Source organism: Cytobacillus horneckiae, assembly GCF_002835735.1.
Lineage (GTDB): Bacteria > Bacillota > Bacilli > Bacillales > Cytobacillaceae > Cytobacillus > Cytobacillus horneckiae.
This window is the reverse complement of the sequence record NZ_PISD01000040.1, coordinates 1-57,671: the sequence shown is the minus strand read 5'-3', so window position 1 is coordinate 57,671 and position 57,671 is coordinate 1. Positions and strand designations below refer to the sequence as shown.

The following is a 57,671-nucleotide window of genomic DNA, read 5'->3' as shown; positions in this document are numbered from 1 at the left end:
TTTCCTTTATTGACTGCAAAATATCCAGCCCGCTTACATGCCCCAGCCTTAAATCAAGCAGGACAATGTCAATTTTCTTTGCTTTAATTAACCCCAGCGCTTTATGCGGATTGGTCGTTGTAAACATATGATAGTCATCCTCAAAGGCAAAACGAATTGAAGCGCATATCGCCTCTTCATCATCAATGACCAGGATATTCGGTTTCATTTAATAACCCCTCCTCTTGATAGACTGGCAATAAAATCGTAAAGGTCGTCCCTTTTTCAGGTATACTGCTAACAGAAATGTCTCCGCCATTTTCTTGAATGAGATTATATGAAAGGGTTAAGCCAAGCCCCACCCCTTTTTCCTTTGTTGTAAAAAACGGCTCAAATAAGTGGTTCATCTCGTCCTGATTCATGCCTTTTCCATTATCAATGATTTCGATCTTTCCATATCGGCTATCCTGTCTTTCCATCAGCATAATAATATGCTTTTGCTCTCTATTCTCTACTGCATGAATGCTGTTAAATAATAAATTCAGCAAGACTTGTCTAATCTGTTGCGGGTCAATGTAAAAAACCATGGTCTCATCCAGCTGTTTTTCAAAATCGATTGCATGATCCTTCATCGTGACTTGCAGAAAAGCGAGCATCGTAATCAATTCCTTAGCCGTGCATGGCTGGACATTAGGAGGACCAGGGCGCGCATAATCAATCAAATCTGTCACTATCCGGTTCAGCCGATTAACTTCAGACGGCAAATGCTTCATCAGCATTTCTTGAAAAGAGGGCTGATTGAACTTTCTTGGGATTAAATCTACGAATGTTTTGATTGATGTTAATGGATTTCTAATTTCATGGGCAACTCCGGCAACGAGCTGCCCAAGCGCGTGCAGCTTTTCCTGCGTAATCAGCTTTTGCTCAAGCTCCCGCTTTTCCGTTTCATCATGAATCGTTAATAAGTAGCCAGCTTGATTTTCGAGAGAATTATACATTTTATTAAGACAATAATAAATAATCTTCCTTTTTCCGTTGTTATTCATATCTAATAATCGCGGAACATTTTTCCGCTCTGATTGAAAAAGATCGTCATGAAAAATCTCCATAAATACGGATGAATGCTGCAAATTAAATGTGGATGATAGTTCAAGAATATCCAATGCTCTCTTATTGCAGCTTGTAATCATAAAGTTCAAATCAAAAGTGACAATGCCTGTATCGATATTATTTAAAATTTGGTCTTTAAATGCATTGCTATCTGCCGTTCTTTGCCGCTGCTGACGCAAATCGTTGTTTAATAGCATTAGATCCCTTGTCTGGTCGTCAACCGCGACCTTCAGCCTTTTATTCCATATATAGATCATGATTAAAACAAAAGCGCAAGCAGCTAAAAAAATGATTAAAAGTGTGATAAAATGCTGCAGCCTTGCAACTTCCTCATTGTCCGACTTCATCCACTTTTCTATCAGCTGATTGATTTCACCTGTAGCCTTTAAATCCGTGATCGCTTTGTCAATTGTCGTTCTGAATGGCTCATTTCCCTCTCTAACAGCAATCGCATAATCAGCTGGATCAAGTACAATATCAAGTACAACATACTCATCTTCTATATTGTATTTATTTAAGAAAAAGGTAGACGTCCACTTGTTGCCTATTAATACGTCAGCACGCTGATTCCAGAGCATAAATAAGCCATTATATTGATTCGTCACTAACGTGAAATTCGTATTTCTTAAATTAATTAGCGTGTTTAATCCAGGTGTTTCATTCTGCAGCACGATATGTGCATCTCGCAAATCCTCTATTCCACTGACTTCATCAGCCCGGTCCTTAGGAATAACTAATGAATCGGACATTGTAAAATATGGTGTTGAAAAGTCGAAATCCCGATCCTTTTCTAAGCTATATGTCATCCCTGCTATTGCATCTATATCTCCCCTCTGCAGCGCTTCCTCCGCCTCTTTCAATTCCATGGGGACAAATTCAAAAGTAAGTCCTGTTTCATCCGCCACCCGCTCCATTAATTCAATATTGATACCGGTTAAGCTGTCTTCTTGATTTACATAGGAGAATGGCGGAAAGGCTTTTTGTCCAGCAATCTTGTACACTTGATCTTCGGCTGTAGCTTTTTCAGGTGCTAAACAAAACAACAATAGTATAAAAATTAAATGCTTTAATATAACTGTCTCTCCTTTACCATTGGAAAATTAGCTTTCGCAAACAAATTTTTAGCTAAAAATTCTGAATATTTATTTCATCATAATTAAATCGCTTTCATATAGCAAGTTCAATTTTTTAATCTATCAAAAATGAAAATTTTATGTTTAGAAAATTGTGAGGCGGATAAATATAGAGCAAGAAGAGCAACAAACGTTGAACTCTTCAATCCAAAGGAGGATGTTACTATGTATAAAATAGAAGTTGTTGAAAACGGCGTACAAGCAATCAGCACAATCAATTCACTAGAAAATCAAGGTTTTGCTAAAAAAGACATCTACTTGTTTGCACATGATAAAGACCGTTCAGAAAATCTCACAGATGCAACTGATACTAGTGGCGTCGGAATGAAGGAACAAGGTGTATTCGATAGTATCGGGAATGTATTCAGAAGTCGTGGAGATGAGCTCCGCACAAAAATGGCTTCACTGGGAATGACTGATGTAGAAGCTCAGCAGTATGAAGAAGTGCTTGACGCAGGGAAGTTAGTCGTCGTCGGCTCTAACGTGAATTAACTTAATCAACCATCATGACAGGAGGACAATTACGACTCCTATCATATAGATAAAGGTGGCAGCCATCCCCATAGTGGCTGCCACCTTTGTTATGTTTCTTATCAATATATGATTAGACCTGATATAGCTCCAACCCCTAATGCAATAAGAATAACAAATGCCGGATGAAGCTTTACTCTCTCCAATAAAATATAGCTTCCTATAATCATAATAATCGTATAAACTGTCCCTAATGATAGGACAGAGTCCTTAGCAAATTGATAGGTCATTACTGCGAGAAGAACAGCGATTACCGGACGAACGACTTTTGATATATTTTTTACTTGAGGCGTGTCTTTATACTTTAGCAGTATAGCCATCAGAACGAGCATTAATATGATAGAGGGCGCTATTGTTGCAAGAAGGGCAACAAAACCGCCAATAACTCCTCCTTCAACAAACCCTATATATGCTGCCATCTTCGTCGCAATCGGACCTGGCAAGGAGTTTCCAACAGCAAGCACTTCACTAAATTCCTGCGTTGTCATCCAGCCGTATTTTCCGACTACTTCATTCTCAATTAATGGGATTGAGGCAGGTCCGCCCCCATATCCAAGAATTCCCGGAATAAAGAACGCCAAAAATATTTGCCAATAAATCATCCTTTTGCCGCCTCCTTCTTCTTAGACGGTAAGAAAACAAAAAGAATGAGTACAAAAATTAAAATTCCTGGATGGATATTGAACCATTCAGTTAACAAGAATGAGGCTAAAATTAATATTACAGCCTTTTTCCAGCCTAGCGTATCACCAGATTTCTTCATAAAATCCCATGTCATCGTGGCAAGCATAACGGCAACAACCGGTACAACGGATGCTGACATATGCTGCACCCACGGAATATCTTTATAAACTTGCAGAAGCTGTAATAGGAAAATCATTAATAAGGCTGTTGGCATGACAGAAGAGATGAGCGCATTTAAGCAGCCAATAATCCCCCCTACACGATAGCCAATATATCCAGCCATTTTCGTTGCAATCGGTCCTGGCATTGTATTTGCCAACGCCAGTGTATCTGCAAATTCCTCATCTGTCATCCATTTATATTTTTTCACGGCTTCCTGTTGAAATAGCGGGATTGCTGATGGACCACCGCCAAATCCCAGCATACCTACCCTGAAAAAAGCGAGCATAAGATCTATTTGCGTGTGCAGGCCCCGGCGTGGATTGGGCTCAGGAGTTTCTTCATGCTTTTCCTTTAATAATTCTACCAAACTGCAATGGCTCCATCTGTACGGGATTCCGTTCCGCCCATTAACACGCCGCTGTCTGGATCACGCCAAATGATTTGCCCACGCCCAAAAGATCCGCCATCAGTTGTTACAGTAATCGCATGCCCTTTTCGTTCCAGCGCTTGCACTAAGTAATTAGGGAATTCCGGTTCTACATGAACAGATCTCCCTTTCATCCATTGCCACCTTGGCATATCAAGCGCCGCTTGTGGATTTAACATATAATCAATCGTATTGGTCACTACTTGGAAATGCCCTTGCGGCTGCATATATCCCCCCATTACTCCAAATGGGCCAACCGCTTTGCCGTCCTTCGTTAAAAAACCTGGAATAATCGTATGATACGTTCTTTTCCCTGGTTTCAGGAAGTTCGGGTGAGTTTCCTCCAAAGAGAAATCATGACCTCTGTTTTGAAGAGCAATGCCGGTGCCTGGGATGACAATCCCAGAGCCAAAGCCCATATAATTACTCTGAATATAAGACACCATATTGCCTTCTTCATCAGCAGTGGCTAAATATACCGTGCCTCCCTTAGGCAAATCGTACGGCAATGGTTCTGCTGCCTCTTCTGAAATTACTTTGCTGCGTGTTTGTGCATATTCATCTGAAAGCAGTTCTTCAGCTGTGATTGGCATTTCCTCCGGTTCGGTAATAAATGCTTGCCCGTCAGTAAATGCCAGTTTCATAGATTCAATTTGCTCATGAAGCGTTTCTGCTGAATGCCAAACCGGCTTTGACATTTTTTCAAAAATATTCAAAGCCATTAACGCAATCATTCCCTGACCATTCGGCGGAATTTCCCAAACATCATAGCCACGGTAACTCGCAGATATCGGTGTTACCCATTCAGGCTGATACTTGCTTAAATCGCTTTTTGTTAAATAACCGTCATGCTTCTTCATAAAAGCATCTATTTGGTCAGCTAATTCTCCTTCATAAAATGAGCGGGCATTTGTTTCACCAATGGATTTTAATGTATTTGCATGGTCTTGTGATTTCCACATCTCTCCGATTTCCGGTGCCCTGCCATCTGGAGCAAAGGTATCAAACCACGCTTGATACTCTTCTGTCGTGAAGTCCTGCTTAAACTTTTTATAGGCTCTTTTCCAGAACTTACCTAAGATTGGTGTTAAAGGGTAACCCTCTTCCGCATAACGGATTGCTGGTTTCAACGTTTCCGCTAACGAAAGGCGACCAAACCTTTCCGATAGCGCAGCCCAGGCAGAAGGAACACCAGGTACAGTAACAGGAATCATCCCATATACAGGCATCTTATCAAAACCTCTATTTTTAACGGCCGCTGCTGAAATCGTTTCAGGGGTCGGCCCGGATGCATTCAAGCCATGTAACTGATCCTTTACCCAAACAAGTGCAAAGGCATCTCCGCCAATGCCGTTTGAAGTCGGCTCCACAACAGTTAATGCTGCAGCTGTAGCTATTGCCGCGTCAATCGCATTGCCGCCTTGTTGCAAAATTTCCAGTCCTGCTTGCGCTGCCAACGGCTGAGAAGTGGCCACCATGCCCTTCTTTGCAAACGCTGTATGTCTTTTTGATGGAAATGGGTGATTTAGATAGTCCAAAGAATCTCCTCCTATAATCATGAATACGTTCACACCTACAGGAACGCACAAATCTTGCATTTTACTCAACAGTTATTCAATAAAAAAATAAGGCTCCCCCTACTTTGTAGGAGGGCTTTTAAATTATGCCAATATAGATTGTCCTGCAAAATGGCAAGCTGCGAAATGGTCCGATCCGTACTCTTTCCATTCAGGCTTTTCTTGTTTACATTTATCTTGCGCTATGGGACATCTAGTATGGAAAGGACATCCCCCAGGCGGGTCCGCCGGATTAGGTAAATCCCCTTCCAATCGGATTCTTTTACGTTTTTTCTGGACAGTAGGTCTTGGGATTGCTGACAATAATGCCTGTGTATAAGGATGCAGCGGGTGATTAAATAAATCCTCAACACTGCCTAATTCTACTGTATGCCCTAAATACATAACTAATACGCGATCACAGAAATAACGGACGACTCCTAAATCATGTGATATAAACATATAAGACAATTGGTATTTAGCTTGAAGTGTTTTTAGTAATTTAAGTACTTGGGCTTGTACTGAAACATCTAATGCAGAAACAGCTTCATCACAAATAATAAATGATGGATTTAAACAAATCGCACGGGCAATTCCGATACGCTGGCGCTGCCCGCCGCTAAATTCATGTGGATAGCGGTCATAATGCTCTTCTTTTAAACCAACTTCTTTTAATAAGTCCAGGACGGTATTTTTCTTTTCTTTAGCAGACATATTTGTGTGTATTGTAAATACTTCCTCCAATGCATGGCCAATTCTTTGCCTTGGATTCAGCGATGCAAAGGGATCTTGGAAGATCATCTGCATTTCTTTAATGAACTTTAATTTTTCCTTCTTCTTTAAATTTTGAATCTCCTTGCCTTTGAACATGATTTTTCCATCTGTTAATTCTTCTAAGCCTAGGATAGCCTTTCCTAAAGTTGACTTTCCACAGCCTGATTCGCCAACAACACCTAAGCTCTCTCCCTCATACAGCTGTAAGGAAACATTTTCTACTGCTTTGACATTCCCTTGAACTCTTTGCAGGACGCCGCCTCTAATAGGATAATATTTCCTTATTCCGGTTACCTCAAGAAGAACCTGCTTGTGATTAGACAATTTTTCGGCCTCATGTTCAGTTAAGACTGCCATCTAAGTTCCCCCTCTTCTTCTAACCAACAGCTGGCTATATGGGATGATGATATATTAAATTCAGGAGGTTCTTGACTTCTGCATTTTTCACTGGCAAATTTACATCTATCCTGGAATCTGCAGCCTATAATTTCGTCATTTAAGCTAGGCAAAGAACCGGGAATCGCTTCTAATTCAAAATCAGGATCATCTACGTTAGGCACTGAATTTAATAGACCGATAGTATAAGGATGTTTTGGTGAATTGAATATCTCTTCTACCGTACCTTCTTCAACTTTCTTTCCAGCGTACATGACCATTACACGGTCCGCAACCTCTGCAACAACGCCCATATCATGAGTGACCATTATAACACCCATATGATAATCATTCTTTAGATCATTTATTAAATCGAGAATTTGCGCTTGAATGGTCACATCCAGCGCCGTCGTTGGTTCATCTGCAATGAGCAAGCCTGGATTACACGAAAGTGCAATTGCAATCATCACCCTTTGCCTCATCCCTCCACTCAGCTCATGCGGATACTGGTTCATTCTTTTCTCAGGATAAGGAATTCCTACTTTCTTCAATAACTCTATGCCTTTTTTAGTTGCCTCATTTTTTGATAGTTTTTCATGAAGCATTAAAGGTTCTCTTAGCTGAAAACCAATGGTTAACACAGGATTTAATGCGGTCATCGGCTCTTGAAAAATCATTGATATTTTATTTCCCCTGATTCTGCGCATCTGCTCTGGTGAATATTTATTAATTGCTTCGCCTTCATAGAGGACTTCTCCGCTCGCTATTTTTCCGTTGCTGGGTAATAAGCCTATAACCGAGAGAGAAGTAATACTTTTGCCACAGCCTGATTCACCAACGATACATAATGTTTCTCCTTTATTTAATGAAAAGGAGACATCACGGACAGCAGGCAATTGCCCGTCTGCTGTCCGAAATTCAGTCACTATGTTTTTGACTTCCAGTAATGTCTCTCCCATGATTCACCCTACTTTCTTGTTACTTCTGATAGATTCCATTTACCAGTTGGCTCTAAGATTAAGCCTTTATATGAGTTTTCCATTGCAGCTGTAACGACATCATGATACATATTCACAATAGCATGGTCCTCAAGCATTAAGCGGTTGGCCTGATCTAAGATTTCTAAGCGCTTTTCCTGATCAGTCGTTGTTCTTGATTGTTCCACTAATTGATCAAATTCTGGGTTGCTGTATTGTGCGCGATTGGATGCACCTACATTATCACTATGGAAGTTAGGGTAGAATAGCTCTGATCCATCAGCAGTTAAATTAGACCAGCTTAAGAATGTCATATCATAGTTGCCATCTCTGGCAGTGTCTAAAAATGAAGCCCATTCCATAGATTCAATATTTACATTAAATCCAGCTTCCGTCAGCTGTGCTTGAACAACCTCTGACATTAAAATAAAGTTATTTCTATTCGGTGATAATAGCGTATAAGTTTTTTTATCATAGCCGTTTTTCTTGACTAATTCTTTTGCTTTTTCTAAGTCATATGGTGTCCCAGCATTGTCAGCCTCTTCCTTGTAGCCGAATACCTTTGAGCCAATAACACTATCGCTTCTAATGCCTAATCCCTTCATTTTAGAAATAAAGGCATCTCTATCGATGGCACTTGCAAGCGCCTCTCTTAATTCCGCATCTTGAAATTCTTCTTTACTATGATTCACCGTAAAGTAATACTGAGGTGTCCCGTCTACTTTCTCGACATTGACATTTTTTAAGCCTTCCACTCTCTCAATTTGTTCTGTTGGAAGCTTATCAATAAATTGAACTTCTCCTGTTTGCAGCATAGAGATTGCTGTAGAAATTTCAGGTACTACCTTAAAGATTAATTTTTGAATGGCCGGTGCTCCATCACGATAATCCTTATTAGCTTCCAGCACCACTTGATCCCCAGGCACCCAGCTAACAAATTTGAATGGGCCTGTCCCTACCGGATCTTTGTTAATATCGCCATTCTGATCTGCTTCCGGGCTTACAATCGCAGCATTTGAATGGGATAGAGAAGCAAGAAATGGACCATAAGGATATTTCGTTTTTATCTCTACAGTATAATCATCTACGACAGTTATTGTATCCACTGGCTCCATTAATGAAGCGCGCGGCGCCGCTGTAGCCGGATCTCTTAATTTATCAAATGTGTATTTTACTGCGTCTGCATTGAAATCTGTGCCATCATGGAATTTAACCCCTTGCTTTAATTTAATTATCCATGTGTTTTCATCAGGATTCTCATAAGACTCTGCTAATTGCGGCTCGATTTCCATCGTTTCTGCATTTCTTTCAAATAATTTTTCATAAACGTGGTCTGTTACATTTGCTGATGCACTATCATTTGTAAGAATTGGCGATAGTCCCACTGCATCCGTTAGCGATGCGTACGTAAAACTTTCAATTCCTTGATCATTTGTATCGGAACCCTCTCCAGCTGAGGAAGATTCATTTCCGCCTGAACAAGCGGCGAGAAATAGCAGTGTAGCGATTGAAATAATAGCTAATAGTTTCTTTTTCATTTTTGTTCCCCCTAATTTTTTATTAGTTTTTATACATCCATATTTGGATCAATGGCGTCTCTCAAGCCATCACCTACTACATTAAAAGCAAATACAGTGAGCATGATTGCAATTCCAGGAATAATCGTTAAATGCGGTGAACTCCACATAAAAGCTTGTCCCTGTGATATCATTGCTCCCCATTCAGGTGTTGGAGGCTGAGCCCCTAATCCTAAATAACTTAATGCTGCAGTAGATAATATGGCGGTTGCCATTCTCATCGTTGCAAATACGATAATAGGAGCAAAACAGTTCGGTAAAATATGCTTAAACATAATCCTTAAATCTGAAGCTCCTACCGATTTCATTGCCATGATATATTCCTTTTCCTTAATAGAGAGGACCGATCCCCTCACTATCCTCGCACATGCTGGAATGGACCAAATGCTAATCGCAATCGCTACATTAATTAAGCTTGTACCTAGCACAGCGATGATTAGCATTGCAAGCAGAATTCCAGGGAAAGAGAATAACAAATCAACAATCCTCATAATAATTCCATCAAGTTTTTTATAATAACCGCCTAGCAAACCTAATGTCACTCCACCTAGCAGGCCGAGGCTGACAGCAACGATTCCGACAACGAGCGATATTCTTGAACCGAAGACGATTCTGCTCCATACATCTCTGCCATAGTTATCTGTTCCCAGCCAATGGCCTTCACTGAAGATAGGAAGCTCACTTGCTGCAAGGTTTTGTTTTACAGGGTCATGCGAGGTCATCATCGGTGCAAATATCGCCATTCCCACTTGCAAAATAATAATGATTAATCCAATAACAGCCAGCTTATTTTTAAGCAGCTTTTTCGCCGTCAAGATAAATTCATGCTCTTTCTTCTTTTTCTTTGGCCTTTCATTGCCTGTAACGGTAACTGTCTCTGCCATCCATGCTCCTCCTCTCTTACTGATATTTAATTCTTGGATCTACATACGTATAAACAATATCTACAATTAAGTTAACGAGGACGAATAATGTGGCAACAAGCAAGACCGACCCTTGTACCATCGGGAAATCACGTGCTGCTATCGCATCAATCATCAGTCGGCCAACTCCGTTAATTGCAAACACTTTTTCTGTGATGATCGTGCCTCCCAGCAATGAACCGAAATTGACCCCAATTACTGTTAGAACTGGAATCATGGCATTTTTTAAAGTATGAATCCAGATGACACTGCTTTCTTTTACACCTTTTGCTCTTGCCGTTCGAACATAATCAGCTCTTATCACTTCAAGCATGGATGACCTTGTCATTCTGGCAATCATAGCTGCCGCACCTGTTCCTAAAGTAATGGCTGGTAGGATGAGCTCTTTCATACCTTCTATCGTGTACCATGGTGATGACATGCCTCCGACCGGCAGCCATTGAAGATTTACGGCAAAGACTAAAATCAATACGGCACCCATCCAGAAGTTCGGAATGGAAATCCCCGCCAAGGCAAAAGTAGTTGATCCGACATCAAGCCAGGAATTATGCTTCAATGCTGAAATCAAGCCAGCTAATATTCCTATTATTATGGCTACTATCATACTCGCAATCGCCAGTTTTAATGTATTCGGTAGCCGGACAGCGATCGCTTCAGAAACTGATTGCCTTGTTTGATAAGAATATCCGAGATCACCTTGAACGAGGCCGCCAACATAACTGGCATACTGAGTCAAGAAAGGTTCATTAAGTCCTAGATTTTCTCTAATTGCTTCTATGTCTGATTCCGATGCCGTCGGGCCGCCAATCATTGAGGCCGGATCGCCTGGTGCCAAATACATCGATGAAAAAACAAGAAACGAAATCCCAAATAGCAGGAATATAAGTTGAAAAAATCTTCTGATAATCATTCCTATCATTCTAACTACCTCCTCTTCTATCATTTGTTAATCAATTTTTTTATTTTGATTACAAAATGTTTAAAATTATTTAAAAATGATTATAGAACATAAAAATACAAAATACTACATTAATTTTCATTTTTTTTAAAATTTATTATTTTTAATTTCCTTTTGTTTACTAAATCAGTAAAATCAAATCAATTAGTAAAAAATTAACGATTATTGTTTAATTTTTGAAACCTATCTTGTAAAACGCTTTCATAACCAATTCGAAACCCGAACATTTATAAAATGACAATTAAAAAAGCTGAAACTGAGAAGATGAATAGATTCCACCTGCTCAGTTTCAGCTTTTTTACTACGTCTATTATAATTTCAGACCTCGCCTGCTTTTAAACCTTCTAAGTAATATATGACTCTCTACACGTGTAATGCCCTCCAAGGCATAAAGTTCCTCATTGATAAATCTTTCTAAAGCTTCAAAATTGGCCACCAATACATGCGTGTGCAGCGTAGATGGTCCAGTCATCTGATAGCAGCTTGCTACACTTGGATTTTCCGCAAGCGCCTCCGCCACTTTTACTAGCGAGCTTGGTTCACAATCAATCTCAAAAAATGCTGAAACCTCCTTGCCAGCCTTGCCGCTATTAATAACCACTGTAAATTGTTCAATTACCCCGTCCTCGACTAATTTTGCTACTCTTTCTCTTACTGCCACTCTGGAAAGCCCTAGTTCCTTTCCTATATCAACATAGGAAAGACGTCCATTCGCTGTGAGCAAGTCTAATATATTTTTATCTACATGATCCATTGCGTTCCACCATTCCCCTCTTGCAATTAAGAGTATTATAAGAGATATCAATTCATAATGTATAGAATTAATCTAAATATTTTCACTATGAATCACTTGAGGTTGCACCTGGATTTTTTTTCGTCGGTTTTTTGCTTCTCTTTTTGTTTTTGCGTCAACTCGCGGAATTTTTGCGTCACTTTTTGTTTTTGCGTCAACTCGCGGGCTTTTTGCGTCACTTTTTTTGTTTTTGCGTCACTTTCTGTTTTTGCGTCAACTCGTCGGCTTTTTGCTTCTCATTTTTTGTTTTTGCGTCACCACATGATTTTTTTTGCGCTGCTTTCTTATTTTTGCATCACAGTTCGGACTTTTCACGCCGCATTCTCATCGTTGTGTATCCTTCCAGATTCCACAAAAAAGAGCGGCCAAAAACAGCCGCTCTTTTTATCCTAATAACCGGTTATAAATTGCCTTTGCTTGCGACAGATCCTTTGTTCCGTGGATGAGTGCGCGGCCGTCATTGAATACGACGATACGCTGCGGCTTCATTTCTACAGATATTAAATAAGGATTCCCTTTAATTTGATAGCCGCTTGCTTGCATTTGCTCGGATAGGCGTGCAAGATCAAGTTGTTGCTTGGCAGGTGGACGCACCTGGACGGTATCCCTCCCACACAATACAGTGGTTTTCATTAAATTTTCATTTTGTAAAAACGGATAGGTGCGCGCTTCTCCGCAGGATAGACAGCCGTCATCCTTCGCTTTGGCAATTTTTATATTAGTATACTGATTACCCCATAAATCAAAGCTAGTAAAGGTTGTGCGAATGGCATCCCAATCCTCAACCAATATTTTCAGCGCCTCAGCGGTTTGATGAGCGATAACCATTTGCACGGCAGGAGCGATAATTCCACCTGTATCACATGTCATACCTTGAATGGGAATTTTTTTCAGCAAACAGTGGAGACATGGTGTCATTCCGGGAATAATCGTCAAGCTCATGCCATAGCTACCGACACAGGCACCGTAAATCCACGGAATTTGATATTTTTGCGATATATCATTTATCGCCATTCTCGTTTCAAAATTATCAGTTGAATCGATGATTAAATCAACTGTTTGGACAAGCTCTTCCAGCCGGTCAGGAGTGGCATCCGTTATGACAGCTGCGATATCAGTTTCAGAATTAATCGCTCTCAGCCTTTTTTCAGCTACTGCTGCCTTAGGCATTTTTTCAAAAACATCTTCCTCTGTATAGAGCTGCTGCCTTTGAAGATTGCTTTCCTCCACGTAATCGCGGTCTACAATCGTCAGCTTGCCAATTCCCGCTCTTGTCATCACTTCTGCGTTGCCTGATCCCAATGCTCCTGCCCCGATGATAAGAACATGCTTTTTGCGGATTTTCTTCTGTCCTTCTTCACCAATAGCTGGAAATAAAGTTTGTCTGGAATATCTTTCGTTCAATCCACTCAGCCTCCACTTACTGGAGGTATGAAGGCAATCGTATCTCCTTGCTGAATGATGTCATCATCCTCAGCAAACTCTTCATTAATTGCTGTCATCACACTGTCTATTTTTGTGAGGCCATGCTGCTCTGAGACGATTGTTTTTAGTTCCGCAATTGTTTTTCCTGATACATCAATTGATAGCGTTTCTGCACCTGCCTCATCTTTTAAATGGGCAAAAAATAATAATTTATTCATCAAGATGCTTCGCCTCCGGTTCTCCTTTTGAATATGCAACAGTTTCAAGCTGATTGCCAATCCATTCTTGTCCATCTTCCCAATGCTCTTTTTTCCAAATAGGCACGATTTCTTTAATGCGTTCAATAGCATATCTGTTTGCTTCATATGCATCTGCACGATGAGGAGTAGATACGGCAATAACGACCGCAACATCTGTAATATCAAGCTTACCAACGCGATGAACAATCGCTACATCCGCGCCTTTCCATCGTTCCTCAATTTCTTTCCCTATTTGCTCAAGCCTTTTGACCGCCATGCTCTCGTAAGCTTCATATACTAAATATAATGTTTTCTTACCGTGTGTGATTTCCCTTACAGTACCGATAAAAGTTGTTATTGCTCCCGCTTCCCGCTGGACAACTTGATCAATGACTTGCTGTATATTAATTGGTTCTTTAGATATTTGAAATTTCATCCCATCACCTCGTTATTGATGTCCTTCTTCCATTCTATCAACTCTCACTGGATTTTTGTGAGGATATTTTTAATGCTTGAGAAAAATCAACAGGATGGTTCATATTAAAGAAGTCATTTTCTGTTACGGAAAATCCTTGGTTCTTCAGTTCCGTTTCAGTCACTGTTTTTGTGTTTATTTTTTCAAATAGAAGCCGTATTTTTAATTCATCTGAGATGATTGACTGCTCTATTCTACTTTGCACATCTTTTCGATAGGATGCAAAGAGTGGATGAAGCTGATTTTGGATAATCGGTACTGCTGCTTCATGTTCTTCTAATTGTGTAAGCAAATATCCACCAATGCCAGAAGAAATAAATGGCATATCGCAAGCTACGATGAGGTTTTTTTCTGTATTAGATGCTCTTAAACCAGCCTCCATCCCTGCCAATGGACCTTTTTCCTTATAGGTATCACTGACAGTACGTAGACCCAAGAACTCATATTCGTCCGGTGTGTTTGTTACCACTATAAGGTCCGTCGTAATTGTGCTCAGTGACTCAGCTATGCGATCAATCACCGCTCTGTCCTCAAGTGTCATTAATGCTTTATTTCTGCCCATCCGGCTCGACTTCCCACCTGCGAGAATTATCCCAGTTGATTGCATAACCTTTTCCTCCTCGATGCTATGCTTCTATTTAATCGCTTTTTCTTTCGATAATCAACTCAGGCTGTCCAGAAGGTTAGACATTTTAATTGATATTTGGTAGATTTATGTTGTCAAACACTTTTGACACAGGAGGAAAAGCTGTTGCAAAATCATATAAAGAAATGGAGAACACAACTCAACTTGACACAAGGAAAACTGGCTGAGTTATGCGGTGTCGCCCGTCAAACCATCAATTGTATTGAAAATGATAAGTATGATCCAACATTAGATCTTGCGTTTAAAATTTCCAGAGCCTTAAATAAAAATGTAGAAGAGGTTTTTATATATGAGTAATTTTCATAAAGATTATATCGTTACAATGAAGGACTTTGTTCCAGAGCAGGATGACATCTTAAGAACAAAATTAGATGATATGCATTTGCCTTTGAATGATCAGGACCTGATGGAACTTGAATGCATGATGGAGTATTTAAGGAACAGCCAGGATCCGGAATTAGCAAAAAAATATAAACTTCGTGCCGGTACAGGCCTTTCAGCCAATCAAGTTGGCATCGCAAAGCGTATGTTTGCTGCTAAATATGAGGATGAAAAGGGCCAGGATTTTGAGTATAAGCTGATTAATCCTAAGATTATTAGCCACTCAACAAATATTATCTGCCTGCCTGAAGGTGAAGGCTGTTTATCTGTCAATCGTGAAATTTTTGGACAGGTTCCGAGATATGAAAAAATTAAAGTGAAGGCTTATAATGAAAAAGGCGAACAGGTTACGTTAGCTTTTAAAGGCTATGGTTCGATTTTGATGCAGCATGAAATTGATCATTTAAACGGAATGATGTTTTATGACCGAATTGATAAAAATAATCCAATTATAAATAAAATCTAGGACAATTCTTTATATTAAAGTAGAGTTCAGTTCACCATATACATTTTTTATTTTATTGTTATAATGAGGAAGATACGCCTATCTTCAATCTATCACTCCAGGGAGGAAACGACAGATGACTATGAAAAAAGTCTTGACTATTGCTGGCTCAGACTCCAGCGGCGGAGCAGGAATTCAAGCTGACCTTAAAACATTCCAAGAGCTTGGAGTTTACGGGATGTCAGCATTAACAACAATCGTAACAATGGATCCAAAAGATAATTGGCACCATCATGTATTTCCGATTGAAATTAGCACACTTGAGGCACAGATTGAAACGATCCTTTCTGTTGGAATAGATGCAATGAAAACAGGCATGCTTGGTTCTGTTGAAATCATTGAAACAGCCGCAAAGACGATAAATGAAAGCAAAATCAAACATGCTGTGATTGACCCTGTTATGGTTTGCAAAGGGGAAGACGAAGTGCTTCATCCTGAAACAGCCGATGCGTTAAGAAAGGTGCTTGTCCCACTCGCAACAGTGGTTACACCGAACCTATTTGAAGCATCTCAGCTGGCACAAACAAAACCAATTAAAACGATTGAGGATATGAAGGAAGCGGCAGAAAAAATTCATGCACTCGGTCCAAAATATGTATTAATTAAGGGCGGTAGCAAGCTTAAAACAGAAAAAGCCGTTGACCTTCTATATGATGGAAAAGAATTCAAATTCCTTGAAGCAGAATTAATCGATACACCATATATTCATGGTGCTGGCTGCACTTACTCCAGTGCCATCACTGCTGAACTGGCTAAAGGAAAATCTGTTGAAGAAGCAGTAGATGTAGCGAAGGATTTCATTACTGCTGCTATTTCACACGGATTTAAATTGAATCAATATGTTGGACCAACTATGCATGGTGCATATCGCACATACGGTGCAGGCCGTACAAAAATAGAGCAATAAACTAATGAATGAGCAAGGCGCAACTTCAATGGAAATTGTAGGTTGCGTTTTTCTTATTTTTTCCCAGTAATTATTGAGTGCACCATTTTAGCAATTACTGATTTTTTTTAGTAAAATTGAACTTAACTGACAGTATAGAGACTTTAACATTCAGACAAATTATATACAGGTTTTTCTTTTGAAGGGAGGGCATAATATGGAGCTTGTTGTAAAAGAGCAAGTACAAAAGGAATTAGATCATCTAGCAAATAAGGATGTGTACATTCATTTAGAGACAACGAATGGTGCTTATGCTTCCCATTTTGATGAAACCTTCTTCTCTTCCGGTGCTTATATACGGAACGCTTACTTGAAATATGAGCATAGTAAAATTGCCGGAGATGGGCCGTATCGGATTGGATTGAAAACAACGATTGGCTGGGTTTATGCGGAAGGCATTACACATTTTGAAGTGGATAATCAAAATCGCTTGCTTTTAGCAGGTCATGATTTCAATGGCAAACTGGCTGTTACGTTAGAAATTAGTGAAACACCTTTTGAATAATTTTATTGAAAGGAGGACAAGAAGAAGATGGAACAAGAAAGACAAGTGCTTGTTATTTTTCCTCATCCGGACGATGAAGCGTTTGGTGTATCTGGAACAATTGCCTTACATATTAAAAATGGAACACCGGTAACTTATGCCTGCCTAACGCTAGGCGAAATGGGTAGAAATTTAGGAAATCCACCATTTGCGACTCGGGAATCGCTTCCACATATTCGTAAAAAGGAATTGCAGAATGCGGCAAGGGCGATGGGGATTACTGATTTAAGAATGCTTGGCTATCGCGATAAAACCGTAGAGTTTGAAGAGGAAGAAGCATTGGCCAGCCATATGGGAGAATTAATCGATGAATTGGATCCTTCATTGATTATTACTTTCTATCCTGGCTATTCCGTTCACCCTGATCATGATGCAACAGGCGCAGCCGTCATAAGAGCTGTAGAAAAGCTTCCAGCCGGGAAAAGGCCAAAAGTATATTGCGTTGCTTTTTCGAATAATTGCGAGGAAGAAATCGGCCAGGCTGATATTATCCATGACGTAACGGAAGTCGCACATATAAAAATCGCCACTCTTAAAGCCCATGTATCTCAAACTCAGCTGATGGTAAAAGAGATGGAAGAACAACTAAAAAACAACGACCCCATGGTGATGGCAAGAGTAAACTTAGAACGCTTTTGGACTTATAAGTTTTAATATTTAGGATTGAATCGCTACTAAACAAAAACCTGCAGGCAAACGAGAATCTCTCTTATGCCTGCAGGTTTTTTGATTAGACTCATCGGAATTTGTCGGAATTTGTCGTCAATTGTGGAAGTTTGTTGGTGACAGGTACCACTAGTGATGCTACTATTTTTATTAGTCTTTTTTATGCTCGTCAGCTGGTTCTGTCAGTTCTTCCTCTTGCTTTTCTTCTTCTGCTTCTTCGACAGGATGATTTCCTTCCAGCATATCCTTTAGATTTAAGAGCTGGTTGCCATCTTCATGCTTCATCATTTTTACAAGAAAAGGCTTCGTCAGTTTCATGCGCAATCCTGTCGTCTTTACTGTTGCCTCAAGTTCAACTTGTGTACCTTCAGAGATTTCATAAAAATCATATTTGTATTCAACTATTAAGCCATTAGAATCTGATTTCGTTGTAAATCGGCGATTTTCTTCATATTCCAGCACTTCAATCGTTGATGTGATGTCCGAGGCACGCACTCTGCGCGTCTCTTTTAACATCGTCCCCTTGGTAATTGTACCCTCCGTCAATTTCTCACGCTTCACAACAATCGGCATAATCTCATGTATATTATCTAAATCCAGCATATAAGCAAACACCTCATCCAAAGGCTTTGCAATGATCACACTCGAACGAAAATCCGCCATGCCACACACCCCACTCTTCTAAATTTCACTAATTAATACTTACCATAAATAGTGGGTACCTGTCACCTCCAAGGTTTGACAAATTTCGACATCAATGAATGAGTGGTTTACTTATTGGGATGAGTTGGTTATTATTGGATTAGGGTGTAAAAGTGAGTGATTACTCACTATTTTAATGAGTGTGATGGAGGTGCTTCGATTGGTTGGAGATTCTGATGTTGTTTGTGTGAATCATGTTTCTAAGCGTTACGGCGATCAGGCAGTGTTAAAGGATATTCATTTCAGTATTAGGAAAGGTGAGATTTTTGGTTTGCTCGGACCTTCTGGCGCTGGAAAAACCACATTGGTGAAACAGCTTGCCGGGCTTGAGGTTCCGACTGATGGGGAGAATGTTATTTTTCAGCAGCGTATGCCCAGCTTACAAATCATGAAGCGGATTGGCTATATGGGTCAATCTGACGCGTTGTATGGTGAATTAAGTGCGAAAGAAAACCTGGAATTTTTTGCAGCAATTTACGGATTAAAGCGAAAGGAAAGACTGCAAAGAATACCCGAGGTTTTAAAGATTGTAAACTTAGCAGGAACAGAGAAAAAGCTTGTCTCCAGCTTCTCAGGCGGAATGAAACGCCGGTTGTCACTCGCTATCTCCCTGCTGCATGAACCTGAATTGCTCATCCTTGATGAACCAACGGTGGGAATTGATCCCGTATTAAGAAAAAGTATTTGGCAAACATTCGATCGCTTAAAATCGAATGGGACAACAATAATTGTCACGACCCATGTGATGGATGAAGCCGAAAAATGCGACCGCCTCGGACTGCTCCGGGATGGTAAACTTATTGCAATCGGCACACCCACCGAACTAATGGCCGACACTAGCTCTCAATCAATAGAAGAAGCATTTTTAGTATACGGAGGTGCGGTTCATGAGAATTAAGGCATTAACGATTCGTATATTGCGTCAAATATTCCGTGATAAAAGAACGATAGCTCTGCTTATCTTTGCTCCCATCCTTGTGCTTACCCTCCTCCATTTCGTTTTTAATGGAAGCAACTATGAACCAACAATTGGATTGGTAGACCTACCTGAAGCAGTAAGCAATTCATTAAACAGCAGCGAGGCGGGCCATTTCCAAAACTATGATCATATGAAGGAAGCAAAATCAGCAATAGAGCAACGCACAATAGATGCTTACCTTTATATGGATGGCAGCCAGCCTTCACTAGTTTTAGAAGGCAGCGATCCAACCTCCAATCGGGCAGTCATGTCACTGCTGCAAAATGCCTTTAACAGCCCTGACAAGAAATCGGCTAAGATGGACATTGATTTCCTCCACGGCGGGTCAGAACTTGAACAATTTGATTATATCGGGCCCATCCTGCTTGGCTTCTTTGTCTTCTTCTTCGTTTTCTTAATAGCCGGGGTATCCTTTTTGCGTGAACGGACAACAGGCACATTAGAAAGATTGCTTAGCACACCGCTGAAAAAATCAGAAATTGTATTTGGGTATGTCATTGGATTTGGCATCTTTACCATTTTGCAAACATTCCTCATAGCTGCATACGCTATTTACGTATTGGGAATGTATATGGAAGGGGCATTTAGCTTAGTTATCATTATCTCTTTATTTACAGCTCTAACCGCTCTAACTTTAGGAATTTTGCTATCATCCTTTGCAAATAACGAGCTGCAAATGATGCAATTCATTCCGATTATTATTGTGCCGCAAATATTCTTTTCCGGACTATTCAACTTAGAGGCCATACCGGAATGGCTAAGCTGGATTGGTCCGCTCACGCCCCTTTACTATACAGCAGATGCATTAACAAGCGTGATGGTTCGCGGAACAGGCTGGGGCACGATAATTGAGAATATCCTTTTATTAACTGGCTTTTCACTGCTATTCATTCTGTTAAATATTCTCGTTTTAAAAAAACACCGGAAAATATGACTTATCATTAATATGGAATTATAATAATCTTAACGAATGTAATAGAGGAGCAAGTGATGCCAGAATCAAACTCAATTATCGATCAGTTATTTGAAGATGAAAAACTGACAGAGAAACAGAAAAAAATTATTGAAGCAGCCATCGACTCTTTTTCAGAAAAAGGCTATGCCGGCACATCGACAAGCGAGATTGCTAAGAAAGCAGGAGTAGCGGAAGGAACTATTTTCCGTCATTATAAAACAAAGAAAGACCTGCTACTCAGCATCATCGCTCCAATGCTGGCTAAATCGATCGCCCCATTTGTGATTAAAGATATATACAAAGTGCTTAATCACAAATATGAGCGATATGAGGATTTTCTCAGAGCCATGATTGCGAACCGCGACATATTCCTGAAGCAAAATTTGCCGTTATTTAAGATTTTAATTCAGGAAATTCCGTTTCATCCAGAACTAAAGGAACAATTTATGGAACATATCGCCATTAAGATTTATTCACGATTTAAGGACTTAGTCTTGTACTATCAAGAAAAAGGAGATATCATCCAAATACCGGCGCACAGTGTTATTCGATTGAATATTTCTACGCTTATGGGCTACTTTTTTACAAGGTATTTAATTTTCCCTGATAATGAATGGAATGATGAAGAAGAAATTGAGAATATGGTCCAATTTTTACTGCACGGACTATCACCGCAAAAATAAAAAAAGGACGAATTCACTGCCTAGTGAGTTCGTTCTTTTCTTATTAACTACAATCCGCTTATATCCATTTTATAAAGGTGATCATCGTTGTCGAGCGGTTCTCCACGGCCATCCGTATTATTGCTGATAAAATATAATGTCTCATCTTCAATATGAATATCACGGATACGTCCCAAGCCTGTTACAACCTCTCTCATCTCTCCTGCCTCTATATCAAACTCCAGTACCGCTGTACCTCGCAATGCTGCAACATAGAGCTTTCCATCGCTATAAGCCATGCCTGAGGGCGCCCAAGTCGTTCCATCACCAGACGTAAATATCGGCGATTCCATCCCTTCCTTAGACGCCTCACCTGTAATTTCAGGCCAGCCATAGTTACTCCCAGCGCGTATGACATTTATTTCATCGTTTGCTGTTGGCCCGTGCTCACTTTCATACAGCTCCCCCTCTTCAGACCAAGCGAGGCCTTGGGGATTGCGATGTCCATAACTATATACATAAGAGTTTTCAAAAGGGTTGTCGTCCGGTATCGATCCATCCAAATTCATTCGGAGGATCTTCCCTGCTAAAGAATCCTTATCCTGAGCTAGTTCAGGTTCTGACGCATCACCTGTTGTGGTGTAAAGCTTTTCGTCCGGCCCAATCTTCAGCCTGCCGCCATGATGCACTTGTCCACTCGGGATTTTATCAAGCAAAACTTCTGCTTCACGCCAAACATTTTCGCTTTGCTCTAATAAAACAACGCGATTTAAAACTTCTCCCTCTTCTTCATAGGTGTAGTAAGCATAGGCATGTTTTGATTCTGCGAAGTCAGGTGCAAGCACAAACCCTAATAGCCCTGCTTCAGACACAGTTGATACCTTTTTATCAAGCTCTACATCCTGCTCTTCTTTCTGCCCATCGCTAACAACAACGACATTGCCTGGCCTTTCCGATAGATAAAAAACATCATCATGATGATTTATGGACCACGGAATATTCAAATCTTCCGTCACTACTTCAGGCTCACCTACCGTTCCATTGCTGACAGGTTCATCGCTTCCTGCTTCATTCGTCACTTCCCCAGCATCGCTGCTATCTTCTGCTTCATTTCCGCCCGTGCAACCAGCCAGCAAAACAATGCTGCCGAACAATGCCACCAATATTTTTCGCAAAAAACCACTCCTTAATTATATATATTTGCTCCCTTCCCTCACACTTAGACGAGAAAGGTTACTTCTCTGAATAAAATCTCTTACAGAGTCTGGATTCGTTTTCGAGTACTCTCTGAGTGCCCAGCCAATTCCTTTTTGAATAAAAAATTCTTTCTCATCCTGATTATGTACAATATAGCGGTAGAGCCTCTCTTCATCCGTCTTTTCCTTCAGTTTAAGCTGGAAAAGAATCGCCGATCGTCGCAGCCAAATATGATCAGCTTCAGCCCATCCATCTATCTTTGATTCAATCACCTCTGGAAAACGAGAGGCAATGGCAGCAACTGCATGCGGGGCGATTGTATCAATCGTATCCCACCAGGATTTATCTGTTATCAATTCCTCAAACAAGCTCATATGTCCATTATCCAGCTTTTTCATTGATCCACTCACATAATCGAGGGCCGCGTAATGGTACTCTCTTTCCGGCAATGCCCATAGCTCTCTGACTAGATCTGGCTGAAATTCTTCTTTTAAAAGCTCTGTCTCCTTAAAGACTCTTTTAATTAATTCCCGCCGCTTAGGTGTTTTAATCCCCAAAAATGGAAAATTATTTTTCATATACTTTTCCATCAACTTGGCGTTTTCCACATCTCGATGGGCTTCAAATGAATCGATCAATAACTTCATCAAGTATATCTCCTTTATTTGCTGAATATTAATTAAAATAAAAATATTATGATAATATATTAACAGGGAGGGGAAAGTTTTGAAAGTAATTGTATCTTTTTTTAATCGGCTCATGCAACGCTATTTACCTGATCCGTTTCTATTTGTCATCATTTTAACCTTTGTCGTTTTTGGATTAGGTCTATTATTTACTGACAGCAGCCCATATGCAATGGTCCAGTATTGGGGTGAAGGATTTTGGGGACTGCTTATGTTTACAATGCAAATGGTGCTCGTCCTTGTGACCGGCCATGTTCTTGCCAGCAGTAAAATATTTAAGAATGGGCTGTCCGCCCTTGCTTCAAAAGCAAATACACCTGGACAAGCAGTCATTATTGTAACTGTTATATCGTTAATCGCCAGCTGGATCAACTGGGGGTTCGGACTTGTCATCGGCGCGTTATTTGCAAAAGAATTAGCCAGGCAGGTAAAAGGCGTCGACTATCGGCTATTAATTGCAAGCGCTTACTCCGGCTTTATTATCTGGCATGGCGGAATCTCAGGTTCTACACCATTAACCATCGCTACGCCAGGACACTTCTCTGAAGACTTAATCGGCATCATTCCAACGAGCGAAACCATTTTTGCTGGATTTAATCTTGCCATTACGCTCGCTTTATTTATTGCACTTCCTATTATGAACCGGTTAATGCTTCCGTCAAAAAAAGAGGCGGTTATGATAGATCCCGAACTTCTTAAAGAGGAAATCACTGCAGCAACCATTGAAAAGGGACATCTAACACCTGCGGAACGCTTAGAAAATAGTAAAATATTATCGATGCTGATTGGTATTTTTGGTTTAATATTTTTATTCTACTATTTTTCGAGCAGCGGCTTTCAGCTAAATCTTGATATTGTGAACTTTCTTTTCTTATTTTTAGGCATATTATTTCATGGAACGCCGAAAAATTTCCTTATTGCGGTAACTAATGCAGTGAAGGGCGCGAGCGGGATTATTATTCAATTCCCTTTCTATGCGGGGATTATTGGCATGATGACAGCTTCTGGTTTAGCTGCTGTCATTTCAAATGCTTTTATATCGATTGCAAATGAACAGACCTTTCCAGTACTGACCTTTCTTAGCGCAGGACTAATTAATGTCTTTATCCCTTCCGGCGGTGGCCAATGGGCCATACAAGCGCCTGTCATTTTAGATGCAGCCATTGCGCTCGATGTCTCTATTCCAAAGGCGGCCATGGCAGTGGCCTGGGGCGATGCCTGGACGAACTTGATTCAGCCATTCTGGGCATTGCCGGCACTTGCTATAGCAGGATTAAAAGCTAAAGATATAATGGGATTTTGCGTCCTCACCCTATTTGTAAGCGGCGTTATTATATCTCTCGGTTTCTTATTGATTTAATTTTGAATAAGACAGCCTTTTCTTGTCATACCTTTAAAAAGAAAAATAAGAAGGATGTGACAGCATTGAAGAAGGAGAACCAAATAATCTTTTATTCGATTAAAGGCTCCACCATTAAAAAGGTTTTCATCATTGACCTCGTTACTGGAACGGGTATTTATTATATAGTTAAATTCATTTCAGCAAGCGTATTAATAGGGATGATAGGCAGTGTTGTTGGAACGGAAGGAATTAAGAAGGTCTTTAAGTGCCAATTACAATAGAGAGGTAAATAATCTCACCTCTGATGTTTCAAAACCTCATTTTTGAGGTTTTTTATTTTTAAAAAAAAATTAAATTCCTCTTGTATCTCACGTAACGTTAGGTCTTATGATAAAACTAGAAAGAATGAAGGAGGTTAGAAGATGTCAGCACAATACGGAATCGGCGATTTTTCAAAAAAAACAAATACAACTGTGAGAACACTTCACTATTACGATGAAATCGGATTATTAAAACCGGCATTCCTTTCTGACGGCGGCCGAAGATATTATACAGATGCAGAAATTGTAAAGCTGCAAAAAATTGTTACTTTAAAATACCTTGGATATTCTCTGGAAGAAATTCAAGAAATTATTCATGAAAAGGATTGGAATCTCAAACAATCCATACAGTTCCAGAGAGGTGAAATGATAAAGAAGAAACAGCAGATTGAGCAGATGATTCGCACTTTGGATCATGCACTAACAATTATTGAGGATAATCAAACCATTGATGCCACGATCTTCATCTCACTTATTAACTCCATTCAAATGGAAAATGAGCATAGAGAGTTCCTTAAAGAACTCATACCTGAAATCACAATAAATGAAATCTATAATATTCCTGAAGAAAAGCATAAGCAACTGAGCAAGCGAACAGCGAATTTATTTACAAACTTAAAGGAAGCATATGGCCAGGAACCTTCAAGCACTTCTGTACAACATTTGATTGATGAGCTGTGGCAAATATTAAACGATCTCTATCCAGATACAAAATCTCTGATTGAGACGCTTATGGAAAAAGATGAGGAATTAACTCAGCAATTAGATGATTCGCCTGTCCTTTTTCCTTCCGCCTTTAATGCGGGAGAAGAAAAATGGGTCGGTCAGGCACTGGAGATATATTTTAAAAAGATGGGATTGATACTAGATGAAAACGACTGATAAAAAGGGCTCTGCAAAGTTGCAAGGCTTCTGGAAGTTATTAAAGGATGCCAATCCGCCAAAATGGATTCTTTTCTTTGCGATCTTTCTCAGTATTCTCGAAACTGCTGCCGGCCTTATCGTGCCTCTATTTACCGCTTCTCTCGTCGATCAATTAGCCGCATCTGCTTTAGAAATCTCGTTAATTATCATGCTTGCAGCGGCTTTTATTATCCAAACGATTGCAGCAGGCTTCTCCTTTTATTTTATGAACTACATTGGCGAAAATATTGTTGCCTCCTTAAGAAGAAAACTTTGGGATCATGTCGTTCACCTGCCTATCCCCTTTTTTGATAAACATCAATCTGGGGAAACGATGAGCCGGATTACTCAAGATACAAATATTGTGAAAAATTTAATCACTCAGCATTTAATTACCTTTTTTACAGGGCTTATTTCTATCATTGGTTCTATTATCATCTTGTTTATGATTGATTGGAGAATGACATTAATTATGATTATTGCTGTGCCCATTGCCATCATCGTCATTATGCCGCTTGGGCAAAAAATATATAAAGTATCGTTATCCACTCAAGATGAAATGGCTGGCTTTTCAGGAAATTTAGGCCGAGTATTATCAGACATCCGCCTCGTTAAGGCCTATCATGCAGAAGACACAGAAAAAAGCAAAGGATATCAAAGCATTCATCATTTATTTTCCTTCGGACTAAAAGAGGCGAGAATTCAGGCTGTTGTATCGCCATTCATGACCTTCATTATGATGCTTGTCCTTGTCGTTTTAATTGGATATGGCGGTGTGAGAGTCGCTTCTGGCGCGCTGTCTGCAGGCTCTCTTGTAGCCATCATCATTTATATGTTTCAAATTGTTGTTCCTTTTACACAAATGGCCTCCTTCTTTACAGCCTTCCAAAAAGCAATTGGTGCTACAGAGAGACTTCAAGATATTCTTGGCTTAGAAATAGAATGTAGCAAGCAAGCAAAAAAAGTAGAGAATCCTACACAGGATATCATTCTGCAAGACCTTTCATTCGGCTATAAAGAAGATCACATCCTTAAAAAAATTAATCTCCATATTCCAGCCGGAAAAATGACCGCATTTGTTGGACCAAGCGGCAGCGGAAAAACTACCTTATTCGCGTTATTAGAAAGATTTTACAAACCACAGTCCGGCCAAGTGATTCTTGGAGATACATTGATAGAAGAATACAATCTTCATAGCTGGCGTGAACAAATCGGCTATGTATCGCAGGAAAGCCCACTTATGTCAGGAACAATAAGGGAGAATATTGCCTACGGAATAAAAGAGGAAGTAACAGATGGAGATATTAAAAGAGCAGCTGCACTCGCGCACGCAGCTGAGTTTATTGACCGGCTTCCGGATGGTTATGATACGGAAGTAGGCGAAAGAGGAATGAAGCTTTCCGGAGGGCAGCGACAAAGAATTGCGATAGCAAGAGCCATCATTCGCGATCCTAAAATACTCCTTTTAGACGAAGCAACCTCTAATTTAGACAGCTCATCTGAACAGCTTGTTCAAATGGCGTTAAAAAATTTAATGAAAAACCGTACAACGCTTGTCATTGCCCATCGGCTCTCAACGATTGTTGATGCCGATCAAATCGTGGTGCTCGAAGGAGGAGCCGTCACAGGCACTGGTACACATCACGAGTTGCTATCCTCCCATAAGCTTTACGAAAAGCTGGCTAACAAGCAATTAAACTATGAAGCAATGCAATAATGAGAGCGCTCAGAGTGTTGAGAAAGTAATCATATAAAATTTAGTTAGATTTAGAGAGTGACAGCTCGACTCCTGCCTGAGAGAAGCGGGATAGTCGAGACACTAAAGGCACGCAGCGAGGAAGCGAGCGGTTAGCCTAAGAAAATCTCTAAGTCTCTCTACAGCATGGAGAGCTGTTCTGACAGCTCTCTTAATTCCTTACAGGCTCTGATATTTCTTCAAAGCCTTCTTGATAAATTCTGCTTATAATTGACTCTATTTCTGGTTCTTCAACGGTTAAGTCCTTAATATTATGTGTTTTAGTAATTTGATTAATAATCTCCGAAGCCGAGACTTCCTCCCGATTAAATCGGATCCAATATCTATTGGCTTCCTCTTTAAATACCTCACCGTTCATCAATTGAAGTGTCCGCTTTGATTCTTCTAAATCCACGACCAATGTGCGGATTTTACCAAAGCGGTTTTTTACAACAGAAATTTCGCCATCGTAGACCTTCTGTCCATGATCGATAAGCACCATGCGCTCACATAGCTGCTCAATATCCTCCATATCATGTGTCGTCAATATGACTGTAATATTCCGCTCTTTATTGATTTCTTTAATGAATGTCCGCATTCTCTCTTTTGCAACAACATCAAGCCCAATGGTTGGTTCATCAAGGAACAGTATCGGCGGGTCATGCAGAAGTGAAGCAGCAATATCCGCTCTCATTCTCTGCCCGAGTGAGAGTTGACGAACAGGCGTATTTAAAAATTCATCAAGACCAAGTATATCAATAAAAGTAGCCATATTCTCTTTGTAGCGCTCATTTGATACCTGATATATTTCCTTTAACAGCTCAAACGATTCAATTGTCGGCAAATCCCACCACAGCTGGGTTCTCTGCCCAAAGACAACGCCGATATTCTTTGCGTTTTCCTGGCGATCCTCATAAGGGACAATGCCATTGACCCGCACATGCCCACCGCTCGGGACAAGAATGCCGGTCAACATTTTAATGGTTGTGGACTTGCCGGCTCCATTCGGTCCAATATACCCCACCATTTCACCTTCATTAATCGTAAAGCTGATGTCCTTCACTGCTTCCTTCGTTATAAACTCCCGTTTAACCAAGCTTTTTAACGCTCCGGCAAATCCTGTTTCTCTTTTGGCAATTTTAAAATCCTTCATCAAATGTTCCACTTCAATAATTGGCATCCTTTACCCCTCCTCCTTTACGATCCTGTGCTTTTATAGCGGCTTAAACCAAGCATCCAAATATAGTAGGCGACCAGAAAGAAAACAATACCTACCACCGGTGAAAAATAGCCGATATTGTCAGGAAAAAACGGTGTTTCTTTTTCCAATAGAACTGCAGCCGGAAAGTAGTTTACAAATCCAAAGGGCACAACAAATGCCGTAAACCATTGAACTAATTTTGGATAAATGACAAGCGGATAGTTCGTTAAATTTCGCGCAGGATACATCACCACCCAATAAAACTGCTCTGATTTTGTAGTCCAAAAAGCAAACGCTGATATGATGACAAGAAGGCCGCCCTGAATCAGTACACCTCCTACGACAGAAGCGATGAGGAATAAGGCCTTTCCCAATGACCAAGCAATCCCCAGCTCGTAACTAACCCATATAAAGACGAATATGCTAAAAATAAATTGGCCAAAAGAGGCGACATCAAATTTCATCGCCATAAAGTGAAAAAATGGATTAATTGGTCTAACAAGAAAACGATCAAATGTCCCGTTTAAAATATATGTATCCAAGCTTCGAAAATGGAAAAATAAGATAATGCAAAAGCCCCACGACAGAACTGCAATGGCAAAGAGAAAGAGCATTTCATAGAAATTCCATGAACCAAGCTCTTGAAATTGATAAAGCATGACCCACATCGTAACTGCTGTTCCTGTATATGAAGTAATCATGCCGACAATTCTCATCACAAAAGCAAAACGATATTGCAGCTGTGCGCGAATTCCGGCGGATACAAGCTTAAAATACAATTCTATGTATCGCATTAAGGTCATCCTCTACCCTCCCTGTACAATCACTTTCTTGGATGCTCGGCTCCAGATAAGCCTTAAAACCAAATAAGTAACAACCACCCAAAATAGCTGTATACCAATGGAAGTCAATATTTCGAGACCAGCAATCTCACCTATAAAAATTGAATTAGGAATATAGTAAATCCCTTGGAATGGTAAGTAAATGGCAATGGTCGCCAGCCAATCCGGGAAAAACCATAGCGGTATGACTGAACCTGATAAAAGTGACATGGCAAAATAAAAAATGTCCTCAATGCCTCCGGTTTCTACCAGGAAAAAAGTCAACAATCCGAAGGACATTTCAATGCAATAGCGGATGAGAAACCCGATTACAGACGCAATAATGAAATACACCCATGTCAGCCAGTCAGTCGGCAGGGCTACATCCATAAAAATAAAAAGGACGGTATATAAAGGCAGCAATGCAGTCACAATATAAAAGGCAACACTGCCAAAATCGGCAAATAAATAACGCAATGGAACATCAAATGGACGCATCAGCTCCAATGCGATATCTCCAGTTCTTACCTTCTCTTGAATCTCCCATAAAGGAGTTCCTGCTCCATTCACTCCGGTTAAGAATTGGCTAACGACAATATATGTAAGCATTGCCTCAAAGCTGACTCCCCCTGCTTCTTCTTTTCCCGCATAAAGCGCAGTCCAGATCGATCCCCACATGAGAAGGAAGATTATATTGGATCCTAGCCTTGACCACACATCAAACCTGTAAACGGCTGATCGAAGGAAAGACTTTTTTGCAAAGGTCCAATAAACGCGGTAATTGAACATCCTTCCACCTGCTTCATTGTAAGATAATTAAATTTTAGCATATATTGGCTGAATTTTTGACGGTAATCGGACGATTAATTATTTTCTGAAAATAGGGAATATGTTCCTTTTCCAAGATTTTGGTTGGCTTTTTCGACTATATGCATTAAAATTAGTTTTTGTTTATAAATATTAAAGAAAAGGTGACTAAGGTTTGAATAAGAAATTTAAATTGGTTGATATATTAACCTTCTTGATCCCTTCATTATTCGGAATCCTCTTCTTTATGATTCCGATGAAAATAGGCGGAGAAGTTACCATCCCGATCGCTGTTCTTTCTGGATGGCTACAAGATTTGTTAGCAGATTACATTCCTACGATTATGTTGGGAATTATAATAATTACACTTGCTGGAACACTTATTGCCAAACTGGCTAAGCCGGCAGCGATTATCAATAGCCCCTTTTTCAATAACCTATTTAATGTAACGACTGGATGGGTTATTGTGAGACTATTAGGTACCTTATTTGCCGTCTCTGTATATTTTGAAGTGGGACCTGAACATATTTGGTCTGCTGATACTGGCGGATTGCTATTATTTGATCTTTTACCAGTTTTATTTTCAGTATTTTTATTTGCAGGACTGTTGCTTCCATTACTTATTAACTTTGGACTATTAGAGTTTTTCGGTTCTTTGCTTACAAAAGTGATGCGTCCGCTATTTAAGCTTCCCGGACGTTCTTCTATTGATTGCGTTGCCTCATGGATAGGCGATGGTACAATTGGCGTATTGCTTACTAGCCGCCAATATGAAGAAGGCTATTATACTAAAAAGGAAGCTGCCATCATCGGGACAACCTTCTCAGTTGTGTCTATCACGTTTAGTCTTGTGGTTCTGTCACAAGTTGGACTCGGACATATGTTTGTTCCGTTTTATTTAACTATTTTAGTATCGGGGATTGCCGCAGCGCTCATTATGCCAAGAATTCCCCCTCTCTCAAGAAAAGAAGATACTTATTTTGATGAAAAGGCAAAAGATGCAGAAGAAGATATTCCAAGCGGCTACACTCCCGTAACGTGGGGTATAACAGCTGCTATTGAGAAGGCAAAAAAAAGCAGGGGAATTAAAGATTTTTTCACCCAAGGCGCTCAAAACATTCTTGATATGTGGATGGGTGTTGCTCCCGTAGTTATGGCTTTAGGGACTTTAGCATTGATTCTAGCAGAATACACACCCATTTTCAGATGGATTGGTTTACCATTCATTCCTGTTCTTGAACTGATGGGTGTACCAGAAGCAACGGCTGCTTCTGAAACGATTTTCGTAGGGTTTGCAGATATGTTTTTACCTTCAGTGATGGCCACGGGCATTGAAAGTGAAATGACCCGTTTCATTGTCGCTTCCTTGTCTGTATCACAGCTTATTTACATGTCAGAAGTGGGCGGTCTATTGCTTGGTTCAAAAATCCCCGTAACCTTTATTGATTTGGTATTGATTTTCATTCTAAGAACAATCATTACTTTACCGATGATTGTTGTTGCTGCACATATCTTATTTTAAGACATTGTTTTTTCGAGAAATAGATGAAGGCATATCACTTGTTGATATGCCTTTTTATGTGCATTGGATCGATGCTAGTTTTCGAATATGAACGGCAAAATAGATCCATCTGCTTTTTGTATGGCGCCAGCCGTAAAGTAGGTTTCTGTTATAGGAAGTAGGACAAAACCAAAAGCACTCGCCGGTCTTCAATGACAAAAACGTATATCTGTAAAGTCCTTTTATACAGTGTTCTTTAATCATATAATCAGGCTGCTTCCCAACGGGCTGTGGAGACTCTTTCGGCGGCGGATAGTCAGGCGGAATGTTCTGAAATGCTCCAGGATCGAGGTTTTTGAAATTTTTATGGAATGAATTTTTAGGATGATTGACATTATAATGGCTCAACGGATATTAGCCCCTTTTTTTAAGGTTTCTATATCGTATGCTGAATGCTTTTTTTAGTATCCTTCTTTAACTGGCGAATTCCGTTACTTGAAAAAGCCTTATTGTTTTAATACAGTTCTTATCTTGGCTCTCCTCATTAAAAGTAAACTAATCAAATAAAATATGCTAGTGAGTCCAAATAAAGCAAAAATGCTTGGTGTAAAGAATAAATATAAACTTATTGGCAATGACCATAAAAATACGATTAACATTAAGAAGATTTTAGATGTTAATGAAGCAATGATTGCTAAACAAGCAGGAAGAAATAACATAAAAAATGTATTAATCATCGGTTCGGAGTCAGTTAGATTTGAATAAGGATTATAAAAGTTTAGTACAAACCATAAAAATATACTAGAAACACCTGCTATTACTCCTAAGAATATTGACGTTTTTCTAATCTTAATCCCCCCTACTTTAAATTCCAGGAAAAATCACCTTATTTTTTTAAAAACGAAAAAACTGAGTAAAACGAATGCATTGCCACATATGGATATATAAAGATAAAAAAGAGAGTAAGGGTTATCTTAAATAACTATCCTTACTCTTTTTCAAAACAATGAGCTTCAGTTATGGGTAATGTCGGCAAAATTTCCAGCAATGGTTTTGCTCAAATGCACTGGGGCTATTTCTATTTGCATACCAATTTTCCCTCCGCTGACGACCATATGATCAAGCTGTTCAGCACATTGGTCTATGAATGTAGGGAACAGCTTCTTCATGCCGATGGGTGAGCACCCACCCCGTATATACCCTGTAAGCTTCTGAATATCTTTAACAGCAATCATTTCGATTTTCTTTTCACCGGCTGCCTTTGCTGCCTTCTTTAAATCCAGTTCAGCCTCTACAGGTATGATAAATACGTAGTTTTGCTTGCTCGTTCCAGCTGTCACTAATGTTTTATACACTTCTTCAGGCTGCTTATTTATTTTCTCTGCAACGGAAACACCATCTACTTTTCCATCTTTTATTTCGTAGGTTATAAGTTCGTAAGGTACTTTATTTGCGTCCAGAATACGCATCGCATTTGTTTTTCCTTTAGCCATTTGCATTGTCTCCTATTTCGGAACGTTTTCTTTATTTTAGCACTAGAAAGGCTTTATGCGGTATACTCTTGCTTCAAATGGGTTGAGCGTGATGGTTTTTTCCAGGTTTTGCGGAGCGGTTTTATAGTTATTTAACATAAGAGACTCGCTATCGAAAGCCTCGCTGATAAAATTGGCGCTTGCTTTATTAGAGGTTAGATTGGTTATGACTAGAAAGTGATCCTCGTTATTTTTGCGTGAATAGGCGTATATTTGTGGATGTTCATTCATATGAAGTAGATATTCGCCATAGGTAAAGACTGCATTCTTTTTGCGCATGGCAATCATTTTTTTGTAGTAGGCGAGGACGGAATCTTCCTGTAATAATTGAGCCTCGACATTCAATTTCTTATAGTTTTCATTTAGTTTGATCCAGGGAATTCCTGTAGTAAATCCGGCATTTTTTTCGTTTGACCATTGCATCGGTGTCCGGCTGTTGTCGCGGGAGGAGGCCCAAATCATTTCCATGATGGCCTGATGAGAGTCGCCTTCTTCCAATCGCTGCTTATATAAATTTTTTGTGATTACATCATTATAATCATCTATAGATGGATATTTAACATTCGTCATTCCTATTTCCTGCCCCTGATAGATGAAGGGGGTTCCTTGCATGAGAAAGTACATGGTGGCCAATGCTGTTGCACTTTCATACCAAAAACCATTGTCATCTCCCCAAGTTGATACAATTCGCGGCTTATCGTGGTTTTCAAGAAAAAGTGCATTCCAACCATCTTTTGCTAAGCCTTTTTGCCAGCGGGTTAAGATTTTCTTTAAGGCAACTATATCAAGCACAGGGTTTTTTTCAGCATCCCATAATCCTAAATGCTCAAACTGAAACACCATATCCATCTTGCCTTCCTTCTTCCCTACCCATTGATGTGCCTGGCTGGCACTTACACCATTTGCTTCACCGACTGTCATTACGTCATAGTTTCCATACGTTATGTCTTTCAATTCTTTTAAGTAATTGTGAATGCCCTTTTGGTTCATATGCATTTCAAATGATGGTACATATTTTAGACTTTCTGGATTGGCTATATCCGGCAGCCCTGGACGTTTTTTGATATGGCTAATCGCATCGATTCTAAAGCCGTCAATGCCCTTCTCAAGCCACCAATTGACTGTTTCATACAACGCAATGCGCACCTCTTTATTTTCCCAATTGAGGTCAGGCTGCTTTTCTGAGAAGACATGCAGATAGTATTGTTTTGTCCTTTCATCATACTTCCAAGCTGAACCACCGAAAATGCTTTCCCAGTTATTCGGCTCTTTTCCTGCTTTGCCGTCTCGCCATATATACCAGTCCCGTTTTGGACTATCAATGCTTGATCTTGATTCTATGAACCATTGATGCTCATCGCTTGTGTGATTTAGTACTAAGTCAATGATAAGCTTCATCCCTCTTTTATGAATTTCATATAATAATGTGTTGAAATCATCCATCGTCCCGAAATCTGCCATGATGTCCTGATAATCGGAGATATCATAGCCATTATCATCATTGGGGGAGCGGAATACAGGACAGATCCATATGACATCTATTCCTAAATCCAACAAATAATCCAAGCGACTGATTATTCCTTGCAGATCCCCTATCCCGTCCCCATTTGAATCCTGAAAACTCCGCGGATACACCTCATATCCCACGGCCTCCTTCCACCAAACCATCCAAACCCCTCCCTTTTTTTATTGTTTTAACTGATTTGCTGCTTTTACTATATTTACTGCTTATGTTGTTTATATTGCTTATATTGTTGTGGTACCTGTCACCTACAAAACCCTACAAATTTCTACAAAAAAACTGCAAATATCGACAAAATGATATTTTTCCATGAGGAGCTTAGCTGATTAGTGATTTGTGGATCCAGATGGCTGCTTGGGAGCCTTCGCCCATGGCGATTGTAACTTGTTCTGAGTGTGCTACTACGTCTCCTGCTGCCCATACGTATGGAATATTGGTCATTTTCGTGCGTGCATCTACGTTTATATGTTTATTTTCCAATCTTTCTACACCGAGCTGGTGAGCAAGCTCTGACTTTACTTTATTTCCACCATACGCAATAAATCCTCGATCCGCATTAATGGTTTGACCATCGCTTAATTCCACGCCGTAAAACGATGAACCGTCAGCGATTACCTTGCTAATAGGGACTTCAATTAGCTGTATATGTTTTTCTTTAAGCAGTCGAAGAAGGTCCTCTTTCATTTCCTTTCGTTCATCATTGATATAGACGATATCATCTGTCCAATAGGAAATCGTCAGTGCCATATTTGCTCCGCTGTTCCCTGATCCCATTACAATAGTGCGCTTTCCTTTAACTTCATAGCCGTCACAATCTGGGCAAACATACACCGTTATACCTAAGCATGGCATCAGCTCTGCAAAGGCTGGCAGTCTATCCATAACTCCAGTAGCAATCAGCACACGTTTACCACTATAAATTTCTCCATCCTCTGTCAGTAAATCAAATCGGTGTTTCTCTTTATTTGCCTTCACCACTTTATTATCAACAAAAGATACACCTAATTTTTCAGCATGTATTCTTCCTACTTGTCTAAGCTCCTTGCCGCTTACACCGTCCGGATATCCCAGTATATTATGATAGCTGTTGCAAATTGTTGACCTTCCGTCATTCGAATCAATGACAAGCACTTTATGGCTATATCTGCCGAGCTGGATTGCTGCTTGTAATCCTGCAATCCCTCCACCAATTATTAAACAATCGTATACCATGACACGCCCCCTCTATTTTCTACACTGTATTTTGTCCAGAATAGGGAAAATCATAATATAATAATTGCCTTCTTTTTATCCACAAAACAAGTTACCAATTGTGCACATCTTTATTTATCCACAAATTTATCCACATACGAACAACCTGCTAATTTTTATCGATAAATCAAGTTATTACAAGGTTTATTAAAAATACCTCTTACTTCACTAAAAGTTATCCACTTTATTTTGTGGATAACTGTTGATAAGTGTTAATATTCTTAAAATTATACACACTCTTATCCATAAACAACTTCCTCCAAAATATAATTATCCACAAATGCAAAAAACGGCCATTCAAAATAATGAATATAGCCGTTTTTATGCATTACTTATTCATATGTGCAAGGAACCCGCCTAATAAATCATCGAGATTTTCTTCGCTTTTTTGTTCCTCTGATTCAAATGGTTCTGCTTGTTTCGCAGAATCCCAATCAAAATCCATTAAGTCATCATCAAATGATGCTGAATCAGCCATTTCTTCGGTCACAGCCGATTGATCATCTGCAGCCTGTTCAGCTTCACGCAAATCCTCTTGAAGATACAATGCTTCATCAATATTTGATGAACGGCTGTTTAATGAGGCTAGTAGTGCAGTTGACCTGATTGGATCTGATATTAGATGATACATGATGGTTCCTAATAAAGCTTCCGAATGCTCATGTTTTAGCCAATCTTTCTGAACCTTCGTTAAACTTCTAGGCAAGGGGATCGTAATGGTTTCTCTATCTTTCGAATGAGACTGACTTACACCTTGCATGACAAACTCTGCGATTTTACTGGAAAAATTACGTCTTTCCGTTTCTTTTAATTTTTGCAGTTCTTTAATAATGTGATCTGGCGTATCAGAAGGGATCCTGAAAGAAATGGATTGCCCTCTTTTCACTTCCGAAGAAGTAGATTTATTCATCACTCTTCACCTAGTTTGATTTGACAGGTTTTTTTTCCTGTTTATCTTTATTTAATCTTCTGCTAAAGTCAGCAATTAATTTATAATATGCATTTGCCATCATCCAAATGCTTTCCTTCTCATCTTCAAAGAAATCGATATTAAAGCCATCTAAGTTATTATTTAGTGTTTTAATATAGTCTTTTAAAACAATAGAGCCTCCTCCAACAAAATAGCAAATTTCTGTTTGTGAATTTTTTTGCCAAACATTGCGAAGCAAGCGATATTGCTTTTTAGCAAGGTCCAACAGAATTCTATCCGTTATATCATGGACGCTCGTACGGCTGCCTTTTACCATGATATGATTTCGATTATTTTTTCTCGTAATAATTTCCACTACGTCTCTGCGACTATCCAATTCAATACCATGTTTGGATCTAATTTCTTCTCTAATTGCTTCCAATGATTCAGATACACCTAGATTAAATCCTTGCGCCTTATCATCATCTACATTGCGATCTTTAATCACAGCAATATCTGTTGATAGGCCGCCAATATCTTGAATTAAAATGCGTTTATCAATTAAATCCTTGTTAATAATATTTAATTGATTATCCATGACTAAATTGATAAAGGCAGCAAATCCTTCAGGATACACTTTTACTTCATCAAATTTAATATTCACTTTCAATCCTTGATACTTAGGAGTAATTAAAAACTCAACTTGATGGACAGAACCCATTAATTTTGAACGATAGCCTGAGTCCTTTCCTTCCTTTACTTCACGCAAAGGAAGTCCTGTGCCAAGCATATAACTCGCATCCACAACATTTCCCGACTTTTTAAAATCAGCAGCATTGTCTTCTCTTACAGCGTCTAACGCTAATGCCGTGAATAACATCACTAATGTTTGATCTTCTTCAGACTTGCTGCTACCTGGATCTAGCTCTGAAGCATTGTCGCTTTTTGTCGCGAGATTTCCCACTCGGTAAATTGCATTGTTCTCTTTCAAAGCAGGGGAGTGGACTCTAATATGTATTCCATCTAGAGGATTTTTACTATCTAGTTCTTCAATTCCAATTACTGGTCTATCTTCGATGTCTCTTGCAATAACATTTGGCAGATTAATTTCATGATCAATCTTGCCAAATATTGCTTTGAGAGAGTCATTCCCTACATCGACAGCTGCAATTCTAGAATTCGTCATATAATATCCAACCCTTCCATTCTCTTTTTAATAAGAGGTGATAGTTTAAGAGTAATAGAGTTTCTTCTATTTAGCAATGAAGCATTGCTAAAAGTTATCAAAACGTAAAAACGTAAACAAATAGCAAAGTTTCGTATACAAACACACATAAAACGTTTACTTGTATACATTTTTGTACACTTCCCTATACACAAGGATGTATACATATTTGTAAACTTGTATACAAAATTGAATTCAATTGTACACGTATTTGTATACATGTTTATTAAAAAGTAAACTTGTATACAAATGCAACAATTCATTACAAACTTTTCTAATTAAACAGGTGTAAAAATACAGATAGTGATAAAGAAAATAGTGGGAAGACAAGCATAGCGTTTTTTCTACTAAACATATCGCTTCACATAATAATATAAGGCAAACAATCGAGGAGTTAAAACCGCACATTTCCAATATAACCAAAATAAAGTAAGTTCCTTACAAACCAAAAACAATTTTAACATAATTTAAAATAAATTTAATATTTCCCGAAAAACCCTGATATATCAATAATTATACGAATCATTGTTTACAATATACTTAACTTTACTTTGACCAAAAAAGCATAAAAAGTTATTATAGTATAGGTATAAAAGGAGGACGTACAATGTCAGATGATAGACAACGAATTGTGGATAGCGTACCTCAAAAAGGATTCTTCGGACACCCTAAAGGACTATTCACACTATTTTTTACTGAATTTTGGGAGCGCTTTTCCTATTATGGGATGAGAGCAATCCTCGTATACTACATGTACTATGAAGTATCAAAAGGCGGACTGGGACTGGATCAAACAACTGCCCTTTCTATTATGTCCATCTATGGATCACTTGTGTACATGTCCGGAATCATCGGTGGATGGTTCGCTGACAGAATATTTGGTACATCTAAAGCCGTATTCTACGGCGGCGTATTGATCATGCTTGGTCATATTGCATTGGCAATCCCAGGAAGCATTGCATTATTCTTTGTTTCTATGGTATTAATCGTCCTTGGAACAGGGTTATTAAAACCTAACGTATCAAGCGTTGTTGGTGATATTTATAGTGAAAATGACAATCGCCGCGACTCGGGCTTTAGTATTTTCTACATGGGGATTAACCTTGGTGCATTCATTTCTCCATTAATTGTTGGGCAAATGATGAACTATAGCTTCCATTTAGGATTTAGTATTGCCGCTATTGGTATGTTTATTGGTTTAGTTGTTTTCGTTGCTACTAAGAAAAAATATCTTGGTCTTGCAGGTACACAAGTACCTAACCCGTTAGCTCCAAATGAAAGAAAGAAAGTTTTCACAAGAATTGGAATTGGCGTGCTATTAGTAGCCATTCTTATTGCAGTAGGTATTCCAACTGGATTCTTAACTTTTGATAGCTTTGTATTAATTGTCGGGTTTTTAGGTATCGGTATTCCCATTGTGTACTTTACAGTTATGTATCGAAGTGAAAAAACGACTGATGTTGAACGCTCTAGGTTAATCGCTTACATTCCACTGTTTATTGCAGCTGTAATGTTCTGGGCTATTCAAGAGCAAGGCTCAACTATTTTAGCGAATTATGCAGATACACGTACAAATCTCGAATTCTTTGGATTTACTTTATCTCCTGCTTGGTTCCAATCGTTAAATCCATTATTCATCATCACATTGGCACCTGTTTTTGCATGGATGTGGATGAAACTTGGTAATCGTCAGCCTACAATACCGCAAAAATTCTCATTAGCGTTATTATTTGCCGGATTATCATTTTTAGTTATTCTACTTCCTGCTTACTTTGGAGGAACTGATTCATTAGTTAGCCCAATGTGGCTTGTACTGAGCTACTTTATTGTTGTACTTGGAGAACTTTGTCTATCTCCTGTTGGCTTATCTGCTACAACAAAACTAGCTCCAGCAGCTTTCTCAGCACAAACAATGAGCCTTTGGTTCTTGGCAAGTGCAGCAGCACAGGCAATCAATGCACAGGTAGTTAAATTCTATTCAGTTGATACTGAAATGCTTTATTTTGGAATTATTGGCGGTGTTTCAATTCTTCTATCGATTGTTCTATTTATGCTAGCTCCGAAAATCCAAGGATTTATGAAAGGCATTAAATAATAAGCATGAAAGGGTGATCCGCAATGGATCACCCTTTCAATTTTACGACTTCAACAAAAGATTACAGGCCAGCTCTTATACTTCTACTTCTGTACCCACACCTGCAGCAATCGCTTTATCATAAACTGCCGCAGCCGCTGCAAGATCAAAATACGCTGCACCGACAGATTTAAAAAAGGTAATCTCTTCTGCTGTTTCCCTTCCGGAAATAGTTCCAGCTGCTAATTCCGTCAATTCTCCATGAAGCTGATCAAAGCTCCATTTTCCCTCATTGACTGGAATGATTAAATCGCCTGCTTCATCCTTCACACCTACGATTGTATCCGCTACTATCTTAGATGCTTTCTCAATTGTTTCATAATCAACTTCCTGCATATGAGGCAGGTAAGACCCGACGCCATTTATATGTGTGCCCGGCTTCAGTGATTTCCCAGAAAATACAGGTGTTTCTGAACGAGTGCTACAAATAACAATATCTGCTTGCTCTACAGCCTTATCTGCATTTTCCAATACTGTCAAATCTCCTTTATAGGACGGGACTATTTCATTTAGCTTCTCAGCAAAGTTCCTTGCTTTATCAGCTGACCGGTTATATAAAATGATATGAGAAATATCTCTTACTTCACACACCGCTTGCAGCTGCTCTTCTGCCATTGCGCCACAGCCAATAACAGCAACAGTCTTTGCATCTTTTCTTGCTAATTGCTTTGTAGCAACACCGCTAATGGCACCGGTTCTTAATCTCGTTAAGTATGATGCATTCAGGCATGCTACATGCTGTCCATCGTACGCATCGCTTAACAAAATCACTCCTTGTGTCGTTTTCATGCCTTGTTTAGGATTATCCGGAAAAATCGTCACCACTTTTACCGCCGATTTTCCGATTGGTTCCATTGCACTTGGCATATACAGCGCGGATGCGTTTTTTGATGGAAAATCTAATACTGTACGATGAGGATTTAATATTTTCCCTTCGTTATAGGCAATTAAAGCTTCTTCCATATCCTTAATCGCATCCTCCATTGAATAGAGCGATCGGATTTGTTTTTCTGATAAGATAAGCATAATTATCCTCCAATCATGAAAAGGGAACCGCATATGCGACTCCCTACTCATCAAATTTTCTTAAGCCACTTCTTCTTCATCCAAGTCTTTGTTGCTGCGTTCACGTACTGCAATCATTGCAATCAGTGATATTACAGCACATAGAATAATATAGAGCGCAACTGGAACATAAGAATCATTAAATGCTGCCAATAGGGCTGTGGCAATTAGCGGTGCTGTTCCCCCTGCTAAAGCTGCACCAATTTGATAGCCGAGTGTAATCCCAGTATAACGTACATTTGATTTAAATATTTCTGAGAACATTGTTCCAAGTACAGCTGTAATTGGCGCCCAAATGATGCCAAGGCCAATTACAGTAGCAATCATTAACCATGCAACACTTCCTTGATGCAGCATCCAGAAGTACGGGAATGCATATAATGCCATTAATATTGTACCAGTAACATACAATTTTTTTCGACCAATTTTATCTGACAAGCTGCCCATGATTGGAATTAAAATTGTAGTAACAATCGTTCCAATGGTTACAGCATTTAGCGTTTCAGTACGAGAGAAACCTAATTGTGCAGTAGCATACGATACAATAAATGTACCAAAGATATAGAAAGGCGCAGTTTCAACAACTTTTGCACCGACTGAGATAATTACTTCTTTCCAGTGTGTGCGCATCGTTTCCACTAGTGGAACCTTTGCGATGTCTCCGCTTTCCTTTGCCTTCTTAAATGATGGCGTTTCATCAATTCCTTTGCGAATCCATAAACCAAAGAATACTAACAATGCACTCATAATAAATGGCACACGCCATCCCCAAGAGATGAACTGCTCTTCTGGCAAAAGCGTCATAATTGATAGTGCTATCGTACCTAATAGCATACCAATTGTTACTCCCATTTGCGGAACACTTCCAAAAAATCCGCGTTTTTCTTTTGGCGCATATTCTACTGCAAGAAGGACTGCTCCGCCCCACTCACCACCAAGACCAATACCTTGGATCAAGCGCAAAACAATTAATAGAATCGGTGCCATTACACCGATAGATTCATAGGTTGGCAGGAAACCCATTAATACGGTAGATCCACCCATGATTGTCAATGTTAAGACAAGCGTCTTTTTTCTGCCAATTCTGTCTCCAATATGGCTAAAAATAATGCCTCCTAATGGGCGAATGAAGAATGCCAATGCAAATGATGCATATGCCAGCAATAGTCCCACCGTTGGATTATCACTGTGGAAGAAATATTGATTGAATACAAGTGCTGCCACGGTTCCATATAGGAAGTAGTCAAACCACTCAATTGAACTGCCGACAAGACTGGCAATCAATACTTTTCTATTTTGTTTCTTGTCCATTATAGGTAAACCTCCCAATATAAAATATGAATGATTAAAAAAATTTAAACTTTTTAATATCTTAGTATAATTATACAAAAAAATCTATAGTTTTTTAATAATTTTAAAAATGGGAAAATATAGGGGTGATTTAATAATTCTTAAATTATTTTGTTATATCGATATAAATTGACCTCTGAAGCAGGCTATTAAATCAATATAAATGGGAATACTGAATGAAATAAGGCTGATTTCGTACAATTTAACCCTCCGCCTTTCTTTTTTCATTTTTTTCCTTATTATATTTATGTAATCTGCGTTTATTTAATATATTGGAGTGACTACATAGTGGAGAAGAAAAAGGCATTACCTATTCTTTTTGCGGTGATGTTCCTTGTTATGTCAGGGTTTGGGATCATCATTCCAGTAATACCGTTTTATGCGGAAGAAATTGGCGCCAGTCCTGCACAACTCGGATTTTTAATGGCGATATACTCTTTGATGCAATTTCTTTTTGCTCCTTTATGGGGAAGAGTTTCTGACCGATATGGCCGAAAACCGGTTATGTTGATTGGGATTTTAGGATTATCACTCTCCTTCTTCTTAATGGCAATTTCTAGTGAATTATGGATGCTCTTTGTGGCAAGAATCATCGGCGGAACACTTTCTGCAGCAAATATGCCTACTGCTATGGCTTATGTGGCTGACATCACCACTGAGGAAAATCGAGCAAAGGGTATGGGCATGATTGGTGCTGCAACAGGACTTGGATTCATCTTTGGACCTGCCATCGGAGGACTGTTCTCGCAAATGAGCTTGAGTACTCCATTCTATGTTGCAGGAAGCTTATCCTTAATTACTAGTTTATTTGTGCTTTTCGTACTAAAAGAATCATTAACGAGTGAAGCAAGAAACAAGCAAGGTAAAAACAGGCCTTCGCTGTTCTCAGCTTTCAAAGGAACAACATCCATTCTGTTTATTTTAAATTTATTTGTCTCTCTATCCCTTGCTGGTCTTGAAGCGACTTTTGCGTATTTTGCTGCCCAGAAAGCAGGCTTAAGCACTGCCCAGCTCGGTCTTATTTTTATGATTATGGGCTTCGGGTCTGCCATTGTTCAAGGCGGATTAGTAGGCAGGCTTTCCAAAAAATATGGAGAAGGTGCGGTCATTCAAGGCGGTATCATCGTTTCTATTATTGGAATGGCGCTTATTTTATTAATGAACAGCTTCACGACTGCAGCCATCTTCTTAACCATCTTTGGAATGGGAAATGGTGCGATAAGGCCAGCCATTTCGTCGATGCTAACTAAAACCGCACCATCCGGCCATGGAAATATCACTGGGCTGCTGTCTTCATTTGATTCATTAGGGAGAATAATCGGTCCTCCACTAGGCGGGTTTTTATTTACTATATCAATAGGATTTCCTTATATTTCAGGAATCATCTTATCTGTGTTTGCCTTATTGCTTTACCAAGTTTATAAAACAAAGGCAACCACTAAAAACAGTTTGGAAGCATAACTATCCAAAAAAAAGATGAAAGCAAATTAGCTGCTTTCATCTTTTTTATTTTACAGCCGAAGGAAAATAACGCTGTTTTAATTTTGTAGACATCATTTCTAATACGATAGCTACGAGAAGAATCGCATAGGTAATAAATCCAACCTCGCGCAGATCAAAATAGAAACCGGATGCCATAAACAATTCAAAGCCGATTCCTCCTGCCCCTGCGGCTGCCCCCATGGCAACGGCAACTGAAAAGTTAATTTCAAATCTTAAAAATGTCCATGAAAGCAGGTATGTTGAAGTCGAAGGGATGACCGCATGTGTGACTGTCTGCCACCAACCGGCCCCAGTCGATTTTAATGCTTCGAGCATGCCTTTATCCACTTCTTCAAATGCCTCTGAAAAAGCTTTTACTAAATAAGCAACAGAATGAAAAAGCATCCCCAGTATCGCTGCCTCGCTGCCTAATCCTGCGGCAATCGCAAAGATAAGGACCCATAGAACTGTTGGTACAGCCCGAATAAATGCAACGAAGATCTTTATTGCTTTTGACACCCATCTATTAGATAAATTCACTGCAGACCATAGGGCAAGAAAAAATGCGATGATTGCGCCTAATATTGTGGCAAGAACTGCAAGAGAAATCGTTACGCCAAGCTGGTAAAGGCCTTCTCTCCATGTAAAGTGGCTGAACGCAGGCTGCAGAAACATTGTCTTTAAGTTGGATGCCGTTTCAACGACTGCACGTCCTATATCAAGACCTGTATAATCGAACAAAAGGAAGGCAATGACCGTTAATAAGGTCAGGCTTATGACTGTTGTGTTTATGACACTGTTTACCTTGTTGCCGGCTTTAATATTAATGCGACCAGCCTTATTTCTTTTCACATAAACTGAATCCATTATAGTATCACCTTCCTTACATGGTTCGATAGGAGTTCAATCATAATGACTGCAACAACTATAAGCAATGTAACGAGTGCGACAGCTTGATAATCGAGCATTTTATAATAAAGATCAAAAGCATAGCCGATGCCCGTTCCAGTTAAAATGCCGACGAGCGTTGCGCTCCTTATATTTGTTTCTATCATGAATAAGATCCAGCTAATCATCTGCGGCAAGCATTGAGGAATGACAGCCTTGGCGACAATTTGAAAGTAAGTAGCGCCGGTTGCTGTTAATGCTTCAAAGGCACTAATTCCCGCCTCATCAATTGATTCGATGAACGCTCTTGTTAAGAAGCCAACTGTACCAACGAACAGCGCTAAAAAGCCGGTCATTGAGTTTTGGCCAAAGGACAGCAGCAGGATGAGCGCCCATGCAACTACAGGGATATTCCGTGCAAATGAAGCGATTAACCTTGCAAATGCACTTAGCACACCATTCACTGCCGTCGTTTTCGAACCTGCCACACCTAGAAAAAATGAGAGAATCGCAGCAGTCGTCGTAGCCGCAATCGACATAAATATCGTTTCGATTAATTTTTCCATGATATTCGGAAGCTTCGAAAGGGTATCTGCTGTTATGATTAAATTTTCACCCATCCAGATGAACGCTGATGGAATGGTTAATATCCCGTCTATTAAATTGAAGTCAGTCATGCTTGCTGAAAAAAACGATACAGCAATAATCGCAATGAAAAAAACAGTCGTTTGAAGCTTCCGCTTTTTAAAAGTATTCTCATTCATTGGTTTAGCCCCTTACACGGTGATGAGCTCTCTGGTGCTCATGCCATAGACTCTTTTAAGATAGATTTGGTCCAATTGCAAGTTAGAGCCATCAAAGACGATGCTTCCGTCATTCAAGCCAATAATCCTGTCAGAGTAAGATTGGGCAACCTCTACCTGATGCAAATTAACAATGCATGTAATGCCCATTTCCTCAGAAATTGATTTAAGATAATCCATTATTATTTTGGATGAATGAGGGTCTAGGGAAGCGATTGGCTCGTCGCATAAGATGAGTTTAGGATCTTGAATCAGCGCCCGGCATATGCCCACTCGCTGCTGCTGACCACCGCTCAACTGATCGCATCGTTTATAGGCATGCGCCTCAATACCTAACTTTTCCAACAGATAGAAGGCACGCTCCTTCTCCTCTTCTGAAAACCTCGCTAGCACTCCTTGAAAAGTAGATTTATAGCCAAATCGACCATGGAGGACATTTTCTATGACAGTTAATCTCGGAACTAGATTATAGTGTTGAAAAACCATGCCAATATTTGTTCTAGCTTCTCGAAGTTGCTTTTTCTTTAATTGCCGCAGGTCCTGGCCATCAAAAATCACTTCGCCATCATCCGCCTCTACTAGACGGTTTAAACAACGTAATAATGTTGATTTGCCAGCACCCGATGGTCCGATAATTGATAGAAATTCACCAGTCTCGGCAGTAAAGTGAATATCCTTTAATACTTTTGCATCGGTTTGATATGATTTGTTCAAACCTCTTACATCCAGTAATGACATTTCCATCGACTCCTTTTTTTGGCTTATGGCTGCCTTCTTCAGATGTAATTCACCCTTTAGGAATAGATCATTCTATATAAGCCGGATAAGAAAAACTATGGCATGCGCCTGAAACTCATTTCTATGTGACTAAGAAGTGAATTGGATCTTCCTAAGCTTGCCGCCTCGTTTATAGTGGAGCGAGTGCCGAGCGACTGCTCGCCTTTAGTGTATCGACTGTCTCGCTTAGTGAGGCTTTCTATTTCAGCTGAAATTATCTAATTTACACATTGTCTACACGCTGAGATTTGGAGAATGCCATGTTTTTCTCATACTACTTTGATAGCTCACGAATTGGATCGAACCATTTATCTTCTACCGGGGCGAATCTTTCATCCCCAGATTTGAAGAATAATGCTGATTCATTTGAGTCTTCAGGAACAAAGATTTTTTCATTGTTTGCTACGTCATCAGATGAAAAATATTCTTGGAGCTTTTTAAATCCTTCCTCGCCAAGTAGATCCATGTTTCCTACGAAAGGAGCATTTAGTACAGGTGTCACACTGATTAAAATAAATTCTTTACCTTTTACTGTATTAAATGGTTCTGACGCATCGTCTTTCACGCGATAGACGGAGCCTGCACGGTTTGGTTCACCTTCTACTAGCTCAACATAGTTTTCTACACATGTATCACAGAATGCAGCGACATCTGCATTACCGTTTAGTAAATTTACGGCAGATCCTTGATGAGAATTTCCAAACAATACTTGTGAAAACAAAGGACCGCCTTCCATTAGATCCGTTTCTTCTAGCTCTTTATCTGTAAAGTGTGAGATGATGCCTGATGCTGGTACTTTAAAACCTGATGTAGAGCTGTTAGAGACGAACGACATTTTTTTATCAGCGATTGTATCGAGCGAGAAATCCCCGTCTTTTTTATAAGCTTCCTGATCATCGATATTGACCGCGAGCCAGCTGTGATAAACCGCATCATCCAGTGTGCCTGAAGCACCCGTCGGCACGACTAATGGCTGGATTTTCTCGTTTCGTTGATTTGCTTCGATATATCCTTGGGCACCCATGAACGCAAGCTCTGCATTATTATTCACAATGGTTTCGATTGCAATGGCATAATCAGTTGTTAAATGATGCTCCACTTCTTGACCGGTTGCATCCTTAATTAGTTCGCCAATTTCATCGCGCGAAGCTTTCATATCTGAGCCAGATTCATTTGGATACCAAACAACATCAATTACGCCTCCATCCTCAGCATTTGCAGCTCCATCACTTGCACCACCGCTACTTTCTGCACAAGCTGCCAACGTAATCGTAAGTACCAATAACAAACCAAACATAAAATACCTTTTCATCAACCTCATTCACTCCCTACTAACTAAAATAGTAAACCTCTTCTTAATACAATCCATTTTCCAGTTCCATTTAACCACATAACCCCATCCAATTGTTTGAATTTACAGTCTCTTAACAACAACAAAACCTTCCTTAATAAAATGGGTACCTGTCACCCACAAACTTCGACGAATTTCGACATAGTTCTGCTGTGGGTGATTGGTGGCTGCCGATTTGGGTGGGTGGGCCGTAGTGGCCGTGGTAGTCGGAGCCGCCTGTCATTATGAGATTGTATTGGTCGGATAGCCTTTCTACTTTCTGATGGTCAGATTCGGTATGATCAGGGTGATTTCTTTCGATTCCATCAAGCCCTGCTTCAATGAGCTCAGGTATTAAATCATAGGAATCGAGCTGACCCGGGTGCGCAATGACTGCCGTTCCTCCATCCGCCTTTATCGCCCTTACTGCATCGAAAGCATCTGCATAAACGATATCCCCAGAGGCTACCCCCTCGCCTTTAAAGAGCCGCTTATATAAATTTTGATAATGGATAGAATCATAAGGAGAATCGGTTAGTACGTTCATAATATGCTGTTTATAGATGGTCGTCCCTGTATCCCGTCCTGCTACAATCAGGTCAGCGTCGACTTCGATTCCGCTCTGTCTTATCTGCTCTATCTGCCATAGCGAATGCGCCTGCCTTTTCTCAAGAATATGGCTGCACAGGCTTTTTATATGAGCAGCATTCGGGCTATAGTCATAACCGAGTACATGTACCTTTCGATCCCTTTTAAAATCAAATGCAGAAATTTCTATGCCTGGAATCGCTGTTATCCCGTACATTTCTCCAAGTTGACTGATCGCCTCATACCCAGCTACTGTGTCATGATCAACAAAGCTAATATGTGTTACTCCATATTCTTTTGCTTTCTTGAAAACTGTTTCCACACTGTCAGAACCATCAGAGTAATCACTATGGACATGTAAATCAGCCTTCATATGACTGCTCCCTCACTTGTATATTGCCTGCGCTTCATATCAAACACCTTATCGCATAAACCATCCATAAATTCAATATCATGAAACACACCAGCAAGTGTCGTGCCGTTCTTTTTCAGCTTCTCTATCAATTCACGCACTTTTACTTTTGATTGCTCATCTAAACTGGCTGTCGGTTCATCCAATAAAAGCAGACGTGGCTTCTTTACCGCTGCCATAGCAATATTCAAACGCAGCTTCTCTCCCCCCGAAAAAGTATTAGGATACGTATCCCATAATTTCCGATCCAGCTCGAAATGAGATAGCACATACTCTGCTTCCTCTTTTGCAACAGATGCGGGTTTTCCCATCTCCAACACAGACTGTTCGACGAGCTCCCTTGATGTCGTTCTTGGCATCACATTCAAAAATTGTGACACATAGCCAATTTCGTATTTCCGCAAATATAATATTTTCCTTTCTTCTGCTTGCAGTAAATCGATTAAGCCGTATTCTTCAGAATCATAAAGTATCTTGCCCTCATCTGGTAAATACGTACGATAAATGCTTTTTAAAATCGTAGATTTGCCACTGCCGCTTTTACCTGTGATACCAATGAATTCTCCTTTATCTATAGAAAAATCAATTTGTTCCACCGCACGAATCGTTTGATTCAAATGGGAAATCGTAAAACTCTTACCAAACCCCTCAACCTTTAAAAACGTCATCTCAAGGCCTCCTTCACTACTGTGCGTGTACGATAATTTGTTTTCGTCAGCAAAGTGCCATTCACCATCGAGCCGGTTAACATGGGATAGCCATCATCCATTCTTTCAATCATGATAAGATCAGCCTTCTTGCCAGGCTTAATTGATCCAATTTCGTCATCAAGCTTAACAGCCTTTGCCGGATTCAGCGTCACCATCATAAACATTTGATGCAAATCATGTCCGTACTTCTCATGGAGCTGAAAGACAGCATGCAGCATGGCAGGCGGATAATAATCGCTGCATAGAATATCGGCACAATTATTCGAGATCGCCTCAGCTGCCGATAGATTGCCAGAATGAGAGCCGCCGAGCAGCACATTAGGTGCACCAACAATCGTTTGCAGACCGCTTTTTTTCGCCTTTTTTGCCACCTTTAATGTAATGGGAAACTCACTGATTGATGTTCCAATCGATTTCACCAAATCAATCTTCCGCTCATGGTCATCATCGTGAGAAGCCACAGCAATGCCCTTTTTCAGTGCCACCTCAGCAATCTCTTTCATTTTCTCCATGTTTAAGATAGGGCTGTTGATGCGGTTGTTGATAATATCATCCAGCTGCTGTTCACTTAATTCGCGATAGCCTCTTAAAGTTTCGCGATAAATCTCCAAATTACGGTATTGCCCTTGTCCAGGGGTATGATCCATAAAGGAGAGGAGATGCACTTTCCCTTGTTCAATATTGTTTAATAGTCTGTCAACTTCGCCAACATTATCAATCTCAAACCTTGCATGCAGCCGGTGGCGAATCAGATGGGGCTGATGATGAGTCTCGTGGATCGCATCTACGAGCCGCTGTACATTTTTTGGGTAACGCATCGGCTTATGCGTAAAAATATCCTCGCGATAAAAAGAGAGCGAATGAAACATTGTCGTAATGCCATTCCCAATTAGAATCTTTTCCGCTTCCCTTAAGCTTATATGAACATCCATCATGCTCGTAGGCCTTGGTGAGACAATTGTTTCAATATAATCTGAATGTATATCTATGAAGCCTGGCGAGATAAAACCGCCATTCGCATCAATTCTTTCAGCATTTGGGAAACGCCCGATCTCATTCTCTAAAATGATAGAATCAATAAATTCGCCTTCCACTACTACGGCATAGCCCTCCGCAATTCCCTCTTCTAATACAAGCTTGCCATTATGAATAATGATCATTTTATCCTCCTCCTAGAGCAATGAATAGACTAGCTGTTGCGTATATGGGTTTTGCGGGTCTTCTAAAATTTGGTCTGTTAAGCCTTCTTCGATTATTTCCCCATTTAACATGACCAACGTTCGATCAGCCAGCATGCGAATGACTGCGAGATCATGTGAGACAACGATCATACTAATGCCCAGCTCACGCTGAATGGTTTTGATTAAATCCAATACACTTGCCTGAACAGAAAGATCCAAACCTGTTGTCACTTCGTCTAAAAAGAGAATTGGCGGGTTATTGGACAGCGCCTTGGCTATTTGGACACGCTGCTGCATACCACCAGAGAAGCGTTTTGGCTCCTCCTTCATGCGAAAAAGAGGGATGTGAACTTTCTCCAGTAATGTTTTCCCAATACTTTCCATTTCTGCTACATTTCTGCCCCCGGCAGCGATAAGTTTCTCAGCAATATTGCCCATCGCTGAAAAGTCCATTTTTAGTCCCTTTAACGGGTTTTGATAAACCATTCCAAAATGATAATTACGAATATAGCGCTTTTGCTGGCTGGACAACTCTAATACATTTTCCTCTTGGAACTCTTGGTTATTTAAAATTAATTCTCCCGATGTTGCTGCTTCATCAAAATAAAGACATTGCATTAACGTTGATTTTCCGCTACCGCTTTCGCCAACAATCCCTAAGATTTCCCCGGGAAATAAATTAAACGATATATTTCGACATGCATAAACGGTGCCGCATTGTGGACAATAGTTTTTCTCCAATTTCCTTGTGCTTTCATTGTGACATGTGCTGCAGCCCGGACCAAATTGCTTCTCCAAATTCTTTACCGATAAGATGGCGTCATTATGCATAGCTGCTTTCCTCCTTTGCCTTCTCATGGCTGTTCAGCTGCTCGAGACAATAACTCGTATCATTGCATTGATAATGAACATCGCCTGTCGCTGAATCCAATACCTCATCTAAAAAAACATCTGTCGCCCCGCAAAACCGGCACGATTTACCGGAGAACTCTTCTACAGCAAATGGATAGTCCTCAAAGGCTAAAGATTGCACATCAGTATAAGGAGGAATAGCATAGATTTTTTTCTCTCTTCCAGCACCAAGCAATATAAGCGCATCTGATTCATTCATTTTCACATTATCAAATCGTGGAATCGGACTCGGTGCCATGACATAACGGCTGTTCACATAAACTGGATGATCTGCACCGGTCGCTGTTCTTCCGTATTTCATAATCTGCTCAAACAGCTGCAGCCATGCACCGCTATACTCCTCTTCTGAATGTAAAATTTTGGTCATGTATTCACGAGGTTCTACTTGGCGAAGCGGCTCGGGAGTAGGAACCTGAAGAACGAGAATCTGTCCTCCCTGCAACGGAATTTCAGGTATGCGGTGCCGTGATTGGATAATTGTTGCTTCCTGTGTCCGTTCTGTAATTTCCACGCTTGTCGTATTATGGACAAGCTTTTTAATGCTTACCGCATTTACCGATTCATCTGAACCTTGGTCGATGACCTTTAAACAATCTTCGCGGCCAATGATCGACAAGGTAATTTGCAGACCACCGGTCCCCCAACCCCGCGCAATCGGCATTTCCCTTGAAGAAAAAGGGACTTGATAGCCTGGAATCGCCACTGCTTTTAAAATTGTCCGGCGAATTTCCTTTTTTGATCCTTCATCAAAAAACGCAAAATGATGTTGATTCATCCTTGCTCCTCTCCCTTCTTCACTTGTCTTACGCTATCCAATTTCGATTGAAAGGTTACATAATGTGGCAGTTTCAAGTGTGAAATAAAGCCGGTTGCCTCTACCGAATCAATATGCATTAATACAAATTCCTCATCATGTGTGGGAAAAGAGGACGCTGGATGTTCCAAACATTGATCAAGAATGCTCATTGCTATTGCCTTTGTCTCATTTTGTCCGTAGCAAATGCCATAGCCGATTTCAAACTCCAGCTGCTCTACATTTTGTTCATTTTTCACTTTTACAGGAACAAAAGACTCGACTTCTGTCACTTCAATTTCCCCGATGTAATAATGATTTTCTGGACTCTCATCCAATTCATGCGGGTGCGAAATAAGAACAGGAATTTCGCCGACACGTACTTCACCTACAGTAGGATGCACCTGCCCATAACCTCGCAGTGAGGCATAACCAAGAGCCGTTACTGCTCCTGTTTGCCCTCGGGTTAGAGTTTGTAATCTCGCACTTCTTGGTACAGGAAATTGAATGCTTTGTTTTGTAATATCAAACGGGCTCGTTTCATCCATGCTATAGTTTTTAAATAAGCCTTCTTTTCGCAAATAGTCGACAACCTTAGGGAAATACTTCACTTCAGCATCCGGTTTCAGCTCCATGACTTCCTTAGCAAATTCATGGAGCCATTCCGCATTCATTTCCACCGACTCATTCAGCAAATCAAAATCCATCAGCCGATGCGTATAATCCGTCGTTGCCCCTAATAATTGTCCACCAGGAATATCTTTGAAACTGGCGGAGATTCTTCGCTTCACTTCCATCCTCTCAGTCTCTGCGGTTTCACTATAATAGAGGCGCGGCAAAGTCGAGCGATGCGCTCTCATAATAAACACCGCCTCTTCCATACTGCCTTCAGCCTGCTTAATAGCAAGAGCCGCTAAATAAGGAGCATAGAGACTGCTTTCTGACATTACTTGATCTACCAATGATTTCATTGTTGCAAGAATGGTCTCTATTTCTAATATTTTTTCTCCTTTTAACCTGTCATACTGCAACCTTCTTAATGAAGCATCGATAGCCTCCGTTCCACCTTTTACAGCTACATAACCCATTTCAGTGCACCTCCTTTAAATCCATCTCTGCCGTCCTTGGAATACAGGCTAATCTCCCGGAGGAATCAGTGATAATTAGGTCGATTCCCATCGGAAACTCTTTATTCTTTTCCTCTCTTGCAATGAACATCTCTTTAGAAAATGCAAATGGGAAATGTGATTTCGTTTTTATTCCAGGTCCAGTTAACACAGTTCCTTCTTTTTCAGTTAAAGACTCAACCTCCAATATAATCGTGCTTGAGCGGTTGGGATCGATTAATGTTCCTTGTTTAGCCTGTCGAATGGCATCAGCTGCTTCCTGCTCGGAACATTCCTTTGATGCAATAATAAAATCTGCTTCAGAAACAGACACATGCTTGGATAAAGTGTATTGCGAAATTTTATCTATTAAATCTGAATTACCAGTTGGAAGGACATGAAATGTCACTTCTGAGTCCAGCAAGGTAAGTGCGCACAAAAAGGTAGAATGAAAACAGTTAAGCTGTGTATCTATTCGAGAAGCTACTCCCGCCACATTTGCAACCGTTCCAGGTCTAGCCATACTGTCCAATATTTTTCGAAAAACAAACTGTGTATCATGTACGATATCAATTGCCATAAGGTCAGCTCCTTTTCAAATTAAATATCCATCGTTTCAAATGTAACCTTCGTTTTAAAAAGCGCAGCTTGTTCCTTTGTTTTATCTCTATGAAGCACCTGCTCCATCTCAAGCAAGCGCGTTTCCCATTCAATTGTTTGGGGAAGCTCAGCCTTATAAGCAGCATCAATGATCGCTAACTGCCTTGCGCGCTCATCCTCCATGCCCATTAGCATTCCGATGCCGGCTTGGCCTTCAACCTCCACTTTAGCCTCGGTCATTAACACTTCACCGATATAGAAAAGTGAATTTTTTGCTGTCTCTCTCATTTTCACCATTGTCATGCCATACCGCGGCAAAACAATATCGATTACCTTGTAATGTTCAAGGATTGCATCCGCTAATTCCTTCGCTAATAATGGACTGCCCTGGATAAGTATTTTCGTTCTTCTTTGTCTGTTCATTCCCCTAACCTCCTCTACATCCCAATCGTAACTTGGCGCCAAGTTTTTGTGTTTTAAGAAATTTTTAATATTCTGTAAACCTGATTTACTTTGCTTTTACATTCCAAAAATATTGCCAAGTATTGTGATGCTGTTAATTTCTGCTACAGATGCTCACTCTTTTGCTGGCATCAATTGGCGTAAACGCGTGTAAGATCTCACCTGTCGCAATGCTCTCGCTGGAGTCTCGCACTTTTTTCCCGCAACAATCTCTTAAAAAAGAGCCCAAAAAAAATAGCCCCCTTTGGGAACTATCTGGTCATGTCGTATTTAAATTTATCACTTCGATAGATGATTTCGTTAAACTCCAATATTTTTCCAGATTCACAGTCGATTGTATTGCTTTCTAATACAATTAAAGGAATCATACTGTTGCAGTTTAATCGCTTTTGTTCCTCCGAGGTCGGGAATCTTACACATAAATACGTTCCATTACTCGTAAATTCTTTATATCCATGTTTTCGATAATAAGCAAACATAGAAGAGATAGACGGACCATCCCTATCTATATCAGGAAAAGCCAATTCGCTAACATATGACTGATGGATGGCCATCGGCTCATTTTCGATTAAGCGCAGCCTAGATACTTTATAAACATTTCCTTCCAGCTTTTGATAGATGGGAGAACGTGAAGGTTCTTTTTGACAGCTTATATTCACTGTCTTTAAATTATAGCCTGCTTCAGTCATCTTATCTGTAAAGCTTTCACTGCCTGTTAAATGCAAGTGGATAGGCTTAGCTTCTTCTTTTAAAAAGCGGCCTTTTCCCTTTATCGTATATACATGGCCTCTAGCTTCCAATTGCTGTAGCGCTTTGCGCACGGTAATTCTCGGAGCTGTGAATTCCTCTGCCAGCTCATTTTCTGACGGAAGTTTTTCCCCTGGTATCAGCTTTTTTTCTCTGATCATTTGCATTACCGCATCGACAATAACAGCTTCTTTACCTCCTTGCATAAAGCATCCCCCCTCTCGATTATATTGTAGCAAAAAAGAAGGGCTCAAATTTTTGAGCCCAGCACTATATTAAGCCGCTTACTCAGGTTGGCAGCTTTTTATTTTTTCATATGATTTAGCAGCTTTTCGTAGATAGATAAATACTGTTTTATTTCTTCTTCAGTTAAAACACTAAACAGCTCTAGTCTTAATTCCTGCCCTTTCCTTTGGGCCTCTTTCAATACTTCGATGCCCTTTGGAGTGATGTTCAACAATACATGGCGGCGGTCGTTCTCATTATACTGCCGTTCAGCAAATCCAAGCTTCACTAATTTAGTCGCGATATTCGTCATTGCTCCAGGTGTATAACCGAGATCATTTGCCAATTCAGTTTGTTTTCTCGCTCCTTTTGCTTTTAGCTCTGATAATACTAAGACAGGCGATATCCCAATATTATACTGAAACGATTTTGTCCATTTAATCACCGTTTCATTAGTAACCGTTTCAATCGCATGAATCAGCTTAAAGATATTTTCTTTTTCCAAAATGTCCTCCTATTCCCTATCTTAATTTCGTTGCCCCGCCATCCACCATAATTGTTTGGCCTGTAATATAATCTGCGTCCTCAGATGCTAAAAAGACAGCCACTCTGCCAATATCACTTTCTAACTCACCAAGTCTTCTAAGCGGGATTTTAGAAAGCATAGACTGATAATATTCAGGCTGTTCTTGCGCCCATTTTTGCACCCCTGGTGAATTGGCAATTGGTGAGATCAAATTCACATTAATACCAAAAGGACCAAATTCATTTGCAGCTACACGAGATATGGCACGGATCGCTTCTTTGGCGGCCGCATAAGAAGCTTGATTGGTGTCGCCGTTAATACCCGCTCCAGAAGCAAAATTAATAATCTTTCCTTGCGTTTCTTTTAAGTGCGGCAGCGCAGCCTGCATTAAGTAAAACGTCGGATAGAAGCCGGTATTAAATGATAAGTCTAAGTCTTCTTGAGTGATTTCCTCAAAAGGCTTAATTTTTGTTGCATGGGCGTTATTTACTAAAATATCAAGTTTACCATAGTGCTCAATCACTTGTTCAATCAAACCTGGAAGCTTCTGTTTTTCTGCTAAATCCGCTTGAATAAACATAGATTCCGGCTGGTATTCGTGTAATTCTTTTATTGTTTTTTGCCCTTGTTCTTCATTTAAATCTATGATTACCACTTTTGCTCCTTCTTTTACAAAAGCAGCAGCCATTCCTTTACCTATACCTGATGCACCGCCAGTAATAACAGCAACTCTATTTTCTAATTTTCCCATAAATAATCTCTCCCTTCACACTTATTTTAACACTAAAATATTTAACATTAAAATAATATATTATAAAACCTATTACTACGGATTGTCAGGCAAAAGGTATATAATATGAGTGAAAATAATTAGAAGGAGGAGATTCTATGTATGTTGTTACGAACAGAATCAAGATGAAACCAGGGTTTGCTGAAAGAATGGCGCCAAATTTCACAAAGCCAGGCCCGCTTCAGGAAATGAAGGGATTTGTAAAGGTTGAAACGGTCATTACACAAAGTCTGACAGATTATGATGAACTAAGTGTAAATATGTATTGGGAAGACCTTGAAAGCTTTCAGGCATGGAAAGAAAGCGATATTTTCAAGCAGGCTCATCATCGCCCTGAACCAAAGCCAGGTGAAGAACCTAAAGAATCTCCTATGATTAGCAGCGAAATTATCATTGGAAAAGTAGCTACGACAGTTGAAGCGATTTCCAATAAGTAAAGGAAATGAATGATGAGGAGGCCACTTGAATAGAGTGGCCTTGTTTTCAATTTTTTCTTAACGCTAGGCTCAATCGGAGTTTTATTTTCTTTTAACTATCTATTATGGGGACAGCTTTGGTTTTCTTCCCTTGATTTAAGCTCAATTGGGCGATGGGACGCGGGCTCTTCTCCTTTTTACTCTTCTTTTCCCTCAGATGGGCGATGAGACGCTCGCTCTTCTCCCTTTCTACTACTTTTCTCGCTCAGATGGGCGATGAGAGGCTCGCTCTTCTCCCTTTCTACTCTTCTTCTCCCTCAGATGGGCGATGAGATGG

Annotated in this window: 61 protein-coding genes (1 of these 61 running past the window's edge); 18 read left to right on the top strand and 43 right to left on the bottom strand. The window is 39.9% G+C overall.

Features of this window, described 5'->3' with window-relative positions; all coding sequences use genetic code 11:
- Both CWS20_RS18070 and CWS20_RS18065 read right to left on the bottom strand, forming a co-directional pair.
- On the bottom strand, positions 1 to 208 hold the beginning of the coding sequence (locus tag CWS20_RS18070; protein WP_066189008.1) for a sigma-54-dependent transcriptional regulator. Its footprint begins 1,142 nt before the window's first position; only the first 208 of its 1,350 coding nucleotides appear in the window; its start codon is at positions 206 to 208; the stop codon falls past the left edge of the window.
- The gene (locus CWS20_RS18065) at positions 183 to 2,090 is read right to left on the bottom strand and encodes a transporter substrate-binding domain-containing protein (RefSeq protein ID WP_142385399.1); all 1,908 of its coding nucleotides are present in this window, start codon (positions 2,088 to 2,090) and stop codon (positions 183 to 185) included. Before CWS20_RS18065 ends, CWS20_RS18070 begins: the two co-directional genes overlap by 26 nt.
- 297 nt (positions 2,091 to 2,387) lie before the next feature.
- On the opposite strand from CWS20_RS18065, the gene CWS20_RS18060 reads away from it, so the two are divergent.
- On the top strand, positions 2,388 to 2,714 hold the full coding sequence (locus CWS20_RS18060; RefSeq protein ID WP_066189004.1) for a YflT domain-containing protein: 327 nt from the start codon (positions 2,388 to 2,390) through the stop codon (positions 2,712 to 2,714).
- A 101-nt stretch (positions 2,715 to 2,815) separates the two neighbouring features.
- On the opposite strand, the gene CWS20_RS18055 is transcribed toward CWS20_RS18060, so the two are convergent.
- The 13 genes from CWS20_RS18055 to mobA all read right to left on the bottom strand — a co-directional run bounded on the left by CWS20_RS18055 (position 2,816) and on the right by mobA (position 14,705).
- Positions 2,816 to 3,355 (bottom strand): chromate transporter, encoded by a 540-nt coding sequence (locus CWS20_RS18055; protein WP_066189001.1) that lies wholly within the window; start codon positions 3,353 to 3,355, stop codon positions 2,816 to 2,818.
- Positions 3,352 to 3,885, bottom strand: coding sequence for a chromate transporter (locus tag CWS20_RS18050; RefSeq protein WP_066191956.1), 534 nt, complete (start codon positions 3,883 to 3,885; stop codon positions 3,352 to 3,354). The genes CWS20_RS18055 and CWS20_RS18050 overlap by 4 nt, the downstream gene beginning before the upstream one ends.
- Positions 3,886 to 3,959: 74 nt before the next feature.
- Positions 3,960 to 5,564 (bottom strand): gamma-glutamyltransferase family protein, encoded by a 1,605-nt coding sequence (locus tag CWS20_RS18045; RefSeq protein WP_066188998.1) that lies wholly within the window; start codon positions 5,562 to 5,564, stop codon positions 3,960 to 3,962.
- A gap of 123 nt (positions 5,565 to 5,687) precedes the next feature.
- Entirely contained in the window at positions 5,688 to 6,713 is a 1,026-nt protein-coding gene (locus CWS20_RS18040; protein ID WP_066188995.1) for an ABC transporter ATP-binding protein, read from the bottom strand.
- Complete coding sequence (locus tag CWS20_RS18035) at positions 6,701 to 7,690, bottom strand: ABC transporter ATP-binding protein (protein WP_066188992.1); 990 nt, start codon at positions 7,688 to 7,690, stop codon at positions 6,701 to 6,703. Before CWS20_RS18035 ends, CWS20_RS18040 begins: the two co-directional genes overlap by 13 nt.
- A gap of 8 nt (positions 7,691 to 7,698) precedes the next feature.
- Positions 7,699 to 9,246 carry an ABC transporter substrate-binding protein gene (locus CWS20_RS18030; protein ID WP_066188989.1) on the bottom strand — a complete coding sequence of 516 codons (1,548 nt, stop codon included), beginning with the start codon at positions 9,244 to 9,246 and terminating at the stop codon, positions 7,699 to 7,701.
- Positions 9,247 to 9,275: 29 nt separating this feature from the next.
- Complete coding sequence (locus CWS20_RS18025; RefSeq protein ID WP_066188988.1) at positions 9,276 to 10,169, bottom strand: ABC transporter permease; 894 nt, start codon at positions 10,167 to 10,169, stop codon at positions 9,276 to 9,278.
- A gap of 16 nt (positions 10,170 to 10,185) precedes the next feature.
- Positions 10,186 to 11,127 (bottom strand): nickel ABC transporter permease, encoded by a 942-nt coding sequence (nikB, locus tag CWS20_RS18020; RefSeq protein ID WP_066188986.1) that lies wholly within the window; start codon positions 11,125 to 11,127, stop codon positions 10,186 to 10,188.
- Between the two features lie 349 nt (positions 11,128 to 11,476).
- Positions 11,477 to 11,920: an Lrp/AsnC family transcriptional regulator gene (locus tag CWS20_RS18015; RefSeq protein WP_066188984.1), complete on the bottom strand. Its 444-nt coding sequence runs from the start codon at positions 11,918 to 11,920 to the stop codon at positions 11,477 to 11,479.
- A gap of 423 nt (positions 11,921 to 12,343) precedes the next feature.
- The gene (locus CWS20_RS18010) at positions 12,344 to 13,363 is read right to left on the bottom strand and encodes a thiazole biosynthesis adenylyltransferase ThiF (protein ID WP_066188979.1); all 1,020 of its coding nucleotides are present in this window, start codon (positions 13,361 to 13,363) and stop codon (positions 12,344 to 12,346) included.
- Positions 13,364 to 13,368: 5 nt separating this feature from the next.
- Entirely contained in the window at positions 13,369 to 13,602 is a 234-nt protein-coding gene (gene moaD / locus CWS20_RS18005; protein WP_066191954.1) for a molybdopterin converting factor subunit 1, read from the bottom strand.
- Positions 13,595 to 14,059: a molybdenum cofactor biosynthesis protein MoaE gene (locus CWS20_RS18000; RefSeq protein WP_066188977.1), complete on the bottom strand. Its 465-nt coding sequence runs from the start codon at positions 14,057 to 14,059 to the stop codon at positions 13,595 to 13,597. Before CWS20_RS18000 ends, moaD begins: the two co-directional genes overlap by 8 nt.
- A 37-nt stretch (positions 14,060 to 14,096) precedes the next feature.
- Positions 14,097 to 14,705 carry a molybdenum cofactor guanylyltransferase gene (mobA, locus tag CWS20_RS17995; protein WP_066188975.1) on the bottom strand — a complete coding sequence of 203 codons (609 nt, stop codon included), beginning with the start codon at positions 14,703 to 14,705 and terminating at the stop codon, positions 14,097 to 14,099.
- 144 nt (positions 14,706 to 14,849) lie between these two features.
- On the opposite strand from mobA, the gene CWS20_RS17990 reads away from it, so the two are divergent.
- The 5 genes from CWS20_RS17990 to bshB2 all read left to right on the top strand — a co-directional run bounded on the left by CWS20_RS17990 (position 14,850) and on the right by bshB2 (position 17,774).
- A complete protein-coding gene (locus tag CWS20_RS17990; protein WP_066188972.1) occupies positions 14,850 to 15,041 on the top strand; it encodes a helix-turn-helix transcriptional regulator in 192 nt (63 codons plus the stop codon).
- A complete protein-coding gene (gene def / locus CWS20_RS17985) occupies positions 15,034 to 15,591 on the top strand; it encodes a peptide deformylase (RefSeq protein WP_066188969.1) in 558 nt (185 codons plus the stop codon). The genes CWS20_RS17990 and def overlap by 8 nt, the downstream gene beginning before the upstream one ends.
- Positions 15,592 to 15,706: 115 nt before the next feature.
- Positions 15,707 to 16,537 (top strand): pyridoxine/pyridoxal/pyridoxamine kinase, encoded by an 831-nt coding sequence (gene pdxK, locus CWS20_RS17980; RefSeq protein WP_066188966.1) that lies wholly within the window; start codon positions 15,707 to 15,709, stop codon positions 16,535 to 16,537.
- Positions 16,538 to 16,733: 196 nt separating this feature from the next.
- Positions 16,734 to 17,081, top strand: a complete 348-nt coding sequence (locus tag CWS20_RS17975; protein ID WP_066188962.1) for a YojF family protein — start codon at positions 16,734 to 16,736, stop codon at positions 17,079 to 17,081.
- Positions 17,082 to 17,108: 27 nt separating this feature from the next.
- On the top strand, positions 17,109 to 17,774 hold the full coding sequence (gene bshB2, locus CWS20_RS17970) for a bacillithiol biosynthesis deacetylase BshB2 (RefSeq protein WP_066188959.1): 666 nt from the start codon (positions 17,109 to 17,111) through the stop codon (positions 17,772 to 17,774).
- 162 nt (positions 17,775 to 17,936) lie between these two features.
- Here the strand turns inward: bshB2 and CWS20_RS17965 are convergent, their stop codons facing one another.
- On the bottom strand, positions 17,937 to 18,449 hold the full coding sequence (locus tag CWS20_RS17965; protein WP_066188956.1) for an SRPBCC family protein: 513 nt from the start codon (positions 18,447 to 18,449) through the stop codon (positions 17,937 to 17,939).
- A gap of 199 nt (positions 18,450 to 18,648) precedes the next feature.
- On the opposite strand from CWS20_RS17965, the gene CWS20_RS17960 reads away from it, so the two are divergent.
- The 3 genes from CWS20_RS17960 to CWS20_RS17950 are packed head-to-tail and all read left to right on the top strand — an operon-like array spanning position 18,649 to position 21,105.
- Entirely contained in the window at positions 18,649 to 19,386 is a 738-nt protein-coding gene (locus CWS20_RS17960; protein WP_411814268.1) for an ABC transporter ATP-binding protein, read from the top strand.
- The gene (locus tag CWS20_RS17955) at positions 19,376 to 20,401 is read left to right on the top strand and encodes an ABC transporter permease (RefSeq protein WP_066188953.1); all 1,026 of its coding nucleotides are present in this window, start codon (positions 19,376 to 19,378) and stop codon (positions 20,399 to 20,401) included. The genes CWS20_RS17960 and CWS20_RS17955 overlap by 11 nt, the downstream gene beginning before the upstream one ends.
- Positions 20,402 to 20,457: 56 nt before the next feature.
- On the top strand, positions 20,458 to 21,105 hold the full coding sequence (locus CWS20_RS17950) for a TetR/AcrR family transcriptional regulator (protein WP_066188951.1): 648 nt from the start codon (positions 20,458 to 20,460) through the stop codon (positions 21,103 to 21,105).
- Positions 21,106 to 21,152: 47 nt separating this feature from the next.
- Here CWS20_RS17950 and CWS20_RS17945 read toward each other — a convergent pair whose 3' ends face one another.
- Both CWS20_RS17945 and CWS20_RS17940 read right to left on the bottom strand, forming a co-directional pair.
- Positions 21,153 to 22,259, bottom strand: a complete 1,107-nt coding sequence (locus CWS20_RS17945) for a PQQ-dependent sugar dehydrogenase (RefSeq protein WP_066188946.1) — start codon at positions 22,257 to 22,259, stop codon at positions 21,153 to 21,155.
- A gap of 15 nt (positions 22,260 to 22,274) precedes the next feature.
- Positions 22,275 to 22,928: a DNA alkylation repair protein gene (locus CWS20_RS17940; protein WP_066188943.1), complete on the bottom strand. Its 654-nt coding sequence runs from the start codon at positions 22,926 to 22,928 to the stop codon at positions 22,275 to 22,277.
- Between the two features lie 79 nt (positions 22,929 to 23,007).
- Between CWS20_RS17940 and CWS20_RS17935 the strand changes: the two genes are divergently transcribed.
- From CWS20_RS17935 to CWS20_RS17920, 4 genes are all read left to right on the top strand, one after another.
- Positions 23,008 to 24,327, top strand: a complete 1,320-nt coding sequence (locus tag CWS20_RS17935; RefSeq protein WP_066188941.1) for a short-chain fatty acid transporter — start codon at positions 23,008 to 23,010, stop codon at positions 24,325 to 24,327.
- Positions 24,328 to 24,392: 65 nt separating this feature from the next.
- Positions 24,393 to 24,590, top strand: coding sequence for a hypothetical protein (locus CWS20_RS17930; protein WP_241198578.1), 198 nt, complete (start codon positions 24,393 to 24,395; stop codon positions 24,588 to 24,590).
- Between the two features lie 141 nt (positions 24,591 to 24,731).
- Positions 24,732 to 25,511, top strand: a complete 780-nt coding sequence (locus tag CWS20_RS17925) for a MerR family transcriptional regulator (RefSeq protein WP_066188934.1) — start codon at positions 24,732 to 24,734, stop codon at positions 25,509 to 25,511.
- Positions 25,498 to 27,249: an ABC transporter ATP-binding protein gene (locus CWS20_RS17920; RefSeq protein WP_066188931.1), complete on the top strand. Its 1,752-nt coding sequence runs from the start codon at positions 25,498 to 25,500 to the stop codon at positions 27,247 to 27,249. Before CWS20_RS17925 ends, CWS20_RS17920 begins: the two co-directional genes overlap by 14 nt.
- Before the next feature lie 190 nt (positions 27,250 to 27,439).
- On the opposite strand, the gene CWS20_RS17915 is transcribed toward CWS20_RS17920, so the two are convergent.
- Genes CWS20_RS17915 through CWS20_RS17905 form a run of 3 tightly spaced genes read right to left on the bottom strand, consistent with a single transcriptional unit; the run spans position 27,440 to position 30,078 of the window.
- Positions 27,440 to 28,447 carry an ABC transporter ATP-binding protein gene (locus CWS20_RS17915; RefSeq protein WP_066188928.1) on the bottom strand — a complete coding sequence of 336 codons (1,008 nt, stop codon included), beginning with the start codon at positions 28,445 to 28,447 and terminating at the stop codon, positions 27,440 to 27,442.
- Between the two features lie 17 nt (positions 28,448 to 28,464).
- Positions 28,465 to 29,271 carry an ABC transporter permease gene (locus tag CWS20_RS17910; RefSeq protein ID WP_066188925.1) on the bottom strand — a complete coding sequence of 269 codons (807 nt, stop codon included), beginning with the start codon at positions 29,269 to 29,271 and terminating at the stop codon, positions 28,465 to 28,467.
- A gap of 3 nt (positions 29,272 to 29,274) precedes the next feature.
- Positions 29,275 to 30,078: an ABC transporter permease gene (locus CWS20_RS17905; protein WP_066188922.1), complete on the bottom strand. Its 804-nt coding sequence runs from the start codon at positions 30,076 to 30,078 to the stop codon at positions 29,275 to 29,277.
- Between the two features lie 193 nt (positions 30,079 to 30,271).
- Between CWS20_RS17905 and CWS20_RS17900 the strand changes: the two genes are divergently transcribed.
- Positions 30,272 to 31,618 carry a YjiH family protein gene (locus CWS20_RS17900; RefSeq protein ID WP_066188919.1) on the top strand — a complete coding sequence of 449 codons (1,347 nt, stop codon included), beginning with the start codon at positions 30,272 to 30,274 and terminating at the stop codon, positions 31,616 to 31,618.
- Positions 31,619 to 32,173: 555 nt separating this feature from the next.
- Positions 32,174 to 32,362: a hypothetical protein gene (locus CWS20_RS28095; protein ID WP_066188916.1), complete on the top strand. Its 189-nt coding sequence runs from the start codon at positions 32,174 to 32,176 to the stop codon at positions 32,360 to 32,362.
- Between the two features lie 248 nt (positions 32,363 to 32,610).
- Here the strand turns inward: CWS20_RS28095 and ybaK are convergent, their stop codons facing one another.
- From ybaK to CWS20_RS17870, 5 genes are all read right to left on the bottom strand, one after another.
- The gene (gene ybaK, locus CWS20_RS17890; RefSeq protein WP_066188912.1) at positions 32,611 to 33,090 is read right to left on the bottom strand and encodes a Cys-tRNA(Pro) deacylase; all 480 of its coding nucleotides are present in this window, start codon (positions 33,088 to 33,090) and stop codon (positions 32,611 to 32,613) included.
- Between the two features lie 42 nt (positions 33,091 to 33,132).
- Positions 33,133 to 34,797, bottom strand: a complete 1,665-nt coding sequence (locus CWS20_RS17885; protein WP_066188909.1) for a glycoside hydrolase family 13 protein — start codon at positions 34,795 to 34,797, stop codon at positions 33,133 to 33,135.
- Between the two features lie 172 nt (positions 34,798 to 34,969).
- Complete coding sequence (locus CWS20_RS17880) at positions 34,970 to 35,863, bottom strand: NAD(P)/FAD-dependent oxidoreductase (protein WP_066188907.1); 894 nt, start codon at positions 35,861 to 35,863, stop codon at positions 34,970 to 34,972.
- A 367-nt stretch (positions 35,864 to 36,230) separates the two neighbouring features.
- The gene (locus CWS20_RS17875) at positions 36,231 to 36,812 is read right to left on the bottom strand and encodes a hypothetical protein (protein WP_066188903.1); all 582 of its coding nucleotides are present in this window, start codon (positions 36,810 to 36,812) and stop codon (positions 36,231 to 36,233) included.
- A gap of 10 nt (positions 36,813 to 36,822) precedes the next feature.
- A complete protein-coding gene (locus CWS20_RS17870; RefSeq protein WP_066188901.1) occupies positions 36,823 to 37,998 on the bottom strand; it encodes a ParM/StbA family protein in 1,176 nt (391 codons plus the stop codon).
- 646 nt (positions 37,999 to 38,644) lie between these two features.
- Between CWS20_RS17870 and CWS20_RS17865 the strand changes: the two genes are divergently transcribed.
- Positions 38,645 to 40,132, top strand: a complete 1,488-nt coding sequence (locus CWS20_RS17865; protein ID WP_066188898.1) for a peptide MFS transporter — start codon at positions 38,645 to 38,647, stop codon at positions 40,130 to 40,132.
- A gap of 75 nt (positions 40,133 to 40,207) precedes the next feature.
- Here CWS20_RS17865 and CWS20_RS17860 read toward each other — a convergent pair whose 3' ends face one another.
- Complete coding sequence (locus tag CWS20_RS17860; RefSeq protein WP_066188895.1) at positions 40,208 to 41,197, bottom strand: ornithine cyclodeaminase family protein; 990 nt, start codon at positions 41,195 to 41,197, stop codon at positions 40,208 to 40,210.
- Between the two features lie 60 nt (positions 41,198 to 41,257).
- A complete protein-coding gene (locus CWS20_RS17855; protein WP_066188893.1) occupies positions 41,258 to 42,547 on the bottom strand; it encodes an MFS transporter in 1,290 nt (429 codons plus the stop codon).
- A 327-nt stretch (positions 42,548 to 42,874) separates the two neighbouring features.
- On the opposite strand from CWS20_RS17855, the gene CWS20_RS17850 reads away from it, so the two are divergent.
- On the top strand, positions 42,875 to 44,047 hold the full coding sequence (locus tag CWS20_RS17850) for an MFS transporter (protein ID WP_101226357.1): 1,173 nt from the start codon (positions 42,875 to 42,877) through the stop codon (positions 44,045 to 44,047).
- Between the two features lie 45 nt (positions 44,048 to 44,092).
- Here the strand turns inward: CWS20_RS17850 and CWS20_RS17845 are convergent, their stop codons facing one another.
- From CWS20_RS17845 to CWS20_RS17775, 15 genes are all read right to left on the bottom strand, one after another.
- Complete coding sequence (locus CWS20_RS17845; protein WP_066188890.1) at positions 44,093 to 44,935, bottom strand: ABC transporter permease subunit; 843 nt, start codon at positions 44,933 to 44,935, stop codon at positions 44,093 to 44,095.
- On the bottom strand, positions 44,935 to 45,720 hold the full coding sequence (locus CWS20_RS17840; RefSeq protein ID WP_066188887.1) for a PhnE/PtxC family ABC transporter permease: 786 nt from the start codon (positions 45,718 to 45,720) through the stop codon (positions 44,935 to 44,937). Before CWS20_RS17840 ends, CWS20_RS17845 begins: the two co-directional genes overlap by 1 nt.
- 12 nt (positions 45,721 to 45,732) lie before the next feature.
- Positions 45,733 to 46,497, bottom strand: a complete 765-nt coding sequence (gene phnC, locus CWS20_RS17835; RefSeq protein WP_066188884.1) for a phosphonate ABC transporter ATP-binding protein — start codon at positions 46,495 to 46,497, stop codon at positions 45,733 to 45,735.
- A gap of 313 nt (positions 46,498 to 46,810) precedes the next feature.
- Entirely contained in the window at positions 46,811 to 47,848 is a 1,038-nt protein-coding gene (locus CWS20_RS17830; RefSeq protein WP_066191949.1) for a PhnD/SsuA/transferrin family substrate-binding protein, read from the bottom strand.
- Between the two features lie 133 nt (positions 47,849 to 47,981).
- Positions 47,982 to 48,827 (bottom strand): PHP domain-containing protein, encoded by an 846-nt coding sequence (locus tag CWS20_RS17825; protein WP_066188881.1) that lies wholly within the window; start codon positions 48,825 to 48,827, stop codon positions 47,982 to 47,984.
- Positions 48,824 to 49,534 (bottom strand): phosphonate C-P lyase system protein PhnL, encoded by a 711-nt coding sequence (locus CWS20_RS17820; RefSeq protein WP_066188877.1) that lies wholly within the window; start codon positions 49,532 to 49,534, stop codon positions 48,824 to 48,826. Before CWS20_RS17820 ends, CWS20_RS17825 begins: the two co-directional genes overlap by 4 nt.
- Positions 49,531 to 50,736 (bottom strand): phosphonate metabolism protein PhnM, encoded by a 1,206-nt coding sequence (phnM, locus tag CWS20_RS17815; RefSeq protein WP_066188874.1) that lies wholly within the window; start codon positions 50,734 to 50,736, stop codon positions 49,531 to 49,533. Before phnM ends, CWS20_RS17820 begins: the two co-directional genes overlap by 4 nt.
- Before the next feature lie 12 nt (positions 50,737 to 50,748).
- Positions 50,749 to 51,588 carry an ATP-binding cassette domain-containing protein gene (locus tag CWS20_RS17810; RefSeq protein ID WP_066188872.1) on the bottom strand — a complete coding sequence of 280 codons (840 nt, stop codon included), beginning with the start codon at positions 51,586 to 51,588 and terminating at the stop codon, positions 50,749 to 50,751.
- Positions 51,581 to 52,444 carry an alpha-D-ribose 1-methylphosphonate 5-phosphate C-P-lyase PhnJ gene (locus tag CWS20_RS17805; protein ID WP_066188870.1) on the bottom strand — a complete coding sequence of 288 codons (864 nt, stop codon included), beginning with the start codon at positions 52,442 to 52,444 and terminating at the stop codon, positions 51,581 to 51,583. The genes CWS20_RS17810 and CWS20_RS17805 overlap by 8 nt, the downstream gene beginning before the upstream one ends.
- Complete coding sequence (locus CWS20_RS17800; protein WP_066188868.1) at positions 52,441 to 53,550, bottom strand: carbon-phosphorus lyase complex subunit PhnI; 1,110 nt, start codon at positions 53,548 to 53,550, stop codon at positions 52,441 to 52,443. The genes CWS20_RS17805 and CWS20_RS17800 overlap by 4 nt, the downstream gene beginning before the upstream one ends.
- Position 53,551: 1 nt before the next feature.
- Positions 53,552 to 54,148: a phosphonate C-P lyase system protein PhnH gene (gene phnH / locus CWS20_RS17795; RefSeq protein WP_066188865.1), complete on the bottom strand. Its 597-nt coding sequence runs from the start codon at positions 54,146 to 54,148 to the stop codon at positions 53,552 to 53,554.
- Positions 54,149 to 54,168: 20 nt separating this feature from the next.
- A complete protein-coding gene (gene phnG / locus CWS20_RS17790; protein ID WP_066188862.1) occupies positions 54,169 to 54,591 on the bottom strand; it encodes a phosphonate C-P lyase system protein PhnG in 423 nt (140 codons plus the stop codon).
- Positions 54,592 to 54,881: 290 nt separating this feature from the next.
- On the bottom strand, positions 54,882 to 55,583 hold the full coding sequence (locus tag CWS20_RS17785) for a GntR family transcriptional regulator (RefSeq protein ID WP_066188860.1): 702 nt from the start codon (positions 55,581 to 55,583) through the stop codon (positions 54,882 to 54,884).
- 98 nt (positions 55,584 to 55,681) lie between these two features.
- Positions 55,682 to 56,107, bottom strand: coding sequence for a MarR family winged helix-turn-helix transcriptional regulator (locus tag CWS20_RS17780; RefSeq protein WP_066188859.1), 426 nt, complete (start codon positions 56,105 to 56,107; stop codon positions 55,682 to 55,684).
- A 16-nt stretch (positions 56,108 to 56,123) separates the two neighbouring features.
- On the bottom strand, positions 56,124 to 56,879 hold the full coding sequence (locus tag CWS20_RS17775; RefSeq protein ID WP_066188854.1) for an SDR family NAD(P)-dependent oxidoreductase: 756 nt from the start codon (positions 56,877 to 56,879) through the stop codon (positions 56,124 to 56,126).
- A gap of 137 nt (positions 56,880 to 57,016) precedes the next feature.
- Here CWS20_RS17775 and CWS20_RS17770 point away from each other — a divergent pair, with 137 nt between their 5' ends.
- Positions 57,017 to 57,355 (top strand): heme oxygenase, encoded by a 339-nt coding sequence (locus CWS20_RS17770; protein WP_066188851.1) that lies wholly within the window; start codon positions 57,017 to 57,019, stop codon positions 57,353 to 57,355.
- Positions 57,356 to 57,671: the final 316 nt, after the last annotated feature.

Excerpts from the sequence above, each read along its gene's own strand:
- CWS20_RS18060 (WP_066189004.1), top strand. The coding sequence starts at position 2,388 with ATGTATAAAATAGAAGTTGTTGAAAACGGCGTACAAGCAATCAGCACA.
- CWS20_RS18055 (WP_066189001.1), bottom strand. The coding sequence starts at position 3,355 with ATGATTTATTGGCAAATATTTTTGGCGTTCTTTATTCCGGGAATTCTT.
- CWS20_RS18050 (WP_066191956.1), bottom strand. The coding sequence starts at position 3,885 with ATGCTCGCTTTTTTCAGGGTAGGTATGCTGGGATTTGGCGGTGGTCCA.
- CWS20_RS18040 (WP_066188995.1), bottom strand. The coding sequence starts at position 6,713 with ATGGCAGTCTTAACTGAACATGAGGCCGAAAAATTGTCTAATCACAAG.
- CWS20_RS18035 (WP_066188992.1), bottom strand. The coding sequence starts at position 7,690 with ATGGGAGAGACATTACTGGAAGTCAAAAACATAGTGACTGAATTTCGG.
- CWS20_RS18030 (WP_066188989.1), bottom strand. The coding sequence starts at position 9,246 with ATGAAAAAGAAACTATTAGCTATTATTTCAATCGCTACACTGCTATTT.
- CWS20_RS18025 (WP_066188988.1), bottom strand. The coding sequence starts at position 10,169 with ATGGCAGAGACAGTTACCGTTACAGGCAATGAAAGGCCAAAGAAAAAG.
- nikB (WP_066188986.1), bottom strand. The coding sequence starts at position 11,127 with ATGATAGGAATGATTATCAGAAGATTTTTTCAACTTATATTCCTGCTA.
- CWS20_RS18015 (WP_066188984.1), bottom strand. The coding sequence starts at position 11,920 with ATGGATCATGTAGATAAAAATATATTAGACTTGCTCACAGCGAATGGA.
- moaD (WP_066191954.1), bottom strand. The coding sequence starts at position 13,602 with ATGAATAAATTATTATTTTTTGCCCATTTAAAAGATGAGGCAGGTGCA.
- CWS20_RS18000 (WP_066188977.1), bottom strand. The coding sequence starts at position 14,059 with ATGAAATTTCAAATATCTAAAGAACCAATTAATATACAGCAAGTCATT.
- mobA (WP_066188975.1), bottom strand. The coding sequence starts at position 14,705 with ATGCAATCAACTGGGATAATTCTCGCAGGTGGGAAGTCGAGCCGGATG.
- def (WP_066188969.1), top strand. The coding sequence starts at position 15,034 with ATGAGTAATTTTCATAAAGATTATATCGTTACAATGAAGGACTTTGTT.
- pdxK (WP_066188966.1), top strand. The coding sequence starts at position 15,707 with ATGACTATGAAAAAAGTCTTGACTATTGCTGGCTCAGACTCCAGCGGC.
- CWS20_RS17975 (WP_066188962.1), top strand. The coding sequence starts at position 16,734 with ATGGAGCTTGTTGTAAAAGAGCAAGTACAAAAGGAATTAGATCATCTA.
- bshB2 (WP_066188959.1), top strand. The coding sequence starts at position 17,109 with ATGGAACAAGAAAGACAAGTGCTTGTTATTTTTCCTCATCCGGACGAT.
- CWS20_RS17965 (WP_066188956.1), bottom strand. The coding sequence starts at position 18,449 with ATGGCGGATTTTCGTTCGAGTGTGATCATTGCAAAGCCTTTGGATGAG.
- CWS20_RS17955 (WP_066188953.1), top strand. The coding sequence starts at position 19,376 with ATGAGAATTAAGGCATTAACGATTCGTATATTGCGTCAAATATTCCGT.
- CWS20_RS17950 (WP_066188951.1), top strand. The coding sequence starts at position 20,458 with ATGCCAGAATCAAACTCAATTATCGATCAGTTATTTGAAGATGAAAAA.
- CWS20_RS17940 (WP_066188943.1), bottom strand. The coding sequence starts at position 22,928 with ATGAAGTTATTGATCGATTCATTTGAAGCCCATCGAGATGTGGAAAAC.
- CWS20_RS17925 (WP_066188934.1), top strand. The coding sequence starts at position 24,732 with ATGTCAGCACAATACGGAATCGGCGATTTTTCAAAAAAAACAAATACA.
- CWS20_RS17920 (WP_066188931.1), top strand. The coding sequence starts at position 25,498 with ATGAAAACGACTGATAAAAAGGGCTCTGCAAAGTTGCAAGGCTTCTGG.
- CWS20_RS17915 (WP_066188928.1), bottom strand. The coding sequence starts at position 28,447 with ATGCCAATTATTGAAGTGGAACATTTGATGAAGGATTTTAAAATTGCC.
- CWS20_RS17910 (WP_066188925.1), bottom strand. The coding sequence starts at position 29,271 with ATGACCTTAATGCGATACATAGAATTGTATTTTAAGCTTGTATCCGCC.
- CWS20_RS17905 (WP_066188922.1), bottom strand. The coding sequence starts at position 30,078 with ATGTTCAATTACCGCGTTTATTGGACCTTTGCAAAAAAGTCTTTCCTT.
- ybaK (WP_066188912.1), bottom strand. The coding sequence starts at position 33,090 with ATGGCTAAAGGAAAAACAAATGCGATGCGTATTCTGGACGCAAATAAA.
- CWS20_RS17885 (WP_066188909.1), bottom strand. The coding sequence starts at position 34,797 with ATGGTTTGGTGGAAGGAGGCCGTGGGATATGAGGTGTATCCGCGGAGT.
- CWS20_RS17880 (WP_066188907.1), bottom strand. The coding sequence starts at position 35,863 with ATGGTATACGATTGTTTAATAATTGGTGGAGGGATTGCAGGATTACAA.
- CWS20_RS17875 (WP_066188903.1), bottom strand. The coding sequence starts at position 36,812 with ATGAATAAATCTACTTCTTCGGAAGTGAAAAGAGGGCAATCCATTTCT.
- CWS20_RS17870 (WP_066188901.1), bottom strand. The coding sequence starts at position 37,998 with ATGACGAATTCTAGAATTGCAGCTGTCGATGTAGGGAATGACTCTCTC.
- CWS20_RS17865 (WP_066188898.1), top strand. The coding sequence starts at position 38,645 with ATGTCAGATGATAGACAACGAATTGTGGATAGCGTACCTCAAAAAGGA.
- CWS20_RS17860 (WP_066188895.1), bottom strand. The coding sequence starts at position 41,197 with ATGCTTATCTTATCAGAAAAACAAATCCGATCGCTCTATTCAATGGAG.
- CWS20_RS17855 (WP_066188893.1), bottom strand. The coding sequence starts at position 42,547 with ATGGACAAGAAACAAAATAGAAAAGTATTGATTGCCAGTCTTGTCGGC.
- CWS20_RS17845 (WP_066188890.1), bottom strand. The coding sequence starts at position 44,935 with ATGGATTCAGTTTATGTGAAAAGAAATAAGGCTGGTCGCATTAATATT.
- CWS20_RS17840 (WP_066188887.1), bottom strand. The coding sequence starts at position 45,720 with ATGAATGAGAATACTTTTAAAAAGCGGAAGCTTCAAACGACTGTTTTT.
- phnC (WP_066188884.1), bottom strand. The coding sequence starts at position 46,497 with ATGTCATTACTGGATGTAAGAGGTTTGAACAAATCATATCAAACCGAT.
- CWS20_RS17830 (WP_066191949.1), bottom strand. The coding sequence starts at position 47,848 with ATGAAAAGGTATTTTATGTTTGGTTTGTTATTGGTACTTACGATTACG.
- CWS20_RS17825 (WP_066188881.1), bottom strand. The coding sequence starts at position 48,827 with ATGAAGGCTGATTTACATGTCCATAGTGATTACTCTGATGGTTCTGAC.
- CWS20_RS17820 (WP_066188877.1), bottom strand. The coding sequence starts at position 49,534 with ATGACGTTTTTAAAGGTTGAGGGGTTTGGTAAGAGTTTTACGATTTCC.
- phnM (WP_066188874.1), bottom strand. The coding sequence starts at position 50,736 with ATGATCATTATTCATAATGGCAAGCTTGTATTAGAAGAGGGAATTGCG.
- CWS20_RS17810 (WP_066188872.1), bottom strand. The coding sequence starts at position 51,588 with ATGCATAATGACGCCATCTTATCGGTAAAGAATTTGGAGAAGCAATTT.
- CWS20_RS17805 (WP_066188870.1), bottom strand. The coding sequence starts at position 52,444 with ATGAATCAACATCATTTTGCGTTTTTTGATGAAGGATCAAAAAAGGAA.
- CWS20_RS17800 (WP_066188868.1), bottom strand. The coding sequence starts at position 53,550 with ATGGGTTATGTAGCTGTAAAAGGTGGAACGGAGGCTATCGATGCTTCA.
- phnH (WP_066188865.1), bottom strand. The coding sequence starts at position 54,148 with ATGGCAATTGATATCGTACATGATACACAGTTTGTTTTTCGAAAAATA.
- phnG (WP_066188862.1), bottom strand. The coding sequence starts at position 54,591 with ATGAACAGACAAAGAAGAACGAAAATACTTATCCAGGGCAGTCCATTA.
- CWS20_RS17785 (WP_066188860.1), bottom strand. The coding sequence starts at position 55,583 with ATGCAAGGAGGTAAAGAAGCTGTTATTGTCGATGCGGTAATGCAAATG.
- CWS20_RS17775 (WP_066188854.1), bottom strand. The coding sequence starts at position 56,879 with ATGGGAAAATTAGAAAATAGAGTTGCTGTTATTACTGGCGGTGCATCA.
- CWS20_RS17770 (WP_066188851.1), top strand. The coding sequence starts at position 57,017 with ATGTATGTTGTTACGAACAGAATCAAGATGAAACCAGGGTTTGCTGAA.